This is a genomic window from Halorubrum salinarum, from assembly GCF_013267195.1.
In the GTDB taxonomy this organism is placed as follows: Archaea; Halobacteriota; Halobacteria; order Halobacteriales; family Haloferacaceae; genus Halorubrum; species Halorubrum salinarum.
On record NZ_CP053943.1, the window covers coordinates 57672 to 113730 of the forward strand.

Annotated in this window: 61 protein-coding genes and 2 pseudogenes (2 of these 63 only partly in view); 28 read left to right on the forward strand and 35 right to left on the reverse strand. The window is 58.1% G+C overall.

All coding sequences use genetic code 11. The features are described from left to right. The 8 genes from HPS36_RS16350 to HPS36_RS16385 form a co-directional block, all read right to left on the reverse strand. Positions 1 to 633: the 5' portion of a hypothetical protein gene (locus HPS36_RS16350; RefSeq protein WP_049983718.1), read on the reverse strand. Its footprint begins 204 nt before the window's first position; 633 of the gene's 837 nt are visible here — the first part of the coding sequence; its start codon is at positions 631 to 633; its stop codon lies beyond the left edge, outside the window. 3 nt (positions 634 to 636) lie between these two features. Beyond that, positions 637 to 2373: a hypothetical protein gene (locus HPS36_RS16355; RefSeq protein ID WP_049983717.1), complete on the reverse strand. Its 1737-nt coding sequence runs from the start codon at positions 2371 to 2373 to the stop codon at positions 637 to 639. Positions 2374 to 2400: 27 nt separating this feature from the next. Further along, positions 2401 to 2823 (reverse strand): hypothetical protein, encoded by a 423-nt coding sequence (locus tag HPS36_RS16360; RefSeq protein ID WP_049983716.1) that lies wholly within the window; start codon positions 2821 to 2823, stop codon positions 2401 to 2403. A 6-nt stretch (positions 2824 to 2829) separates the two neighbouring features. Beyond that, positions 2830 to 3078 carry a hypothetical protein gene (locus HPS36_RS16365; protein ID WP_049983715.1) on the reverse strand — a complete coding sequence of 83 codons (249 nt, stop codon included), beginning with the start codon at positions 3076 to 3078 and terminating at the stop codon, positions 2830 to 2832. Between the two features lie 203 nt (positions 3079 to 3281). After that, complete coding sequence (gene xseB / locus HPS36_RS16370; protein ID WP_049983714.1) at positions 3282 to 3464, reverse strand: exodeoxyribonuclease VII small subunit; 183 nt, start codon at positions 3462 to 3464, stop codon at positions 3282 to 3284. 2 nt (positions 3465 to 3466) lie between these two features. Further along, positions 3467 to 4510 (reverse strand): exodeoxyribonuclease VII large subunit, encoded by a 1044-nt coding sequence (gene xseA / locus HPS36_RS16375; protein ID WP_049983713.1) that lies wholly within the window; start codon positions 4508 to 4510, stop codon positions 3467 to 3469. A gap of 85 nt (positions 4511 to 4595) precedes the next feature. After that, the gene (locus tag HPS36_RS16380) at positions 4596 to 5156 is read right to left on the reverse strand and encodes a TATA-box-binding protein (protein WP_049983712.1); all 561 of its coding nucleotides are present in this window, start codon (positions 5154 to 5156) and stop codon (positions 4596 to 4598) included. A gap of 71 nt (positions 5157 to 5227) precedes the next feature. Next, positions 5228 to 5395 carry a DNA-binding protein gene (locus HPS36_RS16385; RefSeq protein WP_004048632.1) on the reverse strand — a complete coding sequence of 56 codons (168 nt, stop codon included), beginning with the start codon at positions 5393 to 5395 and terminating at the stop codon, positions 5228 to 5230. 221 nt (positions 5396 to 5616) lie between these two features. On the opposite strand from HPS36_RS16385, the gene HPS36_RS16390 reads away from it, so the two are divergent. The 7 genes from HPS36_RS16390 to HPS36_RS16420 all read left to right on the forward strand — a co-directional run bounded on the left by HPS36_RS16390 (position 5617) and on the right by HPS36_RS16420 (position 13740). Next, entirely contained in the window at positions 5617 to 6294 is a 678-nt protein-coding gene (locus HPS36_RS16390; RefSeq protein WP_049983711.1) for a metal-dependent transcriptional regulator, read from the forward strand. Positions 6295 to 6422: 128 nt separating this feature from the next. Next, a complete protein-coding gene (locus HPS36_RS16395; protein ID WP_049983710.1) occupies positions 6423 to 7682 on the forward strand; it encodes a multicopper oxidase domain-containing protein in 1260 nt (419 codons plus the stop codon). A gap of 1 nt (position 7683) precedes the next feature. Next, entirely contained in the window at positions 7684 to 8940 is a 1257-nt protein-coding gene (locus HPS36_RS16400; RefSeq protein ID WP_049983709.1) for a ZIP family metal transporter, read from the forward strand. A 24-nt stretch (positions 8941 to 8964) separates the two neighbouring features. Continuing rightward, positions 8965 to 9387 (forward strand): plastocyanin/azurin family copper-binding protein, encoded by a 423-nt coding sequence (locus tag HPS36_RS16405; protein ID WP_049983708.1) that lies wholly within the window; start codon positions 8965 to 8967, stop codon positions 9385 to 9387. Positions 9388 to 9705: 318 nt separating this feature from the next. Continuing rightward, complete coding sequence (locus tag HPS36_RS16410; RefSeq protein ID WP_121564801.1) at positions 9706 to 12381, forward strand: heavy metal translocating P-type ATPase; 2676 nt, start codon at positions 9706 to 9708, stop codon at positions 12379 to 12381. 22 nt (positions 12382 to 12403) lie between these two features. Then, on the forward strand, positions 12404 to 13330 hold the full coding sequence (locus HPS36_RS16415) for a cation diffusion facilitator family transporter (protein ID WP_049983707.1): 927 nt from the start codon (positions 12404 to 12406) through the stop codon (positions 13328 to 13330). Between the two features lie 26 nt (positions 13331 to 13356). Continuing rightward, positions 13357 to 13740, forward strand: coding sequence for a SpoIIAA family protein (locus HPS36_RS16420; RefSeq protein ID WP_049983706.1), 384 nt, complete (start codon positions 13357 to 13359; stop codon positions 13738 to 13740). Between the two features lie 144 nt (positions 13741 to 13884). Here the strand turns inward: HPS36_RS16420 and HPS36_RS16425 are convergent, their stop codons facing one another. The 6 genes from HPS36_RS16425 to HPS36_RS16450 all read right to left on the reverse strand — a co-directional run bounded on the left by HPS36_RS16425 (position 13885) and on the right by HPS36_RS16450 (position 19011). After that, positions 13885 to 14625: a TMEM165/GDT1 family protein gene (locus tag HPS36_RS16425; protein WP_173231025.1), complete on the reverse strand. Its 741-nt coding sequence runs from the start codon at positions 14623 to 14625 to the stop codon at positions 13885 to 13887. Further along, positions 14622 to 15326, reverse strand: a complete 705-nt coding sequence (locus HPS36_RS16430) for a metal-dependent transcriptional regulator (RefSeq protein ID WP_049983704.1) — start codon at positions 15324 to 15326, stop codon at positions 14622 to 14624. The genes HPS36_RS16425 and HPS36_RS16430 overlap by 4 nt, the downstream gene beginning before the upstream one ends. A gap of 511 nt (positions 15327 to 15837) precedes the next feature. After that, the gene (locus HPS36_RS16435; protein WP_230455304.1) at positions 15838 to 16806 is read right to left on the reverse strand and encodes an arylsulfotransferase family protein; all 969 of its coding nucleotides are present in this window, start codon (positions 16804 to 16806) and stop codon (positions 15838 to 15840) included. A gap of 220 nt (positions 16807 to 17026) precedes the next feature. Then, entirely contained in the window at positions 17027 to 17305 is a 279-nt protein-coding gene (locus tag HPS36_RS16440; RefSeq protein WP_049983702.1) for a DUF7521 family protein, read from the reverse strand. After that, entirely contained in the window at positions 17302 to 17679 is a 378-nt protein-coding gene (locus HPS36_RS16445; protein ID WP_080506116.1) for a winged helix-turn-helix domain-containing protein, read from the reverse strand. Before HPS36_RS16445 ends, HPS36_RS16440 begins: the two co-directional genes overlap by 4 nt. 372 nt (positions 17680 to 18051) lie before the next feature. Further along, positions 18052 to 19011 (reverse strand): transcription initiation factor IIB, encoded by a 960-nt coding sequence (locus tag HPS36_RS16450; protein WP_080506115.1) that lies wholly within the window; start codon positions 19009 to 19011, stop codon positions 18052 to 18054. 377 nt (positions 19012 to 19388) lie between these two features. Here HPS36_RS16450 and HPS36_RS16455 point away from each other — a divergent pair, with 377 nt between their 5' ends. The 4 genes from HPS36_RS16455 (at position 19389) to HPS36_RS16470 (ending at position 23219) form a co-directional block, all read left to right on the forward strand. Further along, positions 19389 to 19601 carry a disulfide oxidoreductase gene (locus tag HPS36_RS16455; RefSeq protein WP_230455323.1) on the forward strand — a complete coding sequence of 71 codons (213 nt, stop codon included), beginning with the start codon at positions 19389 to 19391 and terminating at the stop codon, positions 19599 to 19601. 368 nt (positions 19602 to 19969) lie between these two features. Then, the gene (locus tag HPS36_RS16460; RefSeq protein WP_199712343.1) at positions 19970 to 20542 is read left to right on the forward strand and encodes a CPBP family intramembrane glutamic endopeptidase; all 573 of its coding nucleotides are present in this window, start codon (positions 19970 to 19972) and stop codon (positions 20540 to 20542) included. Positions 20543 to 20704: 162 nt separating this feature from the next. Further along, entirely contained in the window at positions 20705 to 21862 is a 1158-nt protein-coding gene (locus HPS36_RS16465; protein WP_049983701.1) for a multicopper oxidase domain-containing protein, read from the forward strand. 154 nt (positions 21863 to 22016) lie between these two features. Then, positions 22017 to 23219: a hypothetical protein gene (locus HPS36_RS16470; RefSeq protein ID WP_049983700.1), complete on the forward strand. Its 1203-nt coding sequence runs from the start codon at positions 22017 to 22019 to the stop codon at positions 23217 to 23219. Positions 23220 to 23365: 146 nt separating this feature from the next. Here the strand turns inward: HPS36_RS16470 and HPS36_RS16475 are convergent, their stop codons facing one another. Further along, a complete protein-coding gene (locus tag HPS36_RS16475) occupies positions 23366 to 23551 on the reverse strand; it encodes a DUF7333 family protein (RefSeq protein WP_049983699.1) in 186 nt (61 codons plus the stop codon). A 169-nt stretch (positions 23552 to 23720) separates the two neighbouring features. Then, positions 23721 to 26219, reverse strand: a complete 2499-nt coding sequence (locus HPS36_RS16480; RefSeq protein WP_049983698.1) for a heavy metal translocating P-type ATPase — start codon at positions 26217 to 26219, stop codon at positions 23721 to 23723. A gap of 897 nt (positions 26220 to 27116) precedes the next feature. Here HPS36_RS16480 and coxB point away from each other — a divergent pair. The 3 genes and pseudogenes from coxB to HPS36_RS16495 form a co-directional block, all read left to right on the forward strand. Then, complete coding sequence (gene coxB, locus HPS36_RS16485) at positions 27117 to 27908, forward strand: cytochrome c oxidase subunit II (RefSeq protein WP_049983697.1); 792 nt, start codon at positions 27117 to 27119, stop codon at positions 27906 to 27908. Then, complete coding sequence (locus tag HPS36_RS16490; protein WP_049983696.1) at positions 27905 to 30403, forward strand: cbb3-type cytochrome c oxidase subunit I; 2499 nt, start codon at positions 27905 to 27907, stop codon at positions 30401 to 30403. Before coxB ends, HPS36_RS16490 begins: the two co-directional genes overlap by 4 nt. A gap of 199 nt (positions 30404 to 30602) precedes the next feature. Next, positions 30603 to 31169, forward strand: a pseudogene (locus HPS36_RS16495) (hypothetical protein); the annotation flags it as partial. On the opposite strand, the gene HPS36_RS16500 reads toward HPS36_RS16495, so the two are convergent. Then, entirely contained in the window at positions 31104 to 33053 is a 1950-nt protein-coding gene (locus HPS36_RS16500; protein ID WP_173231026.1) for a copper-translocating P-type ATPase, read from the reverse strand. The pseudogene HPS36_RS16495 and the gene HPS36_RS16500 overlap by 66 nt on opposite strands. Before the next feature lie 24 nt (positions 33054 to 33077). On the opposite strand from HPS36_RS16500, the gene HPS36_RS16505 reads away from it, so the two are divergent. Beyond that, positions 33078 to 33299 carry a hypothetical protein gene (locus tag HPS36_RS16505; protein ID WP_173231027.1) on the forward strand — a complete coding sequence of 74 codons (222 nt, stop codon included), beginning with the start codon at positions 33078 to 33080 and terminating at the stop codon, positions 33297 to 33299. Positions 33300 to 33563: 264 nt separating this feature from the next. Here HPS36_RS16505 and HPS36_RS16510 read toward each other — a convergent pair whose 3' ends face one another. Then, complete coding sequence (locus HPS36_RS16510; RefSeq protein WP_049983694.1) at positions 33564 to 33761, reverse strand: heavy-metal-associated domain-containing protein; 198 nt, start codon at positions 33759 to 33761, stop codon at positions 33564 to 33566. 132 nt (positions 33762 to 33893) lie between these two features. On the opposite strand from HPS36_RS16510, the gene HPS36_RS16515 reads away from it, so the two are divergent. The 7 genes from HPS36_RS16515 (at position 33894) to HPS36_RS16545 (ending at position 40089) form a co-directional block, all read left to right on the forward strand. Further along, the gene (locus HPS36_RS16515; protein ID WP_049983693.1) at positions 33894 to 34484 is read left to right on the forward strand and encodes an AsnC family transcriptional regulator; all 591 of its coding nucleotides are present in this window, start codon (positions 33894 to 33896) and stop codon (positions 34482 to 34484) included. A 160-nt stretch (positions 34485 to 34644) separates the two neighbouring features. Further along, entirely contained in the window at positions 34645 to 37245 is a 2601-nt protein-coding gene (locus HPS36_RS16520; protein ID WP_049983692.1) for a heavy metal translocating P-type ATPase, read from the forward strand. Between the two features lie 44 nt (positions 37246 to 37289). Further along, positions 37290 to 37490, forward strand: a complete 201-nt coding sequence (locus HPS36_RS16525; protein ID WP_230455299.1) for a DUF7123 family protein — start codon at positions 37290 to 37292, stop codon at positions 37488 to 37490. Next, complete coding sequence (locus tag HPS36_RS16530) at positions 37487 to 38488, forward strand: DUF63 family protein (RefSeq protein WP_049983690.1); 1002 nt, start codon at positions 37487 to 37489, stop codon at positions 38486 to 38488. The genes HPS36_RS16525 and HPS36_RS16530 overlap by 4 nt, the downstream gene beginning before the upstream one ends. Positions 38489 to 38490: 2 nt before the next feature. Then, complete coding sequence (locus HPS36_RS16535; RefSeq protein WP_049983689.1) at positions 38491 to 38949, forward strand: hypothetical protein; 459 nt, start codon at positions 38491 to 38493, stop codon at positions 38947 to 38949. A 13-nt stretch (positions 38950 to 38962) separates the two neighbouring features. Then, positions 38963 to 39667 (forward strand): DUF1405 domain-containing protein, encoded by a 705-nt coding sequence (locus tag HPS36_RS16540; RefSeq protein WP_049983688.1) that lies wholly within the window; start codon positions 38963 to 38965, stop codon positions 39665 to 39667. A 113-nt stretch (positions 39668 to 39780) separates the two neighbouring features. Next, positions 39781 to 40089, forward strand: a complete 309-nt coding sequence (locus HPS36_RS16545) for a plastocyanin/azurin family copper-binding protein (RefSeq protein WP_230455297.1) — start codon at positions 39781 to 39783, stop codon at positions 40087 to 40089. 23 nt (positions 40090 to 40112) lie between these two features. Here HPS36_RS16545 and HPS36_RS16550 read toward each other — a convergent pair whose 3' ends face one another. The 4 genes from HPS36_RS16550 to HPS36_RS16565 all read right to left on the reverse strand — a co-directional run bounded on the left by HPS36_RS16550 (position 40113) and on the right by HPS36_RS16565 (position 42669). After that, positions 40113 to 40625: a metal-dependent hydrolase gene (locus tag HPS36_RS16550; protein ID WP_049983686.1), complete on the reverse strand. Its 513-nt coding sequence runs from the start codon at positions 40623 to 40625 to the stop codon at positions 40113 to 40115. Positions 40626 to 40682: 57 nt separating this feature from the next. After that, on the reverse strand, positions 40683 to 41981 hold the full coding sequence (locus HPS36_RS16555; RefSeq protein WP_049983685.1) for an APC family permease: 1299 nt from the start codon (positions 41979 to 41981) through the stop codon (positions 40683 to 40685). Positions 41982 to 42073: 92 nt separating this feature from the next. Continuing rightward, complete coding sequence (locus HPS36_RS16560) at positions 42074 to 42373, reverse strand: hypothetical protein (protein ID WP_049983684.1); 300 nt, start codon at positions 42371 to 42373, stop codon at positions 42074 to 42076. Then, positions 42370 to 42669, reverse strand: a complete 300-nt coding sequence (locus HPS36_RS16565; protein WP_155118453.1) for a hypothetical protein — start codon at positions 42667 to 42669, stop codon at positions 42370 to 42372. Before HPS36_RS16565 ends, HPS36_RS16560 begins: the two co-directional genes overlap by 4 nt. A 181-nt stretch (positions 42670 to 42850) precedes the next feature. Between HPS36_RS16565 and HPS36_RS16570 the strand changes: the two genes are divergently transcribed. After that, positions 42851 to 44185, forward strand: coding sequence for a permease (locus HPS36_RS16570; protein WP_049983683.1), 1335 nt, complete (start codon positions 42851 to 42853; stop codon positions 44183 to 44185). 2 nt (positions 44186 to 44187) lie between these two features. Here the strand turns inward: HPS36_RS16570 and acnA are convergent, their stop codons facing one another. Together acnA and HPS36_RS16580 are read right to left on the reverse strand one after the other, a co-directional pair. Further along, the gene (acnA, locus tag HPS36_RS16575; RefSeq protein ID WP_173231028.1) at positions 44188 to 46965 is read right to left on the reverse strand and encodes an aconitate hydratase AcnA; all 2778 of its coding nucleotides are present in this window, start codon (positions 46963 to 46965) and stop codon (positions 44188 to 44190) included. A 103-nt stretch (positions 46966 to 47068) separates the two neighbouring features. After that, positions 47069 to 47665, reverse strand: a complete 597-nt coding sequence (locus HPS36_RS16580; RefSeq protein WP_049983681.1) for a S16 family serine protease — start codon at positions 47663 to 47665, stop codon at positions 47069 to 47071. Positions 47666 to 47980: 315 nt separating this feature from the next. Between HPS36_RS16580 and HPS36_RS16585 the strand changes: the two genes are divergently transcribed. Next, positions 47981 to 48481 (forward strand): hypothetical protein, encoded by a 501-nt coding sequence (locus tag HPS36_RS16585; protein WP_235681787.1) that lies wholly within the window; start codon positions 47981 to 47983, stop codon positions 48479 to 48481. Here the strand turns inward: HPS36_RS16585 and HPS36_RS16590 are convergent. Further along, a complete protein-coding gene (locus tag HPS36_RS16590) occupies positions 48474 to 48899 on the reverse strand; it encodes a hypothetical protein (RefSeq protein ID WP_049983679.1) in 426 nt (141 codons plus the stop codon). The two genes, HPS36_RS16585 and HPS36_RS16590, sit on opposite strands and share 8 nt — an antisense overlap. Positions 48900 to 48958: 59 nt before the next feature. Further along, on the reverse strand, positions 48959 to 49621 hold the full coding sequence (locus HPS36_RS16595; protein ID WP_049983678.1) for a cupredoxin domain-containing protein: 663 nt from the start codon (positions 49619 to 49621) through the stop codon (positions 48959 to 48961). Between the two features lie 116 nt (positions 49622 to 49737). Between HPS36_RS16595 and HPS36_RS16600 the strand changes: the two genes are divergently transcribed. The 3 genes from HPS36_RS16600 to HPS36_RS16610 are packed head-to-tail and all read left to right on the forward strand — an operon-like array spanning position 49738 to position 50657. Further along, positions 49738 to 50088: an ArsR/SmtB family transcription factor gene (locus HPS36_RS16600; protein ID WP_049983677.1), complete on the forward strand. Its 351-nt coding sequence runs from the start codon at positions 49738 to 49740 to the stop codon at positions 50086 to 50088. Positions 50089 to 50090: 2 nt separating this feature from the next. Further along, positions 50091 to 50378 (forward strand): DUF7521 family protein, encoded by a 288-nt coding sequence (locus HPS36_RS16605; protein ID WP_049983676.1) that lies wholly within the window; start codon positions 50091 to 50093, stop codon positions 50376 to 50378. Positions 50379 to 50381: 3 nt separating this feature from the next. Then, positions 50382 to 50657, forward strand: coding sequence for a DUF7521 family protein (locus HPS36_RS16610; protein ID WP_049983675.1), 276 nt, complete (start codon positions 50382 to 50384; stop codon positions 50655 to 50657). A gap of 12 nt (positions 50658 to 50669) precedes the next feature. On the opposite strand, the gene HPS36_RS17060 is transcribed toward HPS36_RS16610, so the two are convergent. Further along, on the reverse strand, positions 50670 to 50777 hold the full coding sequence (locus tag HPS36_RS17060; RefSeq protein WP_080506111.1) for a universal stress protein: 108 nt from the start codon (positions 50775 to 50777) through the stop codon (positions 50670 to 50672). A 238-nt stretch (positions 50778 to 51015) separates the two neighbouring features. Then, positions 51016 to 51486: pseudogene (locus HPS36_RS16620) on the reverse strand (PLP-dependent transferase); the annotation flags it as partial. Between the two features lie 3 nt (positions 51487 to 51489). Between HPS36_RS16620 and HPS36_RS16625 the strand changes: the two are divergent. Then, positions 51490 to 51771, forward strand: a complete 282-nt coding sequence (locus HPS36_RS16625) for a hypothetical protein (RefSeq protein WP_233562218.1) — start codon at positions 51490 to 51492, stop codon at positions 51769 to 51771. A gap of 135 nt (positions 51772 to 51906) precedes the next feature. On the opposite strand, the gene HPS36_RS16630 is transcribed toward HPS36_RS16625, so the two are convergent. The 7 genes from HPS36_RS16630 to HPS36_RS16660 form a co-directional block, all read right to left on the reverse strand. Next, a complete protein-coding gene (locus HPS36_RS16630) occupies positions 51907 to 52755 on the reverse strand; it encodes a plastocyanin/azurin family copper-binding protein (RefSeq protein WP_227262414.1) in 849 nt (282 codons plus the stop codon). Positions 52756 to 52889: 134 nt separating this feature from the next. Beyond that, positions 52890 to 53243 (reverse strand): SHOCT domain-containing protein, encoded by a 354-nt coding sequence (locus HPS36_RS16635; protein ID WP_049983674.1) that lies wholly within the window; start codon positions 53241 to 53243, stop codon positions 52890 to 52892. A 6-nt stretch (positions 53244 to 53249) separates the two neighbouring features. After that, positions 53250 to 53666 (reverse strand): DUF302 domain-containing protein, encoded by a 417-nt coding sequence (locus HPS36_RS16640; protein ID WP_004048654.1) that lies wholly within the window; start codon positions 53664 to 53666, stop codon positions 53250 to 53252. A 105-nt stretch (positions 53667 to 53771) separates the two neighbouring features. Then, entirely contained in the window at positions 53772 to 54119 is a 348-nt protein-coding gene (locus HPS36_RS16645) for an SHOCT domain-containing protein (RefSeq protein ID WP_049986201.1), read from the reverse strand. A gap of 63 nt (positions 54120 to 54182) precedes the next feature. Further along, complete coding sequence (locus tag HPS36_RS16650; RefSeq protein WP_004048656.1) at positions 54183 to 54500, reverse strand: hypothetical protein; 318 nt, start codon at positions 54498 to 54500, stop codon at positions 54183 to 54185. A gap of 272 nt (positions 54501 to 54772) precedes the next feature. After that, positions 54773 to 55477 carry a DUF7546 family protein gene (locus HPS36_RS16655; protein WP_173231029.1) on the reverse strand — a complete coding sequence of 235 codons (705 nt, stop codon included), beginning with the start codon at positions 55475 to 55477 and terminating at the stop codon, positions 54773 to 54775. Positions 55478 to 55502: 25 nt separating this feature from the next. Further along, a protein-coding gene (locus tag HPS36_RS16660; RefSeq protein WP_173231030.1) for a helix-turn-helix transcriptional regulator crosses the window boundary here: on the reverse strand, positions 55503 to 56059 show its 3' portion. 37 nt of this gene lie beyond the right edge of the window; only the last 557 of its 594 coding nucleotides appear in the window; its start codon lies off the right edge, out of view; the stop codon is at positions 55503 to 55505.

Below are 56059 nucleotides of genomic sequence, written 5' to 3' on the forward strand. Positions count from 1 at the left end.
CTCGCCAGGGGAGACTACTACCCGGTCTATTTCGTGCATTCCACTGCCTCTGGGGTTCTCAATTGGATTGGGAACGTCCCCGGAGAAGATTAGTTCAGTTATCGCTTCCGGACCACTTCCTGTGTTCTCTACCGTGACGAATGCCTCGCCATTCTTGATCCGGTCAGTCTCGCTCTCACCATAGACTTCGTCCCACGGTTTATCTGGATTATTCCGATAGAGTCCAACATCCTGTATCTGCATCTCTGGACGGAGTTCAGTCGTGGTCTCAACTACTGTCTCCTCGCCCTTCAGTGCGACAATCCGGTACTCACCGGGCGCATACGCGGTGCCAATCTCGAATGAGACCTGCTGAGCACCTGCGGCTACGTCACGCTTCCCGAATAGCTCGCCGTTCGGCTGGATGAGGTTGACTTGGTCGACGTCGGCCTCTTCGGAGAGTTCGACGACGAGTGTTGTCCCCTCAATAGTAATACGCGTGAGTGGGCCTTTGCCATCTGGAGAGGTCGTTCCGTCACCAGGCGTCCCAGAGCCGCCATTGTCGTTCAGACAGCCAGCGACGCTTACGAGCGCAGCACCTGCGACTGTTCGGAGGGCGGTTCGCCGACTGATGTGTGGATGGTTTTGAGTCATGGGCTATGGGTTTCGCTGGAAGATGTCTTCTGGACCGAGCATTCGGAGAAGTCGCTTGCCAGCGTAGAACATCACGAAGAACGGGATGAGCTGCCAGCCCACCTCGAAAATGAACGCGAACCAGCCGTCGATGGTGCCGAGCGGATGCCAGCGAGCAGTAGCCGTCGCACTCACATATGCGGGGTCGTGCCCGAGCCACGAGCCTGGGTGATACCGAGCCGTGTAGATGCCCGGCTCGTCGATCGTCACGATCGCCACCCCGGAGGCGTTGGTCTCGACGCGTTGCTCCGCGACGGTGATGTAGCCGTTGCGAGTGTTCCCGCCGATTGGATATCGTCGGTCGGGATCGCTGAGCACGATTGGTGCGCCGGTCTCGTTATCCCGGAGCTCGATGCGGAGTGTGGCCTGGCTTTCGTTCTGCTGGAGCACCTCAACAGTCAGATTACTGCGCCGGAGCTGCCGCTCTGAGCCAGCGTCAGGTGCCACAATCGAGGCGTTCACACCCCGCACGATCCCCGCCACCTGGAGCGCGTCGCGGTCGACGTTCTCCGCGCGAACCGCAACACCGTACGTCGTCGTGTACGACTGGTTGACGATGTCGATGTTGATGTCCTCGCCGAGCGTGCCGTCCGGAGACGGTCGGTCAGTGCCCCAGGTGTCGATGATCTCTGGGCCATCGCGAACTGGTTCGGCACGCGGGCCGATTCGCGACGGGTACGCGTGAACATAGACTGGAATCGCATCCGACTCGACGGTGGCGCTGTCAGTCCGATTCGACCTGACGAGTGTATCCCAGTTGGTGTTCCGAGCGGTGTAGAACCGCCAGACGCCACGCACTCGTGCGCTTCCGTTCTCCGTGAGCGTGTACCCTTGCCACGGTCTGGACTGGAAGATAGCCACACCGGCGTCACCATTGGGATACTCGGCGTAGTAGGGGTACGCCGAGAGGTCGTAGATCTCGACGGCGATCGAATCCGAGACGTTGAGCGACTCGGTACGATACGTGATCTCGACATCGGTCTCGTCGCCTCGGTCGATTCGCGTGGTCTTCTTCAACCGGACGCTGATCTCGGCTTCGAGCGTGAGGTTTGTACTCCAGTCATCCTCGATCTGGTAATCAAGGGCCGGCGTGTGCGAGCCGTCGCGCTCGACGATGGTTTCGCCGTCCTTCTGCAACCGAACCTCCTCGACTTCGCTGCTCGTGAGCGACCACTCGATGGTCGTGTTCCCTGAAGAGCTTCCGTTCGGGACGCGAACACGATAGTCCACGAACCCCCGCATCGTGCCGTTCGGCGCGATATAGAGCGGGGATTCACCCGACTCCAAGTGACCTCGCGTCGACGGCTGCACTGCGAATACCGTGGCGTGGGCGTCCTCGATGAACACCCCGTCTTCGAGCGACGCGTGGCGCGGATGCACGGACGTATCCGACCCACCGGCTTCGAGATCAGCGAAGTCGTTTCGCGTCCACGTTGCAGCTGTCGTCGTCGGGCGCGTGAACGTGATGTCCGTCCCGTTTGCGAGTTGGTGCATCGCGGTCCGGCTCTCGCCGTATCGCTGCTGGTACTCCTCCTGGCTGATGTAGTTGTCCGCGTCGCGAGACCACAGCGTCGCTGATTCATTCTCTGTGAGCCCATTCCCCTCCGTGCCTGGCCGTGGCGGGCTTGCAGTAACGAGACCGGTGACTAGGCTCGTCACGAACAGGGCGGCCATTAGCACGGAGAGCTCTCGTTGTTTCATGGGGGCTCGCGACGGGGTGGTAGTCGCCTACCAGGGGGCGAGGTCGACGCACTGCGCCAGCGGGAGGTTCATCATCGATCCAGCGACGGTGTAGAGTGGCCCGAGCGCGACAAGAACGACCGCAGACTTCATCGCGGAGCGCTTGTGGCGCTTGAGTCCCTTCTTCTGGTCGGGTGTGATCGTGAACATCTCGATAAGGGAGTCAGCCTGCCACACGACTGCGAGGCCGACAATGCCCAGCGCCGTGGTAAGCTGGAAGAAGCCTTCGATCATACCCGGGAGGTTGTCCGCACTGCAGACGGCGTTCGTCTGTGCAGCGGCGGGTTCCACAGCGAACAGGCTCAGGAAGACGATGACGAGTGCCGCCTGCTTGGGGAGCCTACTTGCCGCCGTCGACTGGCTTTCGGCGCGATTCGGAGTCGTTTCGGAGGGAGTGGTGTCCTGTGACATAGTGGGTTACTCCTCTGCGTCGTCGACGAGTGTCTTGAGATCGGCGTATCGATTGGTCTCGGCGACGATTTCGTCTTTGCTGTAGCCCTGTTCGCGGGCCCGTTCGAAAAGGTCTCGAAGCTCGTCGGGATCGACATCCCGAACCGCCATCTCTTCGCGGAGGGCGCGGCGATAGAGGGCCGAGGCGTTGATGTGGTCGTTCCACATCAGGTACAGCTCATCGATGTCTTCGATGGTGACTGACCGTGTAATCATGTGTGCGGGTTCAGGTATGCACCGATTAAATCGTGGTACACGTTGACGTGGTAGTTGTATGTGAGGTAAATACTTTCTGGCTACCAACTGGCGCAAAACTCTAAAGTAAATTATAATCGGAGAGCTCGTTCACCCTGCAAAGGTACCGTTAACCAACAATAGAGTTAGATGCCATTGATTGTTGGTTAAGACTAAATGGCGCTCTACTCGAGTTCCACGACCTCTCCACACCCGTTGTCGAGGATTTCTCGCACCTCGGCCAAGAGTTCCTGACCTTCCTCGTGAAGCCTTGTCCCTTCATCGAGGTCACACTCGTCCGCATCGAGCTGCTCAATGATTTCTTCGACACGGGCCAGCCGATCGTGGATCTCTTGGTCGTTTACCACGCTTAGATCACCCCCAACCAAAGCCCAGTGATGGCCAACAACAGCAACAGCAGCACAGCGATTGCGGCCTTGTAGTAGACCGGCGGGAGCCCCTCGGATGCGGCCGCCTCGTCGACTGCTTCGGCAAGCTCTCGTTCATGTTCGTGCTCCTGCTGGAAGGTTTCGTACGCGGCGTCGAGCTGTTGCTCCAGCGGCTCGATCTCACTCCCAAGGAACTCTTGGCGGGAGTTTACGATATACTCGCCGGCGGCTGTCGGCGTGATCGTCGCGACGTCCGCCACCTGATCCGCGATAAGGCGGTCATCAGTATGTCCAATTGCGGTGACAACCGGGGTATTGGCGGTGAAGATCGCCTCCGCGACCCGCTCGGTGTTGAACGCTTGGAGGTTCGAATCACTCCCACCGCCGCGGCCGACGATGATGGCGTCGACGTCCTCCGAGCGGTCGAGATGGTGGATACCGTTCGCAATGGACATCGGCGCCTCTGACCCCTGGACGGTGGCGTCCTTCACCAGGATGTCGACGGTGGGGTCCTGTCCGTGGATCGCGTTCTGGATGTCGTACCGGGCATCTCCTCGAAGGGACGTGACGACACCGACCCGCTCCGGGAACGCAGGCGGCTGTTGTTTCTGCTCGTCGTCGAACCAGCCACGCTCTTCGAGTTCGCTTCGCAGTCGCTCGACGGCAGCCGCCTGGTCGCCGTCGCCGACGACGATCACCTCCCACGGCTTGAGGTCGATTTTCCCACCCTCTGTCCAGTAGTCGATATCGCCTTCGAGGATGACCTCCGTCCCGTCCTCGAGGTCAGCGTCCATCTTCTGATAGCGGTTCGCCCAGAGCATACAGGGAAGCTCGGCGTTACCGTCTGTCAGGGTGAAATAGAGGGCGGTACTGTTCTGGTGGAGATCCGTGACCTCGCCAATACAACGGACGCCGTTGAGGGCAGGCGTGTCCTGGACGACCGATGCAATTCGGTCGTTCAGCTCTTGGACTGAAAGAACATTCCCGGACAGGGCATCATCTACCTCTCGTTCGGCATCAGCCATCGCACTAACTTAAGACGGAGAGAGCAGATTCAAAAATGTACCCCTCAGTGCCAGTGTACCCTGCCAACTGTTCTGTGTCCTTGAATTACTCTAGTAACCCGAGATCAGTCAGCCGGTTTTCGATCACTGTAAGCGCTTGTTCAGCATCGTCAAGCTGTTTTCCGCCCGTGATGACGAGCTTGCCACTCCCGAAGAGGAGTGCGACGACGTCTGGGTCGTCAAGCCGGTAGACGAGCCCCGGGAACTGCTCTGGTTCGTATTCGATGTGTTCGAGACCTAGGCCGATCGCAATCGCATTCAAATTGAGTGTGTGGTCGAGGTCCCCACTTGAGACAATATTTTGGATTTCGATATCTGGGGTGGTAGCGACATCGACACCCAATTCACGGAGTTCGTCGAAGACGTATTCCAACGCAGTCGTCACATTGTCGACGCTTTTTGCACCCGTACAGACGACTTTCCCCGAGCGGAAAATGAGCGCTGCGGCTTTGGGATCGTGCATCCGATACACGAGTCCAGGGAAGTTATCGGGGTCGTAGTCGGTGGCCCCTAAATCCTCAGAAAGTGTTTCGAGATCGAGTTCTTGACCGATATCGGACGACGCAACCACATTCTCGACTTGAATTGATTCGGCTGTGACACTCATGGGAGTACCTTCCAATCACAACCCCCTTAAAACGGGGAGTGACTTCGAGCGTTGGTGTAGTTCCTTCCGAATTAGAGGTCGCGGGGCTGGACCGTCTTCCGGTCGTTGGCCTCGGCACGCTCTGCGGCGTCGTCGAGCAGTTCGGCGACCTCTTCGTTGAGGGCGTCGTAGAAATCTGCCGAGACGTTGTGGTCCGAGAGTGCGTCCTTCACGGCTGCTTTGACGATGAGGTCAGAGATTCCATCGCGGACTTCTCGTGTCTATGTTATAAAGGTTCGAACTCTCGGTTTTGTCATTCTGTGTGTCAGCGAGTAACACAACAGGAAGATACGGAAAATCAATGCGCCAGTGTTGACCGTGGCGATAGCCGGCCCCATCTCAGACTTACGCCCACAGCTGGCGACAAGACGAATTATTCCTAGGGCAAATTATAAACTTAGCCCCGTCTAATTTCTCTCTAATGCTGAGCGCCATCATGGAGGACTATCTCAAAGCAATCTATTACCTCCAGGACGAAACGGATGAACGGGTGCGGACCTCGACGCTCGCTGAGCATATGGATGTAGAACAACCGTCAGTCACCAGTATGGTGAAAAAATTGGCCGAGCGCGATTTTGTCCATTACGAACCCTACAAGGGCGTTGTACTCACAGACACTGGAGTTCCTGTCGCGCTCGAAATTATTCGCCACCATCGGCTCTTAGAACGATACCTGACGGAGCGCCTTGAGTACGATTGGGCTGAGGTACACGACGAAGCCGATCGCCTCGAACACCATATCAGTAGTCAATTTGCCGACAGAATTGCAGAGCAGTTAGGGAATCCGGCAGTTGACCCACATGGCGACCCGATTCCCACAGCGGATCTGGACGTTTCACCGCTACAATCCGGTGAAACCCTCGCTGATCAGCAGGTTGGCGACAAGGTTCGAATCGAACGGGTGCCAGACAATGACCCAGATCTACTCCGGTACCTGTCTGAACACGGGATTACCCCAACAACTGTTGTCGAAATTGTTGAGACTACCTCATTTGGGATGGTGACGCTTGATCCCGATGGCACCGACGAACGAGTTGCACTCCCAGAAGAAGTGTCCCGATCCATATCCGCTCAAACGCTCACTGGGGCTTCAAACTAAACTGATGATTCTCCATTAGCGAAGTGATTGGTTTAGACTCAATCTAAGTTTAGATAGGTCTAATTTATATATTGGGTGGTACAATAGACGTGTATGGGTACGCGAAGGCTTGACCAGCGGAGGAGATCATGCCATCGATAGATTACAGTAGCGCAGCAGACGTCACAGAACGCCTCGAGCAGCAACTGGTTGAATCACTCACCGGTGATACGAGTGTCAGTCGCCGCACAGTCCTTGGCGGTCTTGGTGTTGCCGGGAGTGCAGCAGTCGGACTCGGTAGTTCTCGGGCAAGTGCCTCATCCGATCATGACGATGAGGATGAACACGGTAACTTCGGTGCGGTGGGTGAATACCGAGATTTGGATTTCGACCCTCACGAGTTCCTCACCGCGTTCAATACCGGAGAGAGCGGACAGGATAACGTTCCCCAACAGGTCTACGAAGAGGACGGCCAAACCGTACGGGAATTCGAGTTTACTGCCGTCGACACGACGATCACGATTGCGCCGGGTGTCGAGTTTCAAGCGTGGGCGTACAACGGCCAGGTACCGGGCCCGACGATCCGCGCCGTCGAAGGTGACCTGATCCGCGTGAAGTTCACCAATCTGGGACGACACGCACACACGATTCATCCACACCTGAAGAACCTCAACCCGCGAATGGACGGGATTCCCCAGAATGGACCGGGCGTCCTCGATACGGGTGAGTCGTTCACCTACGAGTGGATCGCCCAGCCCGCCGGTACTCACTTCTATCACTGTCACTCGCTTCCACTGAAAGAACACATCCACCGTGGACTCTACGGCACGATCATTGTCGATCCGGACCCCGAACGCGTCAGGGAGAATCCACGCGACTACGTCAACTACCCTGGCCCAATTACCGACGACATGCGGACGCGGTTCGTCGAAGAGGCGAAGAGCCGGAACCACGAGTACGCCGAAAACGACGCCGTCAACGAGATGGTCATGGTGATGAATTCGTTCGACACCAACTTCGACGGCGGGAACGAGGTCTACGCGGCGAACACACGGGCGTTCGCATACGGGATCGGTAGTACCGACGGCACCGGCAACTGGACGGCGGGCGAGACGAAGCGTCCCATCCAGATCGACAAGAACGAACGGCAACGCGTCTATCTCTCCAATGCGACTGAGTTCGACCTCATCAACTCGTTCCACACGCACTCGCAGTTCTTCGATTACTATGACCACGGGACGACGCTGACACCGACGCGCAAGACCGTGGACACGATCATGCAGACGCAGGCGCAACGCGGTATCATCGAGCTCGACTACTCGGATCACGAACCCGGGCTGTACATGTTCCACGCCCACCAGTCCGAGTTCGCCGAACTCGGCTGGATGAGCTTCTTTGAGGTGATCTAACATGGCGGATAAGACACAAAAACCGACGCCAGACGGTGGTGTATCTACTGAAAACGAGGTCACACAGCCGCTCGGACTACCGCGATGGGTCAGCGCGATACTCCCGATCGTGTTGCTCGTGCTCGTCTTGGGTGTGTTCGCGTTCACGTCACCACTCGCGAGTATTCAGAGCCAGAGTGGTGAACCGCTTCCCGACGTGACGATCACGCACACGACGCTTCCGAGCGACGAAACGGTCGTGTTACATGTAACGAACAACGGGCCCGATTCCGTGACGATAGCACAGGTCCTCGTCGATGAGGCCTACTGGAATTTTCAGGTAGAAGGAGCTGGTGGCGACCAAACGCTCGCCCCAATGGAAAGCGCACAGATCGTGATCCCGTATCACTGGAATCCGGGGTGGGATCTCAACGTCGCCCTCGTACTCTCTGACGGAGCGACATTCGAGAATACGATCGTCGCTCCGAGTCAGGCACCCGGATTCAGCCTCAGTCTGCTCTGGACGCTTGCAGTCATCGGGCTGTTCGTCGGTGTGATCCCGGTCGCATTAGGGATGCTGTGGTTCCCCTACATCAAGACGATGAGCGATCGATGGCTGCACGCCGTGCTCTTGTTCGCGGCCGGCGTCCTCGGTTTCTTGGCGTTCGACGCCGGATTCGAGGCGTTCGAACTCGCTCAACGAGTTCCGGGCGCGTACGAGGGCAACCTCTTGGTCGTCTTCGGGATCCTCGGCGCGCTCACTCTCGTTCAGGCAATCAGCGCGTGGCGCAAAGGCCGTGTCGCCGCCGGTGACAGTCGGGCGAGTAGCGGTCTCTGGATCGCCTATCTGGTCGCGGTCGGGATCGGCCTGCACAACCTCGCGGAAGGACTGGCGATCGGGAGTTCGTTCGCACTCGGACGTGTGTCGCTCGGCGCGTTCCTCGTGATCGGGTTCATGCTCCACAACGTGACGGAAGGCCCGGCCGTCGTTGCACCGGTCGCCCGCGGAGAGCGCCCGTCGTTCAGACACTTCGCCGCGCTCGGCGTCATCGCCGGTTCCCCCGTCATCCTCGGCGGGTGGATCGGTAGTCTCGCGTACTCACCGACGATCGGTGCCTTCTTCCTCGCGATCGGGGTTGGTGCGATCCTACAGGTCAACTGGGAGATCGCGGGTATGGTTCGGGATGCAGGCGGTCGGGTGGCCAGCGCCACGAACCTGCTCGCGTTCCTGCTCGGCCTCGGCGTGATGTACGTGACCGACCTCTTCGTAGTGCTCTAATCGGCACCACCCATCTCTGTGTCAATGTCACCCGAATTCTACGATCGGCGAACGGTGTTGCGACTCAGCACTGCCACCCTAGCGATGCTTAGCACGGCTGGGTGTCTGGGCGGACAGTCCTCGGCGGCCCAGACCGTCACGATGCCCGGCGACCTCAGATTTGAGCCGAAGATCGCGACGATCGAACCTAGCGAGACGGTTACGTGGACGAACGAGAGTGACATCGATCACACGGTCACAGCGTATGAAGACGAGATTCCAGACGAAGCCGCGTACTTCGCAAGTGGTGGCTTTGAATCAGAGCGGGCTGCGAGGAATCGGGTCACCGAGGGGCTCATCGCTCCGGGTGAAAATTACGAGTATACGTTTGAGGAACCAGGCACGTACAGGTACTTTTGTATCCCACACGAGGGGTCTGGAATGATCGGGACAGTTCGGGTAAAGTAATCGAAGAATCAAGTTCTCGTTACGGCGAAGGGTCACGTGATCGTGGGCCCACTCGCTATCGTAACGAGGAGACGATGATGAGCCCAATGAATACCACTGGTGATGTGGTCAGCGTCGGTCTCATCGTGTATTGAGTCCGTACGCATCTCCTCGGGTTCAAACACGGCGAGTATCGAGCAATCCAGACTTTGGTCCGGGGGATGGGACGAATTAACGGTTGAGTTAATAATCCAATACAGTTATTTTATTAGAGATTATCATAATATGGGGTTTTAATAGCAGCTGATTTAATAAGTCTGTAGTAGCTAGCAGTACGTAATGACCTCACCTAACGAGGAATCCCACGACGGAAGTGGTGAACTACCGGATCATACCCACAACCACGGAGAGGATTCTCACAAGCAGGGTCATACACATGACCATGATCACGAGCACATCCAGCACACAGGACAAGATGGTGATGACGTTACCTCATCGATAGACCAGGGAGACGTTGCACAATTCTCCGTCCCGGAGATGGATTGCCCGTCCTGTGCAAAAAAGGTCGAAAACAGCGTCGAAAAACTGGACGGAATCCAGAGCGTCGACCCGCAAGTGGCAACAGGGACATTGACCGTTTCGTACGACGACGAGCAAACGAGTGCCACCGCGATCGAAGATCGGGTTGAAAAGGCCGGATACACCGTGGAGAACACCGGCGAGGTCACCTCGAAATTCACGGTTTCAGAAATGGATTGTCCGTCGTGTGCGGGCAAAATCGAAAACGCTCTTGACAGAGTCGGTGGAGTGACCACTTACGAGACGAAGCCGACGACCGGAACCGTCGTTGTCACGTACGATTCGTCGAGGGCTGGGGAAGCTGACGTCATCGACGCGATCGAAAGCGCTGGGTATGAGGTCACGGATACGACAGGCGACAAATCAGAACGTCAGGAAGCGGGCGGAGGGCGCGAGAGTATCTGGACGAGTTCGCGCGCACTCAAGACGTGGGTGAGCGGTGGATTCGTCGCCCTCGGCTTACTCTTCGAATTCTTCTTGACCGGCCAGAATGTACAGATTGCAGGTCTTTTTGGTACGGAGCTACTGGTTGCCGACGTCCTGTTCCTGATTGCTGTAGCCACCGGCGGCCAGGAAATCCTTCGCAACGGCTACTACTCGGCGCGAAATCTGAACCTCGATATCGACTTCCTGATGTCGGTGGCTATCCTCGGAGCACTCGTTGCGAGCCTCGCATTCGGCGAGGCACTCTACTTCGAGGCCGCCACCCTCGCGTTCCTGTTCAGCATCGCGGAACTGCTGGAGCGGTACTCGATGGACCGTGCCCGAAACTCCCTCCGCGAGCTAATGGATCTCTCACCGGATGAAGCGACCGTCAAGCGGAACGGGAGCACGGAGACGATTCCCGTCGACGAGGTCGCAGTTGGTGACATCGTCGTCGTCAAGCCAGGGGAGAAAATCCCGATGGACGGAAGCGTCGTCGACGGTGAAAGCGCCGTCAACCAGGCACCTATCACGGGTGAAAGCGTCCCTGTCGACAAGACGACTGGCGACGAAGTGTACGCCGGCACCATCAACGAGGAGGGGTATCTCGAGGTGGAGGTCACCTCCGAGGCCGGCGATAACACGCTCTCCCGAATCGTGGAGATGGTCGAAGATGCACAGTCGAATAAGACAGAGCGCGAGCAGTTCGTCGAGCGCTTCTCGACGTACTACACGCCAGTGGTCGTCGTCTTCGCTATCCTGACGACACTAGCAAGCCCGTACATCCTCGGCACAACCTGGTCCACGGCCGTCGTCTACGGGCTGACCTTACTGGTCCTGGCCTGCCCGTGTGCGTTTGTCATCTCGACGCCCGTCTCGGTGGTGTCGGGAATTACGAGCGCCGCGAAGAACGGCGTCCTGATCAAAGGCGGCAATCACCTCGAAGCGATGGGAGCCGTCGACGTCGTCGCGTTCGACAAGACGGGAACCCTCACCAAAGGTGAACTCACCGTCACCGACGTCGTTCCCTTGAACGGGAACTCGGAGGAGGACGTGCTCCGGTGTGCACGCGGGCTCGAGCAACGGAGTGAACACCCCATCGGCGAGGCAATCGTCGCCGAAGCCGGCAGCGCAGGGGTTGCCGAGCGCGAGGTTGATGACTTCGAGAGCATCACCGGAAAGGGTGTTCGCGCCGATCTCGACGGGACTCCTCACTTCGCAGGCAAGCCGGGTCTGTTTGAGGAGTTAGAGTTCGACCTGTCGCACGTTCACGCGACGACCGAGGGTGGCGTCGTGACGCAGACAGCCCGACAGATGTGTGACCGGAACAACTGTCTCGATCTCCTCGAAGAGACCGTTCCCGAACTCCAAGCAGAAGGCAAGACCGTCGTTCTCGTTGGGACCGAAGACGAACTCGAAGGCGTCATCGCGGTTGCCGACGAGATTCGGCCGGAAGCGAAGCGAACGGTGGCGCGACTGAAGCAGCTCGGTGTTGCCCGAACGGTGATGCTGACGGGTGACAACGAGCGGACTGCCCGCGCGATCGCCGAGCAGGTCGGCGTCGACGAGTACCAGGCCGAATTACTCCCCGAGGACAAGGTGACGGCGATCGAGGAGCTCGTCGACGAGTACGACGGCGTTGCGATGGTCGGTGACGGCATCAACGACGCCCCGGCACTCGCGACGGCGACGGTGGGCGTTGCGATGGGCGCGGCCGGGACGGACACCGCGTTAGAGACGGCCGACATCGCCCTGATGGGCGACGACCTCGCGAAGCTCCCGTACCTCTACGAACTCGCGAACGACGCGAACGGCGTCATCCGACAGAACATCTGGGCGAGTCTCGGAGTGAAGGCTGGACTGGCGCTCGCGGTCCCCTTCGGATACGTTCCGATCTGGCTCGCCGTCCTCGCCGGAGACGCCGGCATGACGACCGCGGTGACCGGAAACGCGATGCGACTCTCGCGGATCCGTCCTGCGACTGACGATAGAGACGCGGTGGCCGACAGCTAACCACTCTTCACTGGTCGAGACGATGTCCCTCCATACGCACGAGCACGACGACGAGGACCGGCGTCAGACGACAGAGCAGAGTACTCGACGGTTGGCGTTCGTGGCCGTTATCAACTTCGTCGGCTTCGCCGTCGAGCTGGCTGGTGGACTCCTGTTCGGTTCGGTGGCGCTCATCAGCGACGCACTCCACATGCTGTTCGACATGCTTGCGTACGCGATGGCGTTCGGGGCGAGCTACACCGCCGAACGATTCCAGGGCGGTGAGGCGTGGTCGTACGGTCTCCACCGACTGGAGCCGGTTGCGGCCTTCCTGAACGGGGTCTTGCTCCTTCCAATGGTCGGATACATCGTCTGGAAGTCCTACCAGCGGTTCCTTGAGCCGGTAGCGATCAATCCGGAGTTGACGCTGATCATCGCGACGGGTGGACTGCTGGTAAACATCGGCTCCGTGTACGTGTTACAAGGTGATAAGATGAGCCTCAACGAACGGGGCGCGTTCTACCACCTGCTCGGAGACGCCGGTGGCTCTGTTGCGGTAATCGTCTCGACTGTCGCTGTCGCAGTGTTCGATCTCCCCATCGCAGACCCTATGGCGGCCGTAGTCATCGGGCTGGTGGTGCTCGCGTCGGCCGGGAACGTTCTCCGGGAAAGCACCTCGATCCTGTTGGAACGGAGCCCGGTGTCGTCAGAAGAGCTTCAGGATGAATTGACGACACTCGACGGCGTCGACCAGGTTGAGGACCTCCACGTCTGGCAGGTGTGTAGTCAACTCACCGTCGCAACCGTCCGGCTCATCGAGACAGCGACCACTCTCGAAGAACAACGAGAGATCCGGGCGCGAGTTCACGATCATCTCACGGATCGAAGAATCGATCACGCAACCGTCGAGGTCGTCGGGCGTGCCGACCCCGATACCGACCCTGTCGGTACGACGAATCACTCCCACTAACGATGGCTCACGCAGCACCCAATCGAATGTTCGAAGTGTTAGACGAGACGAACGAAAAGATCGTTGCGATTCGCGTCGGGCGGGGGTCGAGAGCAGGCTATCGAGAGTTGTACTCGCTACTCGTCGAAAAAAGTGACCAGCACGGACGCATCCATGTGTACGAGGAAGTTCCGAACTGGACGTTCGGGACGTTTCTCACACATCTCCACGGGGTGATTCCCGATCTCCGGTACGGCCCTGACTTCGATATCGACCGGTACGCCGCAGTCGGCGATTCGAGGTGGGCGACGCTGCTCTTTGACTGGTGGCGTGTCATCCGGCCGATCTGGCCGGTCGCGCCCGACGAGATGCGATATTTCGACAGTATCGAGCGCGAGAGAGCGCTCGACTGGCTTTCCGAGAAGGGATGAGTGACAGATAGGCTTCGGTTCCCGTACCGCAAACAGCACGTTCTCGCCCCGGAAGATTGGCATCCCAGCGGATGAGATACGTCTCTGCCGTGAGTTTCGATGAGGAATCAACAGTTCCACCGTAGTACGGCAAGCGAGAAGTGGTCACACGACTGCGAGGAGCGCATCCGAAGCGGCGCTGACGATCGCCTCCCAGAGGCTGTTGTGACCGAACACCGCTTCCGGGCCGGTCGCTATCCCTAAGATCGTATCCACCCCAAAGAACGCAAACAGTGCCGCGCCGGCGTAGTGGGCCTTCCGGACGTCGAAGCGGTGTGAGAACGTGTGGAAGAAGTACGCGTTCGCAAGGCTCACCGGGATGATGACCAACATTTCACCCGCCCAGATCGCGGCACTAGCCCCGTACTGTGCCGCCAGCCCGATGGTGACAAGCTGGGTCTTATCGCCGAACTCCCCAGCAGCCATCATCGCGAAGATGGTGAGAAATTCGCCCAGTTGCCCGCCGATCGTGTAGCCGAACGCTTCGAACTCCGGGTTGATCTCCGTGATTCGTGTCCCGACGACGCCACCATCCGTCTGTGTGCCGCTCTCGACTGGGACAGTATGGCTGCCAGGTGCTGACCGGACGAGTAACACCGCGAACAGCAGGAAGAGCGCCGCCGTAATCCCGTCGAGGACGACGCCCGGGAGCGCCTGCTGGAGCGCCTGGCCGAACAGGATCTCGAGGACGGTCCAGCCCGCGAATGCCGTCCCGGCCGCCGCGACAACCAGCAGTGGCTTGAACCGGGTCGACAGTCCGGCGATAATGAACTGGACTTTCTCCCCTGGCAGTACGGTGAGCTGTGCGATGGCCGCGATTACGACGATCTCCAGAAATGGCGTCATGCGTCACCCCGGTGCTCAACGCTACCCGAGTCGTCGGCGTCGTTCACGGGGGTCACTCGGATCGACGTCGCAACCCCTTCGGGAATGGCTTGCTCAGTATCGTCGACAGCGAGAGTAAGCATTCCGAACGGGGCGATGTCAACAATACGGACAGCTGTGCCCGGCGTGATCCCGACGTCGGCCAAGTATGCGAGGTCGTTCTCGTTGCGATCGCTAACGCGAGTGATGACCACTCGATCGCCGACCTCACAGGCTGACAGGGGTGTCATCGGGTCCTGATTCGGCGGCTCTAGGTCTTCGCTTGGAATCGGATCGCCGTGGGGGTCTCGCCGGGGGTTTTCGAGTGTCTCGGCGAGCCGCCGTTCGAACTCCTCGCTGATGTGGTGTTCGAGTCTGTCGGCTTCCTCGTGGACCTGTTCCCAAGGGTAATCGAGGTGGTCGGCCAGATAGGTTTCGAGGAGCCGGTGATGCCGGAGTACTTCGACCGCAACGGTTTTGCCGTCGTCGGTGAGTTCGCTTCCATGGTACGGTTCGCGTGCGATCAGTCCCTGCGCTTCAAGTCGGTCAAGCGTACTCGTAACCGTCGCCTGTGCCTTATCGAGCCGATCGGCAATATCAGATGTTGACACCGGTGGACCCGCTTCCTGCTGGAGGTGGTAGATCGTTTTGAGGGTGTCCTCAACTACTGGACTCGAATCCATTTAGACCGTTATTTAGACCCATCTAATTTAATACTTGGGGATCATTGAGAGAGTCGGTTACATCAATTTTCTGTAATTGTGATAATAGAGTTCATCGGCCTTGTTTGGACGCTTCTGAATTGGTTGGTTAGTGGCTCTGTTGGGGTCAACAGGATCTGTCCGTGAGTGCCTCTCAATCCGCTTTGGTGGTTTGGATAGAGACCGGAAACGGTGATTCCACCGCGTCTAAACAAGCCCGAGTTCATCTTATCGCAGCAGGCGAAGTAGGTGTATCAAAATGAAGTTGGTGAAAAGAGGTTAACCGTCTCTGGGGGTGATAAAAAGAAGCCTACGAACTCTCCTTGGTCGAGTTGGAATCGTACAGAGATGTGATTGGGTACCTCACCGTTGATTGATTAGGTCCGACGATGGTCAATTCCACCGGCGACGTTGAGGAGCGCGGAGACTATCGTTAGTCCGAGTTGTGGTTCCCGAAACCAGAAGGCCGTAGAGGTAATGACGGCTCGAAGCCCTACGAGCAGCAGTGAGAGAGCCGGCACGTCTTTATTGACACTTCCAACGCCACCTCCATCACTCGTGTACCGGGCCCCTCGCCAGATTCACCAACTGGGAGGCGACCTGCTTCATATGGAATACGCTCAGTTTGGACGCTCCAGACCACCTTTCCTGATTCGTTTACTTCGACAAACCGGCGATTCAACGTGTCTGTGATCAATGTATTCCCGTTCGGGAGATGATCAGCATCTTGAGGCCAATTAAACGTGATACCACCAGCACGGTCGAGTGTCCACGCTGGTTCCACACTCCCATTCTCAGTCCGGTGGAGTTCGACGACCCAGTCGTGCTCGCTATCAGCGACGAGGACGGCATCATCCCCGAGCCACTGAGGATTGTGCTGGTGGTTGAGCACGTCAGGGTCGCCACATCGAATATCGCCATCACTGTCATAGTCGGCTAACTGGCATGATATATGACAGTTGGTCTCGTTTGAATCGGTCGTGTCTTTGTTGTTGACGTCGACGACACCCTCTCCGCGCTTGATGACGAGAAGCTGGTTGGCGTTCCGCACTGAGACGAGATAGTGTCCGGTGCTGGTGACGCCCACGTCGTTGATGTGTAGCCAGTCGGTCGTTGTCGGATCTTGTGGGGCGTCGTAGAACGAACTCGCATTCCACTGCCACGTGACTTCGCCGTTCTTGACAGTAAAGATACGCTTGTACTCCATATCGGTGACCAAATATTCACCCGATTCGAGTCGTTCGACATCGTGGACTACGCTGTTCTTGTTCGTTCGCACCGGGAAGCTATACCCCGAAAGCACCTGCAGGTCTTTCCCGGGGTCAATGACTCGGAATCCCGTTCGGGTACAGGGAGACTCGTCTGATCCGCACGAAGCGTACCCGCTGTCCATGAACCCGGCTAACACTGTTCCGTTCTCTGTTTGGGTGACGTTAAAAATAGCTATCAGCACTCGATTCACGTCACGTAGTGTTCGTACCGTTGAGGAGGTAGACGCTATGCCGCATTCGTGCCAGCCTGGACCACCCCTCTGAGACTCGACCAAGGTTTGGGACGTCTGGTTTATCTCCGAAGCCGTCCCAATCGCAGGGGCGAGCATTGTACTGCTAACAAGCGTGAGAACGAACAGAACCACGCCGAAAAGGATTGGATAGCTGCCCCACGGAGATCAGGAACGGGGTTCATTTCTGGATATACAGCGAGTACATGATAACCGCGAGACCAAGGGCAACGAACAGGCTGTTGATGAGCACGCCGAGGGCCAATCCGACAGAAAAGAACTGGTTGGCCACGCCAGTCAGGATTGCCCCGAGTGTGATAATACCGAACCCGACACCAAGGACACGTAGTGAATCCTCACCCGTGCGTCGATAGGCCTTAAATGCAATGTAGGTGATCCCGCCACCGAGAAACAGGATTACGAACTTGACGACTGCAATCGCCGTGATGACGCCGTTCATACTTCGTCTCCCATCATCGACCAGATATCTACAAGCCGTTCATCGGTGGACTGTGGGGGCCGCTCAATACTCACCGAAAACTCGCCTGTATCGTCCACAGATATCATCACGTTATCGAATGATCTTTTGTAATGGGTAACACGTCCACCCCCGGAATTGATCGTATCCCACTCTCGGACAAGGGAAGCGGAACTGAGTAATTCTAATTTACGATACAACGTCGACTTTGGGATGTCACAGACATCATTCAATTCGTTCGCGGTCATGGGTTCAACGGTTTGGCGGAGGATGGAACGACAGTCGGGATCATCCAGCGCATCAAGGACTTCCTGTAACGCCGGTGCGTCCTCGGATGCCGCTGAATTATTTCCCATAATTCAATTAAATACATTGGACGAAAAATAGTGTCCGATTGTTTTTTGACGGTTCTCCTGATGAAGCAGGGCTGGGAAAAGTCTCGATTCCCAGCTCAAAAGTAACGATTTGAAAGAATAGAGAGGTGAGCGAAGACTTAGTGACATAATATTGAGAGGAGTATATTTTGTATTGATCTCTGAGTCGGGGTTCATTATTTTCAGATGGATCTTATATTCCCCTACAGAGCGAGCAGGGATAGGAAACGTATCATGAATTAATATTTCATGAGATGTGATACATAACCCACCTTCTGTCTGTGTCTGGAAATCATTCATATTAAATTAAATTTGTATGACCCAATATCCATTATTATACAACAAATTGCTATTTTATATATCCTTTTCGTACACTTCGAGAAGCTCCTTATATCGATTTTGTATTGTAACTTGGCTTATGTGGGCGACTTCGCTCACAGTCTCTTGTGTGAGCTGTTCGTTCGTAAGATGGGTCGCAGCATATAACGCAGCAGCCGCTAATCCTGCCGGGTTCTTCCCACTGTGTACCCCATTTTCTGTCGCAACCTCAAGAATTTCTCGAGAACGCTGTTCCGCTTCATCGCTCACGCCAAGTGATGAAGCGAATTGTGGAAGAAATTGAGTCGGAAGCTCCGGTTCAATTTTTAACTCAAGTTCACGGGATAGATATCGATACGCTCGCTGGACTCGGATTTTTTTAACACGACTCACATCAGAGAATTCTTCTAATGGCCGTGGCATTCCATGCTGTCGTGTAGCCGCGTACAGCGAAGCTGTTGACATCCCTTCAATCGATCGGCCGGGTAGTAAGTCCTTCTCTACAGCACGTCTGTATAGGATACCCGCTGTTTCTCGGATTGATTTCGGAAGGCCGAGTGCAGACGCCATCCGGTTTATTTCACCGAATGCTTGTTTAAGATTTCGTTCATGAGAATTTTTTGCTCGAAACCGTTCATCCCACATCCGAAGACGCTGTAACAGAGCGCGTTGACCATCAGGAACTGATTTTCCGTTAGCGTCCTCATCTCGCCAGCCGATAGTTGTACTTAAACCCTTATCATGCATCAGCCGTGTTGTTGGGGAACCAACACGACTCTTCTCATCGCGCTCCTCTGACGTGAACGCACGCCACTCTGGACCATGATCGATCCGGTTTTCCTTGAAAATCAACCCACAATCTTCACAAGTTGATTCACCTCCGGTATCGTTATGAGTGATTTGACCTGAACACTCGGGGCACACGCTGTTTTCAATGTACTCTGAGGCCTGATTGAGATTATCTAACGGCTGTTCGATGTTATGTTCTTGGCGCATAATAGTAACCCGATGAATAGGTTTGTTCCCCCCAAATCGTGGGGCTTCTTACCTGTTCTGAGGGGTAGCTGCGTATTGAACAAGTGGCGGAATCCCATTCGGGAGGAATCCGACCTATACCTTTGTAACCAAACTGTTGATAGACTTATTGTAATTAGGAAGCATCCTATCAATAAAAATATGTTCACCGGTATAATGAATACTAATCATTCAATTCACGATGGGGTGGTCAGCCTAGTAAATAAAGAACAACGACCTGTCCCCTTACTAAACGAATTTTAGATGGGGTACGAACGGAACCAATTCGTATTGGAAAGTCTATTTCCGTCGCAGAGATCGCAACAATTGGGATTTTCTGGTTCAGCCTCGGCCTCGGACTGCGACCATGTGTCCTCGGTTGGTACCAACGAATTCTGATGAACCCACTAGTAATCGTCCTAGGTGTTACAGCAATCAGGTCTCATCTGTCAGTTTGGTGGACTAACATTCACTTATCGGTTCCTAGTAGAGTGTTCTCAACGTATCACCCGATGGTACAGGCGGCGACAACCTCCTGCTCATACAAATCACCGTGCGCCGCTGTACGATGACAGACTCCCGTAGATGGACTAACAATTCCGAATCTCCCACTCCTGGCATTCATGCACATTACAGCCACAGAAGCTATTTGTTTGGCTGTATCTGAGAGACAAACGAACAACATCAGACAATTAATGATCAAAAGCGCCAATTTATCAGCACAACTCAGTATCGGAACTCGACGTATTGCTCACGCAAACCGATCAGTAACAGGTATTTTCAAATGACAAATTTAATTACACGGATCCAGTCTGTCGGCAGTGCAGTTGGACTGACGTACGGCTCAACGGTTATTGGATCGATTATTGTCACCATCGCTGCCGCATTACTGGGCGCATTCGGGATCGACGTAACCGCTCGTCCATCATTGCGCCTCGTGATGACCACGATCTTGTTACAAGGAGTAACATTCGGAGGGCTCTCAATCCTCTATCTCAGATTCCGCGGTCTCAACTACACATTCGTTTCGCTTTCGATTCCGGACCGCCGGGATATTGCTGTGACTATCGGAGGAATAGGTACGCTTCTCAGCCTACTCGTTGTCTCATCACGCATCACTTCCGCACTTGGACTGGAATCTGCAGAAAATCAGGTAGTAACGATTGGTCAACAGAATCCAACAGCCTTTCTGGTTCTAATTCCTCTATCGTTTTTGTTAGTTGGTCCGGGCGAAGAGCTCCTATACCGAGGATTGGTTCAGGGGACACTTCGAGAAACACTACATCCAACCCGTGCAATCGTTCTTGCAAGCATCCTCTTCGCGTCGATCCATCTCTTTTCGTTGAGCGGGGAAGGGAAACTCGTGTACGTCGGTATCGCATTCATTCTCGCCTTGGTACTCGGTGCGACCTACGAATACACCGATAACCTCACTGTTCCGGCCGTGATTCATGGTGCGTATAATGCGATACAATTTACCATCGCATATCTAACAGCTACTGGCGGCGTGTAACTGTTCGCTATCTGTTGATAGCGTATTTGTTTCTTTGACCGCTACACAAGTGCCTTACTTGCGGATAGTTTGACTGTAGCCGAATATGTTCGTAGGGGTCTCTCACTGACGGGGATTCCGCATTCCTGTTTTAATACGACAACAAAGTATTCCAAATGTACCATGACTAGATCTTTCGGTGCCCCTGGAACCGGACTATCCCGGAGAGAATTTCTCGCTGCGACTGGGGTGACAGGCGTGTCGGCGTTGGCGGGCTGTTCATCCAAAACAATCGACGCGCCGACAGCGGCCACGGGCACCCCGAGTGAAGCACAGACGACATCGTCTGATCTTCCCTACACCAGTCCTCCGACGGTGATTAATGTCGACGAACAGGGAGGATCCGTGACGATGGGGACGCAGCCGGCGCGACACGCGGTCCATCCACTTGATTCAATGGGCGGCCCGGTCGAGTTTCCCCGAGTCTGGGCATGGCAGGCCGACGACAACGACCCGAGCGTTCCAGGCCCGATCCTTCGGACAACCGAAGGGAATGACATGGAAGTGACCCTCGACAATACGAATGGGCGTCGACCCCATACCATCCACTTCCACGGGGTCACCAAAACATGGAAGAACGACGGTGTTCCGACATCGACCGGAATCCAAGTCCCGGCGGGTGAGAAACACACCTATGAAATTCCGGCGAACGTTCCGGGGACGCACCTGTACCACTGTCACTTCCAGACACACCGTCACATCGATATGGGAATGTACGGTATCTTTCGGGTCGACCCCGAAGGCTACGAGTCGGCGGACCGGGAGTACTTCATGACGATCAAAGACTGGGACTCACGGATCCCGGAAAAATGGGCCGGAGAGGCGGATTTTACCTACGATACGACCTCGCGGACTCCGGACGTCTTCACGGTTAACGGGAAGAGCGCACCCCGGACGCTCCACCCCGAACAAGGGTCACCGATCATTGTCGATCAGGGCGATCAGGTCCGTATTCACCTCGTCAACGGGGGATACATGTCACACCCGATACACATCCACAACCACCGCTTCCGGCGCGTCGAAAAGGACGGTGGGACGGTTCCGGAGGCCACCCGCCACGACATGGATGTCACGAATATTGCACCCGCTGAACGACACACAATCGAGTTCACGGCGGACGCAGACCCCGGGATCTACCTCATGCACTGCCACAAAGTCAACCACGTGATGAACGGGTCGTTCTACCCCGGTGGCATGCTTACGGGGGTTGTGTATCGCTCCGTCATGGATACGGACATCTTCAGCCAGCTCATGGAATACGCCGGCTACGAACCGAACTGACACGATCAGACACCCTCCCCCCTCCCTCCGAGCCTTTCTAGTCGGGGCTCTACAGCACGGTTCCACTCATACACAGACTCTCAGGTGGTCACGAGGTGCGTCTCGGGGAAACGAGAGAGACAGATAGTTGTGTGTGAGTTACTAAGCTCGCGTAATGACTCAGAAAGGCCGGAAAGAGAAAGCGGATGGTGACAGACCGAAATCTCGCAGAAGGTCGATCCGCCTACTCGTCCTGGTTTCTGTCGGGATCAGTCTCCTTTCGCTGGTCCCCACAGTTTCGGCCCACGGTGGCGCCGAGGCGTCGGGTTTCACACAGTCGCACGGGCTGGCGATCGCTGGTATCGGCGCCCTCGCAGTCGGTGCGCTCGTTCTCCTCAAGCGAAGGGAACGGATCTCACCGAGAGCCGCTCTGTACGGGATTGCGGTCGGCATCGGAGTTGCTGTCGCCGGTGCGATCCTCTTTGAGGGCCTGGCCCCGGATCCGACGTATCAGGCAGATTCGATGCCGTTCTCGCGGTCTTTGTATCAGCCGCTCGCGATCGGAACCGGCCTGTTAGTCGTGGTTGCGAGTTTTATCACCGGACTCGTTCGATGGACGACACGTCCTCGGTACATGGCTCTCGGAATACTGTTCGGCGGCTGGATACTGTATCCGTATCTGCTGCCCGGGTTCAGCGGCTACACCAATCCGATAGGATACGGGATCGTCCTCGCGACACCGCTGCTCGTCGGATACATTCTCTGGAAAGACGTTGGCGCGGCGCTGTCGACGATCCTTCGGGATTCGGTGGCGCGTCGGTTCGGATTCAGCGTCGGAGTCATGGTGAGCCTCTTCTTCATGGCGACGGCAGGATACCTGTCGTTCTTCAGTGAAGAGGGGGCTCCGCAAGAGACGACCATAGCTGTCCTGAACGTGCTGTATCAGATCGTGCGATGGCCCACCCTTGAGGTACTGCTTCCTGACGTCCCGTTTTTCATCGCGATCTCGCCTGGAGTGGTCATCGTACTGGGACTACTCGGCGTTCTCGTGGGATTGAACGCAGCCGCCGTCGCTCACTCGTGGCGTCTCGATCGGCAGGCGGGCGCCACACAGAGCACGGCCGGGACGGCGACGGTCGTCGGTGCGTGTACGTGTGGGTGTTGTGGGCCACTCGTCTCCCAAGTCGCCGTCATCGCGGCCGGCCCGACGATCGCGGCGCCGATATACTGGATCTTCGTCGATTCGGCGTCGCCACTGAGTTCAATATTCTTGTTAGGTAGCATCGCACTGTTCACCGGCACGCTCGTGTATTCGATTGACTCCCCAGCACCTATCCGAAAAGATACGTCTGAGATCAGTACGGGAGTCACAGAATAGGCGTCTCGGCCACATCGATCCTCCGTTGCTGATCGTTCATCAAGTTTTGTTGAAACGAAGTGCGGACCACCGGACGTAGTAACCCGAATGAAGACGCTTCAGACGGACGGACACTGTGAGTTTGGGGGCAGTACCGGACAGGACCGCTACGGACTAACGCGGAATTCGCCGTGTTTCATCCCGAAAAAGTACGCGACCACCGAGAACGCGATCATCGAGGGAAGAACCATCATAAATACGGTCGAAGGTGCCATCACTGCGGTTAGCGCGACCGTTGCGACAGCGACGATCACGGCGAGCGGAACCACCGAACGTGTAAAGTCGAACTCCATAGTTGTAGTAGTATCTAGACAAGCATAGTCCTTAAGAAACAGAAGGAATGAGGAGCCGGATGGTGACCCCAACAGTCGGATCAACGATGCGCGAACCTTGATATCCACCCTTCATACCACGTCGGTGAGACAGCTCGGATCCGTGCTCGTTTGGAGGCCGTACCCCTCATCAAATTAGCTTCCGTTGAGTGTTTACCGCGATCAACCCACCGCCGGCAATGACCGCGGCCGCTGCCGTCAGCGGATTGAAGAACCCGACAGCCAACGCCGCGAGGGCGATACCATTGTAGGAGAACGCGAGGAGGTTGTTCTGTTTCACGCGGCGGCGAGCCGCTCCCGCGAGGTCGAAGGCGGTTTCGACAGAGCGGATGTCGTTGTCGACGATGGCAATGTCGGCAGCGTCGGCGGCTAGTGCTGTACCGCCGCCCAGAGAGATACCGAGGTCGGCAGCGGCGAGGGCCGGGGCGTCGTTGGTACCGTCACCGACCATCGCGACCTCCCCATCAGATTTGAGCCGCCGGATCGTTGCCGTCTTCCCCTCCGGCGGAACCGTCGCAAAGACGTGCGTCACGGCGTCGTGTCGCTTGAAGAAGTCCGTTGCCTCCTCGTCGTCGCCGGTCAGGACGACGATCTCCGTGCCCCGTTCCCCAAGCCGAGAGACGGTGTCATCCCAGCCGTCTCGCGGCTCGTCCCCGACGACAATCAGCCCCTCTGCTGTCCCGTCACGACCGACGACCACCGGAAGCTGTCCGAATTCCTGGGCGTCGGCGATCCGAGATCGGATGTCGTCGTCGACGGTCCACCCCTGTTCTGCGAACAGATCAAGGTTTCCGACGAGGTACGATGTGTTGCCGATCACGCCTTCGATACCGGACCGATGGTTCGTGAACTCGCGTATCTGACCGACGCCTTCCGTTCCGGCCGCGTCATCTCCGGAGTCCGGCTGATCCGCTGTGCCGTCGCTACCGTCTTTCCCAGCGAATGCCGTCGTGATAGCGTTCGCGGCGGGATGTGACGCCCGTTGTTCGAGTGCGGCGACGGCGTCGAGCAACTCGGGAGGCGCGTCCGCTTTGATCACTTCCATCTCTCCGGTTGTGAGTGTCCCCGTCTTATCGAAGACGACGATATCGACGTCGCGGAGCCGTTCAAAAACTGTTTCGTCGAAGATGATGATCCCGCGGCGGAGCGCACTGGAGAGGCTCTTCGCGACCGACAGGGGCGTCGCAAGGCCGAGAGCCCACGGTGAGCCGGCAAGGATGATCAACAGCGCGAGGAGGAGGGCATCTGGCAGGCCCATCCCGAATGCGAGTACACCGACGCCGCCAACCGCGACAGCGGCTCCGACGACGAGGAAGACGGCGTACGACGCGAGTTGGTCAGCATGGCGTTGGACGCCGTGAGTCGCGCTCTGTAGGTCCCAGACGGCAGTCGTTATCCGGTCGATACTACTCGTTAGGTCCGGGGCGACACGGACCAACGCTGCCCCGTCCGTCACGATCGACCCCCCGATCACGTCGTCGCCGGCGCGTTTGAGCACCGGAAGTGACTCCCCTGTCACGATCGCTTCGTCGACGGTACAACTGTCTTCAACCAGTTCACCGTCTATTGGAACACGTTCGCCCTGTCGGACGAGCACGACATCCCCTGTACTGAGATCCTCCACGCGAACTTCCTGAGTCTCCCCGTCCGAGTCGTACGTTCGTGTACTCTCGACCTGTGAAATGGTGAGTTCGGTGAGACGATCAAGTGCCCGCTGTTTGATCGACGATTCGTAGAATACCATCGCGGTAACCGCAGCCGTGACGATGATCGCGAGATCATAGAAAATGTCGTTTTGCCCGAGAATAACGGCAGCCGTACTGTACGCGTACGCGCTAACGGCGGTGAGCGCAACCAACAGGTCGGTGTTCGGGCGTCGCATTTTGAGACTGATATACGCGCCACGCAACACTGGCAGACCGGTGAAGACGAGAATGATACCAGTCATCACGAAATACAGTCGGAGGAACACGAATGCCCCTTGACTGTTTAGCCGAAATGTGCCCTCAAATATTTCGAGCACTTGCCAGTCGAAAATCGACGCGAGCTGCGCTGGATAGAGGATCGCAACGTATGGAACCAACAGAAACGCACCGAAGAGGAACCCAACGGAGTATCGCATACCCAAGAGCTGGTCGTCTCGGCGCTTTCGAATCCCACCCATCTCCCGCGATCGACGTGTCGTGCCACCGGCCTCACCCACGTCTGATGAGGCATCTTCACGGAGATACGCGGTGTAACCCAGCGAGCTCAGTGCCTCGCGCAACGATTCCTTCGAAACAATGGCTGGGTCGTGTTCAACTCGGATCGTCTCCGTGACGTAACTCGCCTCGGCACTAGCCACTCCCTCTTGTTTATCGGCAAGAGATTCAAGATACGCCTCACACGTCGCAGAATACATTCCGTCGATCCGGAGGAACGTTTGAGAACGATGTTGATTGGGAGGACCCGTGTCGTCTCCCTCTTCGATCTTGCTCTCAGATGAGGTTTGCGTGGCATCGGGAGAATCGGAAGCTCCGAGCGTCGTATACACATCGTGGCAACCACTCGAACAGAACGATTGTTCACCGACAGTCTCAAATGTGGAAGAGTGAACCTCGCGACCACACAAGTAGCAGTTATCAGTCATAGTTCAACAGAGGGGTGCTTGGTCTGCTTGAAACTATACCGGCCTGAATAGACATCATAAAACATATTATTCCATATAGATTGATCAGGCGCTAGGACGTTGATCGCTCAGTATACAATAATCGGGTCATGTTTATGTGGTTGTTGCTACCTTCCGTATGGTGAGATTCACAGTAGTGTATCTGTGTCGATCCATATTGGTTCTACACGTACACAGTACCCTCAAGAGCAGCCCTTTGTAGGCAGCATATAGGAGCAAAGCACGTTCTACACGTACACAGTACCCTCAAGAGTACACGATAACCATCCTCGCTCACTGATCTCTATGTGTAATTGTACCATGATACCCAACAGGGCAGTTCCAAATGAGGGCTGATCACCGCGCCAGCGGGATGGGTAGTTCCTCGAGAACGTGACAACAGCGGTCCCAAGTGTAGTTAGAGAGTTTCTCGACAGAATTACGCTGTTGAAACACATGGATTCCTCGCACGAGAAATAAAGCACACTCCCGACAGCAAATCCCACGCTGCGATTGATCGCGTAGAAGTCGTTGACTAGAATTTCCATTAGTGCCATCAGCCGCAGATTTTCAAGTGTAATACTACCATTTGCCGAATTTTCACCGATTATGAGACTCAAATTACGATCGATAGTGGATTCAGGTTCGGAAGAAAGCGCCGGATGAAATTGCTAGCTCCGCCTTCAGGGCAGTCTTCATCAAGTTACGCCTCCAAAGGCAGGTTGAATGACTACCACGAGCAAGATATTTTAATAGTAACATTGTTGGTAATCCCACGTGGCAGGTGTTCCGAAAACTCGGTACAACTATTCTACTCAGGTGATACAAAATAATAAGTGGACCCTCGTGAAGTAGAGGGGCGAGACTACGGAAGCAAATATGATTGACACAGTTATCTTACAACGAGGGAGCGACTGGCGCGCGCAAGCGGAGGTTTTCGACGAGATCTTCTTCGTCTTCCTCGCGCTCGGTACCCTCGTCGGCACCATCGTCGTGGCGTACACGCTGTGGAACGTGTACAAGTACCGCGACGACGGGGGCGAACCGAAAGAAGACTTCGACGCGCCGACGGTCGGCGAGCTCCCGACGGGACAGGGTGGTCCGAAAGCGAAGAAGCTCTTCCTCTCATTTGGACTGAGCGCGATCGTCGTTATCAGTCTCGTTGTGTACGCGTACGGGATCCTCCTCTACGTCGAGGAGGGGCCAGACACAGCAGACGAGAGCGACATCGAGATCCTCGTCGAGGGGTACCAGTTCGGCTGGGAGTACGAGTACCCGAACGGCCACACCACGACGGGCGAGATGGTCGTGCCGGCCGATAACCGAGTCAACCTCGACGTGACCTCACGCGACGTGTGGCACAACTTCGGCTCGTCAGAGTTGCGGATAAAATCCGACGCTATCCCCGGAGAGACCAGCGAGGTCTGGTTCTCCGTGAGTTCCGAAGAAGTCGAGGCACAGGGCGGCGAGGCAACGTACCGAGTCGAATGCTTCGAGCTCTGTGGGGCCGGTCACTCTGCGATGACTGGTCAAATCACGGTGCTCCCGCAAGACGAGTGGGAAGAATGGTATACAGGTACCCAAAGTGAAAACACCTCCAATATCGATAGGACTTCCGCCGGAAATACTCCCAGCGTTGACAACGCGATCATTCGAGGTGCCCCTACATGAGCGAACTCCCGCCCACGACTTCGGTCAAACGATGGCTCGTCACGACTAACCACAAGGACATCGGGATCCTCTACACGATCACTGCCCTGTTCTTCCTACTATTCGGCGGTGTCCTTGCTTTACTGATCCGTGTCCAGCTCTGGGAACCAACGAATCAGATCCTGTCCGGGCTGGCGTACAACGAGGCCGTCACTGCCCACGGACTGATAATGGTGTTCTGGTTCCTCTCCCCGTTTGCCTTCGGCTTTGCAAACTACTTCGTGCCGCTCCAGATCGGTGCCGACGACCTTGCGTTCCCACGGCTTAACGCACTCTCCTACTGGATGTACCTGTTCTCAGGCGTATTATTATCAATCAGCTTCTTCCAAGGCGGCACGCTGAGCGCTGGCTGGACGATATACGCTCCGCTCAACATACCCGCGTACACACCGAGTATCGGCTCGACGGGTGCGATACTAGCACTCGCGATGTTCACCATCGGAGTCACCGCCTCGTCGATAAATTTCCTCGTGTCTATTCATCACTCGCGTGCCGAAGGGATGGGAATCATGGACATGCCGATGTTCACATGGTCCATCCTCGCGACCGTGTGGATGATGCTGTTCGCATTCGCCGCATTACTCGCTGCGGGACTAATTCTTGCATCCGACCGTGTACTAGGCTCGGTGTACTTTTCCGCAACAGAGGGCGGCTCCCTTCTGTGGGGCCACCTATTCTGGTTCTTCGGCCATCCGGAGGTGTACATCGTCTTCTTCCCGGCGCTCGGTGCAATGTTGGAGCTTTTCCAGACATTCTCTGGGCGTCGCCTCGTCGGGCGAAAGTGGGTGATAATCGCCATCTGTCTTGTCTCCGTCCAATCGTTCCTTGTGTGGATGCACCATATGTTCCTGACGACGATCAATTTGGAGATCAAGACGCTAATGATGGCAACCACCATCGGTATTTCCTTACCCTTTGACCTGATCGTGTTCTCGCTGATCTACACGCTCATCAAGGGACGAATCCAGTTCACGACACCGTTCCTCTTCGCGTTCGGGGCGCTGCTATTGTTCATCCTCGGCGGCATCACCGGGGTGTTCCTCGGCGCTATCGTCCTCGACTACGAGTTCCGTGGCACCTACTGGGTGGTCGCGCACTTCCACTACGTGATGTTCGGGGGGGCGACAGCGCTGATCGGCGCTGCGTACTACTGGTTCCCGAAAATAACTGGGAAGATGTACGATGAACTCCTCGGGAAGATCCATTTCATACTGTTCTTCATCGGGTTCAACGCCGTCTATTTCTCGATGTTCCTCGGGTGGGAGACCCCCCGGCGTGTCTTCGAATACAACCCCGAACTCCAAATTTACCACCAATTCGGGACTATCGGCGCGTTCGTACTCGGATTCTCCTTCTTCATCATGTTCTATAACTTCGCGAAGTCGTATGTCTCCGGCGAGCCTGCCGGCGACAACCCATGGGACTACTCGCGAACTGCTGAGTGGGCCATCTCTTCACCCCCGCCGCTCGAGAACTGGCCAAACCGGCCGTCCTACGCGTCCGGTAAGCTTGAATTCGTGAAAGATTATGTGCCAGACGGAGGTCCGGCTGTCAAGACCGACGCCAATGGGAACGGAACGACTGACGGTGGTGACACCCACTCCGAACACATCAAAAAATATCCGTACTGGGACAAGCACCCAAGCCACGCAAGTATCTGGCCGCTGGCCCTATCGCTGGCAGTCGGTGTATTGTTCCTCGGACTCACCGGGTTCCGCGATAACGTTGTCTTCGAGCTGGGCGAGTCGCTCACATCGACTGGCGTGACAATCTCGAATCCAGTATACCCGATACTCATAGTTATCGGTCTGGTCGGACTCATTTGGACCGGGGTGAAGTGGGGCCTTGAGGACTTCTATGCCCCACCGACAGAGTTCGCCGAGCGGTGGCCGTTCGACGGCATCGAAAAAGTCAAGCTGGGGATGTGGTTCTTCATCGCGTCAGACGTGATCGTCTTTGGCGCGTTCCTCTCTGCAGCCATCTTCGTCCGGTACAACGCCGGCTGGATGACATGGGAGCCACTGGCCGAACCACTACCGGGGCTGATCAACACGTTCGTACTCCTCACCTCGTCATTTACCGTGATCTTGGCGCTGGTCGCCGCTCGTCGAAAGAATCGGCAGGGCCTGCTCGCGTCACTCGGTACAACGATAGTGCTTGGATTCACATTCTTGGGTATCAAGCTCTGGGAGTGGAACAAAGAGATCTTCGAACGAGGCGTGACAATTTCGGCGAATGCCCATGGTGACCCTATTCAAGCATCGATCTACTACGTCACGACCGGCCTCCACGGGATCCACGTAGTTATTGGCCTTGTGATCGCCATCTTCCTGTTCATCAGGGCCTACCAAGGCCACTACCTCGACGACGAGCGGCCAATCGAGTACTTTGGCCTCTACTGGCACTTCGTCGACATCGTCTGGGTGTTCATCTTCCCGCTGTTCTACCTCTTCTGAATACATCGGAATAATTATAAAATTCCGAATATATTGAATTTTATATTATCAACAGTGTAGATATCTACGACCCATAAATCTCCGCCCACTCATAGTGATTACTGCGACTATTTTCACGGGTGGTGTCGAAAGACGGCGGTTCAGAGGCTCCAATCACCGATCCAGATCATCACGGCGGTAAAGAATCGCAGTAATCACTATCAGTCACGTGTCCTGGGGAGCACCAATTCCGACCGTCGCTGGGGAAGTGATGTCGAATTTGATTCTCCGACATTCCCTCCCGAATGCGAATCATCGAACTGGCAGCGTGATGCTACAGTTCTGTATTGAGAGTGTGGACGGATTTTGCGATGCCACGAACACACGTCGACGACAACACTTGGCGAGAGTGGGTCGATCCCTACATCGTCGATTCCAAGCGGCTCATCACGGTCTGCCGGAACAACCTCCGTTTCAAGCAACTCGAAGACCTAGATGTCGACCTCGTCGAAGGGAAAGACGGGATCCAAATCCAATTAGCCGAGTTCGAGCTGGATATACACTGGCGAGAAGCTCTTTCGAAGTACGCTGAGCAGCATGAATCCCACTGTACGGCTTCGCACAGGCAGTTCTCGAACGAGCAGAACGGGACGATCTGCTCGACCGTCAAGGACCAACCGTAGATCGTACAGTCGCGCGAATACCGGATGAGACGGTTCAGTCATGCCGAGAGGTCGACTCCTTTGAGTCGGCGGGCGTTGATCGCGACGATGATCGTCGACAGTGACATGAACACGGCACCGATGGCCGGCGACAGTAGAATGCCGATGGGTGCGAGGATTCCCGCAGCGAGTGGCAGCGCGAACACGTTGTAGCCGGTCGCCCAGACGAGGTTCTCCTGCATCTTCCGGTAGCTCGCCTTCGAGAGCTTGATGAGACGGACCACGTCGAGAGGGTTGTTGTCGACGAGGATGATGTCGCCCGACTCGATGGCGACGTCGGTCCCGGAGCCGATGGCGATGCCCACGTCAGCCCTGGTGAGCGCTGGCGCGTCGTTGACGCCGTCGCCGACCATCGCGACCAGTTTGCCCTCGGACTGGAGTTGTTCGACCTTCGTGTCTTTCTCCTCCGGGAGCACCTCAGCAAAGTACTGGTCAATGCCGAGTTCTTCAGAGACGGCCTTCGCGACGTCTTCGCTGTCTCCCGTAAGCATCGCCACCTCGATGCCCATCCCATGCAGTGCCTCGATGGCCTGTCTGCTCTCTTCCCGAATGACATCGGCCAGCGCGAACGCCGCGACGACCTCAGATTCGTCGTGAATCAGATAGATAACCGTCTGTGCGTTCGCTCCGGCTTCCTCGGCGAAGGCAGTAATGTCGTCGGATCGCTCGATACCGAGTTTCTCGATCAAATTGGGGCCACCCAGGTGGACCGTTTCGCCATCGACGGTGGCTCTGACACCGAGGCCACGGAGGTTTTCGAAGCTCGAGACCTTCGCCCGTTGGATGTCACGTTCGGCGGCGGCGTTCCGGATGGCGCGAGCGATCATGTGTTCGGAATCGCCTTCGACGCCCGCAGCGACCTCGAACGCCCGCTGTTCATCCCAGTCGCCTGCCGTCTCGACGCCGACGACGCCCTGTTCGCCCTTCGTGAGCGTCCCGGTCTTGTCGAACATCACCGTGTCGAGGTTCCGGGCTTCCTCCATAGCGATACGGTCGCGGATGAGCATCCCGTTCTGGGCAGCCGTGGAGGTGTTGATTGCCACCACGAGCGGGACGGCCAAGCCGAGTGCGTGCGGACACGCGATGACGAGAACCGTCACGACGCGTTCGAGGACGGTGATGTTGAATCCGACCGCGACGACCCACGCAACGGCCGTAATCGCCGCGACGCCGAGTGCGACGTAGAACAGCCAGCCGGCTGCCCGGTCGGCCAGGAGTTGCGTGCGGGATTTGGACTGCTGGGCCTCGTCGACCAGTCGCATGATGCCTGCCAGCGTCGTCTCGTCACCGGTCTTCGTGACGCGAACGCGGAGGCTGCCGTCCTGGTTGACCGTACCAGCGACGACTTCTGACCCGGGTTCCTTGTCGACAGAACGAGACTCGCCGGTGATCATCGATTCGTCGACCGAGGACTCCCCCTCGACGACTTCCCCATCCGCAGGTACACTCGCACCCGGACGGACGAGAACGACGTCGTCCTCGCCGAGTTCGGAGACAGGAATCTCTTCCGTGTCCCCACTCTCGGTGACGCGCTCGGCGATGTCGGGCATGAGCTTCGCCAGCTCGTCGAGCGCCCCGGAGGCCTGCCGGACCGAGCGCATCTCCATCCAATGGCCCAGTAACATGATGTCGATCAGCGTGACGAGTTCCCAGAAAAAGGGCGTCGTCCCTGGAAGGAACAGGCTGGCGATGGAGTAGACGAACGCGACCGTGATGGCCAGCGAAATAAGCATCATCATCCCCGGCTCACGGTTCTCGAGTTCCGTCCGGGCCATCGAGAGGAACGGCACCCCACCGTACGCGAAGACGATCACCGAGAGGACGGGCGTGATCCAGACGCTCCCGGGGAATATCGGTGCCGTGTACCCGAAGACGTCCTGGATGAACTCGCTGAAAAAGATGACTGGCACCGAGAGGACGAGCGACACCCAGAACCGCCGGCGGAACATCCCTTCATGGCCCGTGTGGTCCGTGTGGGCTCCGTGATCGTCGTGTGGGCCCCCTTCGTGACCGTTCGCCCCGCGGTCGTGTTCTGCGTCTCCGTGGTGAGTGTGTTCGGATTCGACTTGGTGGTGATCGTGTTCGGCTTCGTGCTCGTGCTGTACGTGTTCGTCCGGGTGTTCGGGTTCTGTGGGTGCCTCATCCGCCGCAGTGTGTGCTTCGTGCTCCGAGGGGTGGGACTGCTGCTCGGATGACGCGTGGGCTGATGCTCGTGGTTCCGACTCTGTTTTTAACCGGCAAATTCGACAACAGTAGACGGGTCCTTCGGATTGGTTCGAGGTGTGACCCTCTGCAGAGGGGGTTTCGGAGTTCTCGTGGTCTGGATGGTTGCTCATGGTGTGGGTGTTGGTGCCGTCCCTCATTATGCTGTCCAGACCCTGATACGGCGCGGTACCGTCAAGAGGGCCGGTGTCGAACGAGAACGGCGGTGCGCTCGTGGACGTGCGTTCCGGCGTTTCTCAGGCGTGGGAGGTGTATCCGGCGTCCTCGACGGCTTGAACGAGTGACGTGACGTCAGCGTCGCCGTCGACGCTCGCCTGTTCGGCCTCTCGATCGGCGGTCGCGTCGGTCACGCCGCTCACTTCTCGAAGCGCGTCTTCGACTGTCTGTTCACAGTGGCCGCAGGTCATGCCTTCGACGGTGATCGTCTGCGTCATACAGCTATACGTATGAGATGCACGTCTTTGTCAGTTACTGCTTCGAATCCAAAGTCAATCCTGAAAATGAAATGGCATACGAAGCCCAACGCTGGGAAACAATATTGTAATTCGAGATACCTACAGATAGATATGCGTGATTTAGATGAGACTGACATGAAGATCCTCTCGCTACTGGCAGAGGACGCGCGACGTCCGTTCAGCAGCATCGGTGAGGAGGTAGATCTCTCTGGTCCGGCCGTATCAGACCGCGTGAAACGGTTAGAGGAATCCGACATCATCAACGGGTTCACCGTCGACGTGAATCGCGCACAACTGCGAGCTGGCGTTCCGGTGTTCGTCCGGCTCGAAAACGATACCTCTGTCATCGAGCCACTTCGAAGCCGACTCCACGACGCGGATGGTATCGAACACCTCTTCGTTACTGCCGAGGGGAAAATATGGTTCTACGGTCGTGCGGAGGGGCAGAACGTTCGACGGTGGATCGATGGGCTTCTCGAGGAGACGCCATCGACGGACTACTCGGTAACGCTCGTCGACGACCTCGAATGGACACCCTCGCTCGACGGCACTGAGTTCGCAATTACATGTGCCGAGTGTGGGAATACGGTCGATAGCGAGGGCGAATCCGCTCGAATCGACGATGATGTCTATCACTTCTGTTGTTCGTCGTGCCGTGGTCGCTTCGAAGACCAGTATCAGCGACTCGAAGAAGGAGCGTAAGCTGTAGTCGCTGTTTCCTCTCTGGGTGGGGTCGTTGATATTGGCTTCCTTCGGCGGTGTAACGTTAATTTGCTTTAGAATCTGAATTCTATACTTGTCTAAAGCCCTGTTCTCGAAACAGTAACTGCACTAAGTAAGGACCACGTATTGTAGGGTACGAATGGGAACGCGAACTGTCCACCTCGATATCACGGGAATGTCCTGCGCCAACTGTTCGGCGACGATCCAGGACACCCTCGAATCCCTCACCGGGGTATCGGAGGCGAACGCGAACTTCGCCACCGACGAGGGCTCCGTCGAGTACGACCCCGAGGAGGTATCGCTCCGCGAAATCTACGACGCTATTGATGATGCCGGCTACGGCGCCGTCTCGGAGACGGCCACCATCGCCATCTCCGACATGACGTGTGCCAACTGTGCTGAGACCAACGAAACCGCGCTGGAGGCCACACCGGGCGTCATCGACGCCGAGGTCAACTACGCGACCGACGAGGCGCAGGTCACGTACAATCCTGCCGACACGTCGCTAGACGCGCTGTACGACGCCATCGAAGACACGGGGTACTCACCGGTTCGTGAGGACGACGGGGAATCCGGTGAAGATGCCCGTGACGCCGCACGACAGGCCGAGATTCGGAAACAGCTCCGGCTGACCCTGTTTGGCGCGGTGCTGTCGGCCCCGCTGCTGTTCTTCCTCGCCGAGAAGTTCCTGCTCGGCGGTGGCGTCCTCCCGGAGACGATTCTCGGGGTCGAGTTCGGCTGGGCAGAGTTCCTGCTGGCGACACCCGTCCAGCTGGTACTCGGCTGGCCGTTCTACAAGAACTCCTACAAGGCGCTCGTGAAGAACGGTCGCGCCAACATGGACGTGCTGATCGCGCTGGGTTCGACCACCGCGTACGTCTACTCCGTCGCAGTCTTGCTCGGCGTGATCGCCGGTGGGCTGTACTTCGACACCGCAGCGCTCATCCTCCTGTTCATCACGCTCGGGAACTACCTCGAAGCCCGCTCGAAGGGGCAGGCCGGCGAGGCGCTGCGGAAACTGCTGGAGATGGAGGCCGACACCGCGACCCTCGTCGACGAGGACGGGAACGAGGAGGAGATTCCCCTGGAAGACGTCGAGGTCGGCGACCGGATGAAGGTGCGACCGGGCGAGCAGATTCCCACGGACGGCGTCGTCGTCGACGGGCAGTCGGCGGTCGACGAGTCGATGGTCACGGGAGAATCGGTCCCCATCGAGAAGAGCGAGGGCGACGAGGTGGTCGGCTCCACCATCAACGAGAACGGCGTGCTCGTCGTCGAGGCGACGAAGGTCGGGAAGGACACGGCGCTCCAGCAGATCGTGCAGACGGTCAAGGACGCCCAGTCGCGCCAGCCCGACATCCAGAACCTCGCTGACCGCATCTCCGCGTACTTCGTGCCGGCCGTCATCGCGAACGCCGTTCTCTGGGGCGTCGTCTGGTACCTGTTCCCCGGAACTCTCGCGAGCTTCGTCGAGTGGCTCCCGCTGTGGGGTGCCGTGGCAGGTGGACCCGCAATTGCTGGAGGGACCGTCACCGTCTTCGAGTTCTCGATCATCGTGTTCGCGTCGGCCGTACTGATCGCCTGCCCCTGTGCGCTCGGGTTGGCGACGCCTGCCGCGACGATGGTCGGAACGACCATCGGCGCACAGAACGGCGTCCTGTTCAAGGGAGGTGACATCCTCGAGCGAGCGAAGGACGTGGACACGGTCGTCTTCGACAAGACCGGGACGCTGACGAAAGGAGAGATGGAGCTGACCGACGTGGTCGTGTTCGATAGTGACGGCCAACCGGTCGCGGACGGCGGCGACACCGCTGCCGATGGGGGTCAGCTAACCGCACGTGACCGCCTTAGCGAGGAAGACGTCCTTCGGCTCGCAGCCACGGCCGAGAGCGGGAGCGAACACCCGCTCGCCCGCGCTATCGTCAACGGAGCCAAGGATCGTGGCATCGACGTGACCGACCCCGAGGACTTCGAGAACGTCCCCGGACACGGCATCAAAGCGACCGTCGGTGACAGCGAGGTACTGGTGGGCAACCGGAAGCTGCTCCGCGACAACGGGATCGACCCCTCGCCCGCCCAGGAGACGATGGAACGCCTAGAGAACGAGGGGAAGACAGCCATGCTCGTCGCCTACGAGAACGAACTGGTTGGAGTGGTCGCTGATGCCGACACGATCAAAGAGAGCGCGAAGGACGCCGTACACCAACTACAGGAACGTGGTGTCGACGTGATGATGATCACCGGCGACAACGAGCGGACCGCCCGCGCGGTCGCCGAGCAGGTCGGCATCAACCCCGAGAACGTTCGCGCGGGGGTTCTCCCCGAGGACAAGTCCGACGCCGTCGAGACCATCCAGGACGAGGGCCGGAAGGCGATGATGGTCGGTGACGGCGTCAACGACGCGCCCGCCCTCGCCGTCGCGTACGTGGGGACGGCCATCGGCTCGGGGACGGACGTCGCCATCGAGGCCGCCGACGTCACGCTGATGCGCGACGACCCGCTCGACGTCGTGAAGGCCATCCGCATCTCGGACGCGACGCTCGCGAAGATCAAGCAGAACCTCGTCTGGGCGCTCGGGTACAACACCGCGATGATTCCGCTGGCGTCGCTAGGCCTGCTCCAACCGGTGCTCGCTGCCGGGGCGATGGCGTTCTCCAGCGTGTCGGTGCTGTCGAACAGCCTGCTGTTCCGACGGTACACCCCCGATCACGACTACAAACTGCTCGGGAAACTCCGCTGAACGCCAAATCCACTTGCTCCATGTCGTCTATTTCCCGCCGCACGGTGCACGCGTACCTCGTCGAGACGGCCGATACTGAGCCCACGTACCTTCGGGCTCGGGATATCGCCAGCGACCTCGACGGATCGCCGAAAGCCGTCGCACAGTATCTGAGCCAGCTCCAGGACGACCTCACCGACGTGTCGCTCGAACAGTGGGGACGCTCGAAGAGCACGACGTGGCGACTGGAGGTGAGCGAGTCGTGAGCACCGTCACTCACCGCGTCGAAACCGCCCTCCCCGCCACTGGAACTCGGGAGTGGTGGGTCCTGTATCTGCTCGCCCCGGTCGTCCTCGTCGGTGCAGCACTCCTCGCATTCCCGACGCTCGTCTACGACCGATTCGTCTGGCAGTATCTCTGGGGCCCGGTCGTCGCTGACGCTGCCGGCCAGCCAGTCACGCACGAGGGAATACGGGCCGTCCGCGGATACAACGCCGTGAACACGGTGACGTACCTCGCGGCAGTCGTGTACAGTCTCCCCGGGCTCCGAGCGTATCTCGACTCCCTCGATGTCACGTACGACGCTCGACTCGCGTACGGGTTCGCGCCAATCATCGTTGCTGGCGGAGCGATGCGCGCCCTCGAGGATATCGGCCTGCTCGGTGACTACGCCGTGCTGTTCATCACGCCGTCGATCTACTTCGTCGTCACCGCCGTCACCGTCCTCTCACTCGGCGTCGGCGCACTCGCGCGTAACCGGAATATCGGATCCATCCCGTCGATAGTCGGTCTCGTTGGAACGGTCTGGGCGATCGGTGCCGTCGGGTGGGCGCTCTGGTATGGGCTCTCGACGTCGGCTCCACTCCGCGTGTGGGTGCCGGTCGCGACGACGGGGATCGCCCTCGGCGTGACCGCGCTCTACTACTGGGGCGCGAGTCTTGTGGATATCGCACACCTCCGACACCCGTTGTCCCTGCTGGCCGTCTTCGGCCAGATGTGGGATGCGGCGCAGAATCTCATCGGCGTCACGTTCCTCGGCTATTCACCCAAGCTGGTCGTGACGAATCTCGTGTACCAGGCGACCGGATTCTCGGGATCGACGTTCGTCCTCAAACTCCTCGTGACTGGCGGTATCGTGTGGTACCTCGCGGACGCGAAAGAAGAAATGAATCACACTTGGTGGTGGCTCATGACGTTCTTCATCGGGGCGATTGGGCTCCCGATGGGCGTCCGTGGATCGCTTCGGATGATGCTCGGAGTCTAACAATGGAGACGATGAACACGAACGGTACGACACGGCAGTACGGCGCGGCAATCGCACTCGTCTCGGGAGTCTACTCGCTGCTCTCGGCGGTAACCGGCAGCGGGATGATGGAATCGAACAGCGGGCTCCTCATGGTGCTCCTCGGCGTCATCGTAGTCGTGCATGGCGTCGTTCTGCTGACGCCGTACGCGGATCGGCTCGGGAACACGAGCGGACCGCTGATGATCGGCTACTCGCTCGTGATGTTGCTCAATCAAGCGCTCGTCGGCGTCACCGGGAGTATGAACTGGGGAATGGGGTCCGGTATGAACGGCGGAATGGGTGGCGGGATGAGCGGCGGCATGGGGTCGTCGATGACTGCCGGGATGGGCTGGGACCTCGGAATGGTCGCGCTCGCAGTCCTGATGTTGATCAGCGGCGTGATTATGACGAACCGACGAAACGACAGCTCAGGGATGTAATTCGGCGAGACGAATGACATCCGCACCTACAGCGACCACGAATCGACTGCCCAGCTATCTCGCCCCACTCCCCCGGCGCGTTGAGGACCTCGCACTTCGGTACGCGTGGGTCATCGTCGCGATTAATCTAGCCGGGACTGCGTTCGGGTTCTGGTACTACCGCTTCCAGCTGGCCCAAACCCCGATAGTGATGTGGCCGTTCGTCCCCGATAGCCCCGCCGCGACGCTGTTTGTCGCGCTTAGTCTCGCCGCGTGGAAACTGGACTACGACGTCGAGTGGCTCCACATGCTCGCCTTCTTCGGCAATATCAAACTCGGGCTCTGGACGCCGTTCGTCCAGCTGGTTCTCAACGGGCCAGGTGGTATCGAACCCTGGCTCTACTGGTTCCTCATCGTAAGCCATCTCGCGATGAGTCTGCAGTCGTTCCTGATCTATCGCTACGCCGAGTTCTCGGTTGGTGCGGTCGCCGTCACCACCGTCTGGTACGGCCTCAACGACATCGTGGACTACTTCGCGCCGCTCGTCGGGGAGTTCCACCACACGTTCCTGCGGGCCGAACTCGTCAACGGCGCACTCGATCACTCGGTGCGAGCGCACGACCTCGCAGCGGCCGCGGCCGTGACGCTGACGCTCGCCGCGACGTTTCTCGCACTAGCGACACGGGTGAAGAAGCTCGAAACAACTGAGGAGTCCTCCGCACGAGGGGTGCGCCGATGAACGGCTATTCACGACGGTCGGTACTTCGCCGGAGCCGGAGTGTGCTAGCAGTCGGGGCAACCGCGATTGCTGGCTGTCTCGGAGGTAGCGGCCCGTCGGGTCCGACGGTGACGATGACGGGCGACCTGCGATTCGATCCGGCTGACGTCGCAATCGACCCCGGTCAGCAGGTCACCTGGGTGAACGAGAGTGGAGTCCCCCATACCGCATCGGCATACGAAGAAGGGATTCCCGACGAGGCGTCGTACTTCGCAAGCGGCGGCTACGAGTCCGAGCAGGCTGTCCGGCAGAGTACGTCAGCGAGAGGGTTTCTCGAACGAGGCGAAACCTACAGTTACACGTTCGACGTCACGGGGACGTACCAGTATTTCTGCCTGCCACACGAGGAAAGCGGGATGGTCGGACGTGTCATCGTCGAATGACCACGAGAGTCGACCTCACTCGATCACTGACGGTGGGTCGATGGGTATCCCGGCATTCCATCGGCCATCCATAGCCAGAGCCCCAGTATCGTGACGACGGTTTGCCCGAGTACATACGGGGTCGGAGACAACAGCGCGAGCAGGTCTCCGACCGTCTCGACGTGGTGATAGTCAGTTACGACCGGCCAGAACAGAAACAGTAGCGTCTCCTCGGGGACGAACAGGTAATCCACGAGGTCCGCAGCGAGGTGTGATCCATATCCGAGCGCGTACGCCGCGCCGACCCCCCACCGGTCCCTGTGTTTCGTGACATAGAAGACAATCAGGACGACGAGTGCCGCGGTGAACACCGAGTGCGCGACCGACCGACTCGGGAGCGATGGAAGTACAAACGCGAGTGGTTTGTCGACGAGATCCGGGAGCAACGCACCTCCGAACAGGGCGAAGATCGGGACATCGTCACATCGGTCAGTAGGGCCACCAGAAATGCCTCGGTAAACGAGATACGCGACTGCAGCGTGGACCCAAAAGAGCACACTCGACAACACTGTCCAGGCTATTTAAATCGTTCACGCACTGCTGCCCCGTCAGCATCACACGCTATCGATTTCGGAGCGAATAGTCTCGCGCTCGAAGTAGAGGATCTCCAGCCCCAGGAGGACGACCGTCACAACGAGAACCACACTGAAGACGGCGGGTTCCATCACGGCGAGGTGGTACACTAACGAAGGAAAGAACAGTACTGCACCCACCACGCCGACAGCGGGGAGGATACCTGTTCGAAGCCCCGCTCGATGCCTGAACGCGAGGAAACTCATCGACCCAAAGACGGTGATGAAGGCAAGCGACGCGAACGACGTGATTCCCTGAAGACTACCGTAGGCGGTGAACGCGGCCGTTATCAGGCCCAAGACGAGAAGTGTTCGCGTCGGAGCACCGTCGGCATCGGCGTCTCCGATCCGGTCGGGAAGTAGGTCGTCTTCAAGCATTCCCGTCGCAAAGTGGGCCGCCGAGAACAGCGTGGCGTTGATCGCGCTCCCAGTCGAGAACAGCGCCGCCACGGAAATGAGGATGAACCCCATCTGCCCCATGAACGGTTCGGCCGCGATGGCGAGTGACACCTCGGGGTTCGCGGCGATCGTTTCGGGCTGAAGCAGACCCGTCGTGACGACTGCTACGAGGACGTACAGCCCGAGAGAAGCGGGAATTGAGAGATAGATCGCCTGCGGGATGGTCGTCCGGGCGTTCCGAAGATTTCCCTCGTCGTAAAAGAGTAGCTGCCAGCCCTGAAAGGCGACAAATGAGAGGGCAGCGGACATGAGCAACCCGCCCGTCGCGACGGAGGAGAACCCGGTCGTCAGCTGTCCTGTCCGCGCTCCAAAATAGAACCCCCACACACCGAAAATGAGGAGAATCCCGACCTTTGCCGCGACGAGGAGCACCTCGGTCACGCCACTCGCCCGGGCGCCGAGGACGTTCAGCAGTACAAACCCCAGGACGCTGAGAACCGACACGACGGGGCGGAGTGGAACCCCGAGGGCTGTTTCGACGCCGAGAAGTTTCGTCGCGAAACTACCGAACGCGAACGCGTACATCCCCATCGACCCGATATAGCCAAACAGAAGCGTCCACCCGACCATCCCAGCGACCGTCGTCGACTCACCGAACTCCTGTAAGAAACTGACCGAACCGCCGGACACGTCGCCAAGCCGCTGGAGACGAACGTACGAGTAGCCAGCGCAGAACGCGACGACACCGCCGCCGGTAAAGGCGAGCCACGCCGCAGGCCCCGACATTTCCGCAACGACGCCAAGTACGGCGAAGATCCCACCCCCGATCATACCACCGAGCGCAATCGAGACTGCACCGAGACGGCCCAGCTTCTCGCTCATCGTCTCTCCGTTGGGGTGCCATCTTTAGACTTCTTGTTGTTTAGAATCCAAACCACCTCAGCCCGAGAAGTAGAAATCGTCTACTTCGATGCTCAGGTTCCGAAAAGCGAGTAGAACCACGCTTCAGTGTCCGGATGGAGACCGTTATGGACTGTCCGGACCGCCGCAGCGATTGATACTGCGAAGATAGCGTGAAGAAGATGTGTCGGAACCCAGCCGACCACGACTGCACTTGCCCCGAGGACGGCAGCACAGAGCGCTCCAACGCCGATTCTAAAAAAGAACGGCCGCTGAATCACCAGCACGGAGTCCCCGTAGAGCAGAGTGTAACAAAGGAACGCAAGCCCACCAGCGACGACTGCCGAGAGTAACGAGAAGAGGAGCGCCATCATCGGGATTCTCCCCCAGAATACCCAAGTCGCGGGTGAATATATCCGAGTGCGCCGAGTACGACTATGACACCGAGGAGAGCTCCGGTTTCCACTGCAGCGAGCAGGCCATGCGGAAGCGGTGTGAGCATCCCGAGATGGGCGATCCCGAACAGTAGCCCAACGAGCGGTACGCCAACGAGTAGGTGTCCATATATTCCCTCGTACTGGTGCCAGATAGCGGGCGTTTTGCTCACCGTGTACGCGGTGCTCGCGAGAATGATACCCGTCAAGAGAAGTTCGCTGTAGGACGTAAGCATACGACTATCTTCCCCAGCCAGCCACAAGTCAATTACTCCGCACCCGAAGTGGCATACCCCTTGATTCTAAATTCTGCTAGGGTTGTGATGCTGGTATCCAAAGGATCACAAACGATATATCCCACAGATGTAGCCACAACCGCATTAGGAGAGGAGCCCCTAAATGTAGGCCACCAAGACAATGGACAGATCAGATTACGCGATCCTCACGGTCATCGCCGTAATCACCGTCACCATCGGCATCGTCACGACGACGAAACCGCTCGGGACGTTCATCGTGGAGAGTGCGAGGCAGGCCGCGACGACGACCGCCGCGATGGCGTGGATCACCTGGTGGGCACTCGTCATCGGCTTCGCCATCGCCGGCGGCGTCGAGGCGTGGGTCTCGACCCAGCGGATCTCAGAGCTGCTCGAAGGCCACGGACCCCGCTCCATCGGCCTCGCGACGTTCTTCGGGTTCGTCTCCTCGTCGTGTTCGTACTCGGCCATCGCCACGGCGAAGAACCTCTACAAGAAGGGGGCGTCGGCTGCGGCGGCGCTGGCGGCATTCCAGTTCGCCTCGACGAACCTCGTCATCGAGATCGGCATCGTCATCTGGCTGCTGCTGGGTTGGGAGTTCCTGCTTGCCGATGTGGTCGGTGGACTGCTCCTCATCGGCCTGATGTCGGTCGGCTTCGTCTACGTCGTTCCCGACGAGGTCCTCGATGAAGCACGCGAGAACGTCACCGACGACGAGGGCATCACTGTCCAAGACCCGGTCTGTGGAATGGAGGTCGATCCTGAGGAAACCGACTACTCCATCGAACACAACGACCAGACGTACTACTTCTGCTCGCAGTCCTGCAAGGACTCCTTCGACCCCGAGGAAGCGAACACGTCGATTCCGGAAAAGGCGACCTCGTGGTCCGGGTGGAAATCGCTCGCGGACAAACAGTGGAAGGAGTGGGCGATGCTGTGGGACGAGATCGCCATCGGGTTCATTTTCGCCGGGCTCATCGCCGGGTTCATCCCCGAAGCCGTCTGGACGAGCGTCTTCTCCGGAGCCGTATTCGGCTTGCCGGTATACGTCCTCTGGACGGCCGCGCTGGGTGCGATCATCGGCGTCGTCACCTTCGTCTGTTCGGTCGGGAACGTCCCGTTCGGGACCGTCCTCTGGACGCGCGGGCTCCCCTTCGGGTCGGTGCTGTCGTACATCTTCGCGGACCTCATCGTTCCGCCGATCATGAAAGCCTACGACGAGTACTACGGGACGACGTTCGCGGCGGTGCTGTCCCTGATGATCTTCGTCACCGCCGTTATCGCCGGGTTCGTGGTTCACTTCCTGTTCTTGGGCCTGGGCCTCATCCCGTCGCGGGCCTCCGCGCAGATCGCCGAAGTGTCCATCGAACTCAACTACAAGCTCGTGTTGAACGTCCTCGCGACGGCGTTCTTCGCGTTCCTCTACTGGCTCCACAAACAGGATTCGGTGGCTGGCGGGGAACGCGGTGACGAGGGACATGTAGCAATGACGGACTGATTCTACCCCTGAGTGAGTAGCCGGCGAAGAACGAGGTGAAGGATGCCCCCGTTCTCGACGTATCGAACGGCTGCAGGCGTCCCGACCTGCGCAGTAACGGGGAATTCAACGGTCGATCCGTCGTCACGTTCGGCAACCACCGTGAGTTCCTCGTTCACGTTGAGACCATCGTCAAGCCCGTGAATCGCGACCCGTTCAGAACCGTCGAGACCGAGTGATTCCCACGAGTCGCCCTCGGCAAATTGGAGCGGGAGGACACTCATGCCGACGAGGTTGTCACGGAAGATGCGCTCGTAGCTCTCCGCGATGGTTGCGCGAACGCCGAGAAGGTCGGTCCCCTTCGCCGCCCAGTCGCGGCTCGATCCAGTGCCGAGTTCCTCGCCGGCGAACACGACCAGCGGCGTGTCGTCCTCGCGATAGCGACGGCTGGCCTCGAAGACAGTCGTTTGCTGGTCTGTAGGCTGGTGGATCGTGTAGCCACCCTCGACATCGTCGAGCATCTCGTTCTCGATGCGGACGTTGGCGAAGGTGCCGCGCATCATCACCTCGTGGTTGCCCCGGCGAGCGCCGTACGTGTTGAAATCGTGGGGTTCGACGCCCTGTTCGACGAGCCACTCCCCGGCCGGCTGCTCACGAGAGAACGGGCCCGCCGGGCTGATGTGGTCGGTCGTGACCGTGTCACCGAGCAACATGAGCGTCCGAGCGTCCTCGATATCCGCGACGCCCGGTTGCTCCAGCGGGAAGTCCTTGAAGAATGGCGGTTCTCGGATGTACGTCGAAGAATCGTCCCACTCGTAGACGTCACCGGTCGGCGCGTCGAGCGCCTCCCACCGCTCGTCACCCTCGAATACCTCAGCGTATTTCTCCTCGAACATCGACGAGTCGACGCTGTCGTGAACCGCCGCGTGGATCTCGTCAGCGCCGGGCCAGATATCCGCGAGGTAAACCGACTCGCCGTTGTCATCCGTTCCGAGCGGGTCTCGTTCGAGGTCGATATCCATGCGACCAGCAAGGCCATAAGCGACCACGAGCGGCGGACTGGCGAGGTAGTTCGCTCTGACCTTCGGGTGGATGCGCGCCTCGAAGTTCCGATTGCCCGAGAGGACGCTCGCCGTCCAGAGGTCCTCGGCGTCGATGGCGCGCTCGATGGGTTCGGGGAGTGGCCCGGCGTTCCCGATGCAGGTCGTACAGCCGTAGCCGACGACGTTGTAGCCGAGGTCTTCGAGATACGGCAGTAATCCCGAGGCTTCGAGGTATTCGGTGACGACGCGGCTCCCGGGCGCGAGGCTAGTCTTGACGTACTCGGGGACATCCAGGCCGTACTCGACGGCGTTGCGGGCGAGCAGGCCTGCGGCGAGCATCACCGAGGGGTTCGACGTGTTCGTACAGCTGGTGATGGCGCTGACGACGACGCTCCCATGCCTGATTTCGGTTGTCTCGCCGTCGAGGTCGACGTCGACCGTGTCGTTTAGTTCGCCCACGTCCGGTTCCGGGAGGTCGGCGTCGGGGCGGTCGGCGGCGACGCTGCTCTCGCCCAGCCAGCGGGTGAGTGCGTCCTCGTCGATGTCGTCGAGTTCGTCTTCGAACTCGCCGTGGACCAGCCCCCGGAAGTGGGTCTTCATATCGTCCATCGGGACACGGTCCTGGGGACGCTTTGGTCCCGCGAGACTCGGCGTGATCGTCGAGAGATCGAGCTCGACCGTCTCCGTGTACTCCGGATTCTGTTCGCCGAACAGCCCCTGCGCATCGAGATATTCGCGAACGAGTTCGATGTGCTCCTCGTCACGACCCGTGAGTTCGAGGTAGTCGAGCGTCGCTTCGTCGACGCCGAACATCGAGATGGTCGAACCCTGCTCGGGGGCCATGTTCGCGATAGTCGCCCGGTCGGGGACCGTGAGGTTCGCCACGCCGGGACCGAAGAACTCGACGAAGCGATCGACGACGCCAACCTCGCGAAGCTGTTCGGTGACGTGAAGCACGAGGTCAGTCGCAGTTGCACCCTCGGGGAGTTCTCCGGTAAGGCGGACCCCGACGACTTCGGGGAGGTTCATTGTGATGGGCTGGCCGAGCATCGCGGCTTCGGCCTCGATGCCACCGACGCCCCAGCCGACGACGCCGATGCCGCCGATCATCGGCGTGTGACTGTCCGTGCCGACAAGCGTGTCCGGAAGCAGCCAGTTCTCACCGTCACGCTCACGAGCGTGGACCACTTGGCCGAGATATTCGAGGTTTACCTGGTGGACGATGCCCGTTCCCGGCGGGACGACGCGGAAGTCGTCGAAGGCCTGCTGAGCCCACTTGAGCGCTCGATACCGCTCGCCGTTGCGCTCGTACTCCAGTTCGACGTTCTTCTCGTAGGCATCCTCGGAGCCGAAATAGTCGACCTGGACGCTGTGATCGATCACGAGGTCAATTGGAATCTCTGGCTCGACGATCGCGGGATCCTTGCCTTTCCGGTCAACCGCTGATCGGAGCGCAGCGAGGTCGACGACGGCAGGGACACCGGTGAGGTCCTGCAAGACGACCCGCGAGGGTGTGAACGGGAGTTCGACGTCCGGTACGTCAGGTTGCCACGACGCGACGTTTCGAACGTCCTCGGCGGAGATCGTGTCGCCGTCGACGTTCCGAAGGACGGATTCGAGGAGGACACGGATGCTGACCGGGAGACGGTCCAGTTCACAGAGTCCCGCCTCTTCGAGGGCGGTGAGATCCGCCATCCGATAGGCATCTCCGTCGAACTCGAACTCGCGTATCGCGTCGAAAGGATCGGTTTCGGCCATACCCTGAGCTACGGCGACCCGGCTCTTGAATCGTTTCCCGTAAGCCATCGGCTAGGCTGGACCGATTCGCTCCTTGGACCCAATCAGCAGTGAGACGCTCCGGTCACAGAATCCGGTCGAGTGTATCTGTAATCGAGGGAGATTCGACGATTCGGAGCCCTTGAACAGCCACGTCCGTCGGTTCGCTTGCCGGGATGATTAGCTCCCGTGCGCCGACTGCCCGCGCCGCGCGCGCTTTCCTCTCGATCCCGCCGACGGGAAGCAACGCGCCCTCGTCGTCGACGATCCCCGTCATGAGCGTCTCCTGTGAGAGCGACTGCTGGTGGAGGCTAGCAACGAGTGCGACGGTAAGCCCGGCCTCCCAACTCTTCCCGCGGAGTACAAGCACGCCGGAGGAGGGGGGCTCGAACGTGATGTGCGTCGCCATGTTGGTGAGCGACTTTCCGGTGAGACCTGTGGCCGTCTCCCTCGCCTCTCGGAGCGCGAGCTGGAGGTCGTGACGGACTTCGATTCCGTTCAGGTTGGCGAACAGTTCACCGTCCCCGTCGGTGAACTCGAACTCGAACGGGACGACGAGGCCGTCGCCGGAGCCGTCGACCGCTGGAAGATAGTAGCGTGTTGTCGCGGGAAGCGTGGCCCCGCCCGCAAGCGTCGCCAGCGACTGAAACCCGTCTCCCGCTCGCGTGAGACCGAGAACCACCCCAGCGCCGCCGACGCCCCCCAGGCCGAGTCCTGCGAGGAACCCTCGCCGTGACAGAATCGTCTCTTCTACCCGTCCTACAACGTCTCTTTCCGTATCGGACGGGCGAGAGACGGACGCGGAATCATCGGTGGGCATAGCAGTATGGTGCGTGGCTACGCTGGGGCTTGCGTGGTACTATGTAACACGGGTACAGTAATAAATGCTCTTCGTGTACGCGTTTCGAACGGGTACATCTATTTCGGTGTGCGCTGACGTATAGACACAGTCTCATCACCACTCATGACGCTCCGGTATCGGTCACTGGTCGGGCTCGTGGGCGTGAGCAGCGTTGTGACCGGGGTTGGCGTGTGGATCGCCTACCAGTTCGAACTTCTCTTGCTCGGAGTGACGACCCTCGCGACCTGGTCACTTCTGGTCGGACTCGTCGAGGAGGCATTCGTCCGGTTCGTCCCGCTGATACTCGTCTTCTACGGCTGGAGTTACCGTCGGGGGACGCTCCTCTCGAAGACCGAAGGGTTACTCGCGACCGTGGCCTCCGGGCTGACCGTTGCGCTCCTCGAACTCGTGCTCAAACTCGAGTATCTGTCGCGGCTGGAGGCGACAGTCCGGTTCGACTCGCTCGTGCTCCCGCTGGTGTTCGTCCACCTGCCGTTCGCGTTACTCGCCGGGCGGTTCGCGTACGCGCTCGGCGAGCGGATTCACGGCTCCGACGCCATCGGGCTCCCATCACTCTCTCGGCGAACCCTGGCGGCGCTCGTGCTCGGGTATCTCGCCCTCGCGTTCGCCCACGTCGGGTACAACGTGCTCATCTGAGAGCCGCTCGAACAGAGGGGAGTACTGCAAGACCGACGATCACCACACCCTGGACGAGGTGGGGATACTGCAACCGTTTCCCGAATCCGATGACAACCCCTTCGACGAGGACCCAAACGACGAGCGCGACGCCGACGGCGATGGCTGCCGGCCACGCCCATCGTTTTCGACGGTAGAGACCGTACACGACGACCAGCGGAAACACACCGAGGACACTGAAGAGGATGACCCCGGGAATCAGATAGCTCTCGAACGGGGAGCCAGCCAGAAGCGTCGACGAGATACCGATAAGACGCCCCGAGGGAGCGAGGATGAATTGGCCTCCGCCAGCGAGTCCCGACACGCCCAGCACACCAACCGTCGCGATGAGTGCCCAGAGCGAGAGTGGTCGATCTTGTTGCTGTGTTGAAATACCCATTCGTCGACGCTCCTCGGTCCTGATAAAAAGTACTCGCTACGACGGGAAAATTATGTGTCTCAGTGGCTGTCTTCTTCGTGGTCGTCACCGAGCGCCGTCCGAATCATCCCGTTCAGCTCTTCGAGCTTCTCGCGGACGCTTTCCGGCTTATCGGCCGGCGGCTCTTCGAGGGCGACCTGCTCGTGGGGGTCCGGCTCGCCGACGATGACGCTGCCGAGCATCCCGAGGCTCTCGTGGGGCGTGCAGTAGTAGTGGTAGACGCCCTCGGTCTCGAGGGTGTGTTCGAACGTCGCGCCCTGCTCGGAGACGATACCGCTGTCCCAGGCCGCAGCCCCGTCGGGAACGAGCTGGGGCTGATCGTTGTCGGAGTGGTAGGCGGTCGTCGAGTGACTCCCACTCTCGTTGTTCCAGGTGACGGTTCCCCCGACGTTCACCCGCACGACGTGTGGCTCGAAGTGGTAGCCCCCGTCCTCCGTAATCATGTTCACTTCGGCCGTATCGGACGGCGCTCCGACCGCTTCGTCGTGACCGCCCTCGTCATCGTGGCCGCTCTCTTCGTCGCTGTGACCGCTCTCCGTACCTTCGTCGTTGCCACTCTCGGTCGGCGACGCGTTTGCCGCCTCGCTGTCGTTATTCTGCGTTCCAGTGCACCCGGCAAGCCCAACGACTGCTGCACCGCCAGTCAGCTGGAGCATCCGTCGACGCGTGATTGAGTCGGTCATGCCATCGGTCACCTTACAGGTGAACCTACACGGGCTGGGCATATAATCCGGAAAGCAGATTTGCTGGGTCAGCAAATCGGCGTTTCTTTATATACCCACCCACAACAACACGGATTGTGAGTGAGGAGCGAGATATCTCGAGGATTCTCGAAATCCTTGACGACGACTATGCACGCGCGATCCTCGAGTCGACTCGCCGAAAACATCTGTCCGCCAAGGAACTCAGCGAAGAGTGTGACATGTCAGTCTCGACAGTTTCCAGACGGGTCAACACGTTACTGGAGTACGATCTGCTTATCGAGCGAACGCACGTTGATCCCGACGGTCATCATTACAGTGAATACGAAGCCCAACTCGACCGCGTCGAGGTCCAGCTCCTCGAATCAGGATTCGACGTCCGTATCGAACTTCGAGAAGACGCGCCCGACAGATTTGCTCGGTTGTGGAACACAATGAGGAACGAATAACCATGCACCCCGGACTCATCGTCGCAAAGCTCGTCACAATGGTTCTGGGATTCGTGATCGCCTATCAGGCCTATCGAGGGTACCGACGTAGCAACAGTCAATCGATGCTGTACCTCGCGGTCGGGTTCGCCATTATCAGCTTCGGCGCAATCGTCGAAGGAATCTTGTTCGACGTGGTTGGCCTGACCTTACATAATGCGGGAACGGTGGCAACAACCATCGTCGCGATTGGCATGCTTACGATCCTCTACGCTCTATACGGACGTGACCCGCAGAAACTGGAGGACTGACTAATGGTGGATACGACAACAGCCGTTCTCGTGGCCGTCCGCTTGGCTGTCCTTGGCCTCGGTATTCTGATCACGTACTACAGTTTCAAGGCGTATCGACGAACGAGGACGTACTATATGAGAAACGCTGCAATCGGATTCGGGATCATCACCCTCGGTGTGTTCATCGAAGGAGTACTGTTCGAGTTCGGGGGGCTCGATCTCGCTTTCGTCCATATCATCGAATCGGTCGCCATCGGTCTCGGATTCGTGGTGCTTCTCATCTCACTTCGCTGGTAGCTCGAGCCACGGCTATACTCCTCGAATGGTTAAAATGAGCTCATCTGAGTTCCGGAGATCCTGTTCGATCACACTTCCGAGGAGCCGTCGTGAAAGGCCGGATCGTCCGTGTGTTCCCATCACGACGAGGTCGTTCCCGTGTTGATCCAGTATTTCCTTATTGCCTGATGAGGAACGGCGTGAGTGATCTCAGCAACGACTAAAACATCGTCGGCAGCTGCCCGGGACTGGACATTTTCGACGACAGTCTCTCCGTTTTGCTCCAATACTTGCTGCAGTTTGTCCCACGTCCATTCCGGACGAGACGCGTAGGCACCTCTATCCACAATGTAGAGGGCATGAGGTGTCGGATCGTACGTCCGAGCCAAATCAAGAGCGTGAGTGACTGATGATCGTCGAGCCACGCCGCAAGGTCGCGGGCGTTCCCACTGTGTCGGTCCATCCGGATGGGGAGCGTCTTCGTTCCGCGAAGGACGAGGAAGCACGCGAACGGGTCCGGTGTCGCTCCCACGCTGTTCTGGTAGAACCCCAACTGCTCGTCCAAGCCTTCGTCGTCCGTGACCAAGGCGCCGCCGACGACATCGGAGTGACCGCCGAGGTACTTCGTCAACGAATGAGCGACGATATCTGCGCCTAACTCTAATGGGCGCTGGAGATACGGTGTCGCGAACGTGTTGTCCACGGTACAGAGAGCGCCGTACTCGTGTGCGATTTCGGCGATCTCCGCGATATCGACGACCTGCATAAGTGGATTCGTCGGCGTCGCGAGCCATACGACTTCCGTCGCCGAGGAGACCGCCTCTCGGTCTCGGTCACGTATGGTCTCATCGGGATGCTCGTCGGGGCCGTCTTCAACCGCCTAGCCGGGATGTGGCTGATGCTGATTCTCCCGATGCTCGATATCGGACTGTTTCAGGATCCGCTGTTTATTCAATCTGAACCTGATTGGTGGATGAAACTCTTTCCGGGCTATTGGCCAGTCCGTGTAATGGTCGATACCGGACTCACAACCGACGTAGATACGGCTCTCTCGTTGGTGTGGGCTACTGGATATCTTCTCCTCGTAGCCGTGCTCGCAATTGGTGTTTACTACCGAGCCACACAGGCGAGTTGATCACAAGAGAAATCAGTCATAAATGGAACAAAACAAGTCACGGGATCGTTCTGAAATCAAAGGTATCGGTGAGGGCGGTATTCTCTAATCCCCGAATCACTTGACCCCGGTGAGTTCACCCTCTCACGGTGGCAATCAGTTGGAGATGTCCTCATCAGTAGCATCTAATCGCTCACGGCGACGTCTATACTCCTCCTCGTCAATTTCGCCCCTGGCATAGCGGTTCTGGAGCGTTTTTCTGGCTGAGTCGTCGGTAGTCGATTGAGGAGATTTTTGGTTTCCAAGCCAGTAGAGCCCGCCACCGAGAACGCCCAGCATTCCGAGTACGCCACCAACAGCTGGTAGCCCTCCAACTCCACCTCCGTTGCGGCCACTCATCATTCCAGAACCACCTCGTCCCATCATTCCACCACCAGTATTCCCGCTTCCATCGCTGCTTGAGCCGTAGGCGACTGTACCCTGGTCAACAATCGCCTCACTCGATGGGACCTCTCCATCCGGGATTGAATCCTCCTCTGCCGGTCCGCCAGGACTGCCAACTACGATCCGTCCGACCATCCCAATCGACTTGTGCGGGATGCAGTAGTAATCATACGTCCCTGGCGTTTCGAACGTATATTCGAAGCTCCCGTCTGAGATCGTCCCACTATCGAAGGCGGAAGCGCCCTCCGGAATACGATCTGCGTACGCCGTAGCGGAATGTGCCCCCGCTGCGAGTTCAAATTGAACGGTTGTCCCGGGATCAACACGTAGGCCGATTGGGTCGAAGTAATTGTTTCCCATCTCCACGATGGGCGTCTCCTGTGCGTTCGCTGACTGAGCAAAGCCGGTGCTGGCGACTGCGCTGGCACCGACAATGCCTAAGAATTGACGTCGGCTGTGATGTGTCATGTTGTCTGGATCATTCTTCGGTGGGTAGCTACGCGCGATACTGGTGCGAAGACTTCGGACGTGACTCACTCCGAACTTGTCGTTTGTTCCCATTACTACTCATAACCATATGCTGAATCGAGCACACCATTTCGATGTAACGGAACGATGCTGCCGAACGGTTGGTTTCGATACCCTCGAGTCGATCCGCAGGTGTTCAAACGGGTGAAACGCGGTTTGGGTAGTGGTCACTCTGATTGTTCGAGCTTTTCTCGTCGGGCTTCGAACTCTTCGTCCGTGAGATCGCCACGAGCGTACGCCAGACGTAACTCTTCCATCGCGGGATTATGAGACGTCTGTGTCTCGCTCATCCGCCGGAAGATGAGATATCCACCGCCCAGAAGCGCAAGGAGGAAGATGACCGGGACGAGCATCCCGATGAGGGGCCACCAACCACCTGTGGTACCGTACTGGCCCATCATTCCTCCGTATCCCATCATCCCACCGAACCCCATACCCATTGTGAGCAAGGGAAGGAGGATGAACGCTCCGAGGACGATGAGCAGTATCGTCGTCGTATCCAGTTGATCCGATGATGCCATCAGAGATCAGGCCTCCGATGCGGATCCGAACTCGTCAGTTACGGCTGCCAGTACGCGGTCGAATCGTTCGCTGACCTCGGTCGCGACGGAGTCAAGCGCGTCGTTATCAGCGATCCCGACTAACTGTTCCGGGTCGACCGCACTCACCACGATGACGCCGTCATCGTTCTCGTAGACGATGACGTTACAGGGCAAGAGCGCACCGAGTTCAGTTTCTACACTCAACCCTTCGTATGCCAGCGGAGGATTGCACGCACCGAGGATGCGATACTGGCGGAACTCCTCACCGAGTTTCTCCTTGAGCGTCGCCTGAATGTCGATGTCACAGAGAACACCGAATCCCTCGTCTTTGAGCGCGGCATTCGTTGCGTCGACGACATCGTCGAACTCTCCATCAATCTTGGTTTGTATTGTGTAACTCATGTAATACTGTATCCTGTTTACGCACTTAAGCGTTCGGTCCCGTCGCCCCAACTGGCAGACGAGAATTTTTTCTCGACGATGCTCCTTCTATTTCGGTCATGGGCACTACTCGAGTTGCTTTCGTCGACGTTCGAACTCTTCATCGGAGAGTTCACCGCGAGCGTAACGCTCACGAAGAACCGAAAGCGGCCGACTATCACTCCTCTCAGAATCTCTGTTGAGGAGTGAGTAGACGAGATAGAGCGGGACGACGATTAGGAGCCCCATCCAAAGGAAGCTCCAGAGGCCCATTCCACCGCTGAAGACCCCCCAACCGCCGCTACCCATCATACCGCCGCCGTAGCCTCCACCACCGTGAGCCGCTGCGGTGCCCGTTGCTACAATCAACAGCGGAACCGCTAGTATTGCGATTCGACGAGTCGTCCGCCCGAGAGTGTTGGTGTAGTGTGTCATTGTGATCGTTGAGTCAGTAAGTCGAATATCTATCGTGTCAGACGAGGATCCGAACAGGGATCGTTAGCAGCCGTACCCCTGTCCGTTCATCCCCGTCGCGGTGTGATTGTCGTCCGCCATATCTTGGGCCATCTCGTCGACGGTCACGCCCATGTGCGCTTCCATCTCGTCAACGGCATTCGGGCCCATGTAGTCGGTCATGTGACCTTCCATCCAGGCCGCCCAGTCTGCTGCACTACCATCGGCTGGCGTCCCTTCAGCTGCCGTCTCGTTCCCCTGGATCGGTTCGTCACCGTGTGCGCTAACTACCGGGGCGGCAAACGCGAGTCCGACAATCGCGAGCACCACGAGCAGCCATCGTCCGAGGTTTCGGTTGGTCATTGTTTTTCGCCTCAAGTAGTCATACGGTGGGTTCGGAGTTATCTTCGTGGGAGTGAACTCAAACAGGAGAGCGTTCAAGAACGTCTATAACGCCATCTAAACGTTTTCTACTGACGGGATCGTTCATACCTGCCGAATTCGAAAGGATCAGAGGAATGGTGAGAGCAAAGGGGATCCGTCGAGACTGTTCACCTCATTGCGGCGATCCAGACAATAACCACGGTTCAGGCGGCGAGGGAGGCTCGGGTATTGCTGACCACGAACGAGATGGATCAGTTCCCTCGGAACTGGTGATACTGCCTCGTGAGTGCCTGACGATGGTAGAGGATTCCAATTGTCATGAGGAACAGAACGGTCGCAATTTCGTAGCCATACGCACCAAGCAATAACATCGTTGAAGAACCACTCAGTCCGCCTGCAAGTAGTACGGCAAACAACGGGCTAACGCAGGCAGGGCACGCCACAATCCCGACTATTCCTCCGACTGCCGACTGCGAGAAATCAAGCAATGCATCATAGACGAGATACGCCAGCGCGAACAGGCCAACCGCTTGGTAAGGAATGAGCGAGACCGTGATCAGGTCACCTGTATAGACGAAGACCGGACTCCATCCCAAAGATCGACCCCACGTTATTCCGAAGCCGCTTGGTCCAGTGAGCTGCCCGAAATGAGAGGTGCTCGGTCCAAGTAATCCTGAAAAATAAAACATCACGATGAGGTATAGAGCAACGACAAGTGCAGCACCGAGACGATACGCTCGACGTGTCGTCCCAGGTCGGGTATGCCAAATCACCCAGAGTGAGGCGGTGAACCAAATGAACGGAAGGACGAAATGGGTCCACCGACTCCCCATATCCCCTGTGAAATATGCGTACACCAGTCCGGCGATCAACTGTGTAGCGAGGAGGAGATTGAGCAACGTACTTGACTTGAGAAGTCGGCTAACATGATCGCTTTCGAGTGTTGCTTGTGACATGATGGGGTAGTGTTTGTATGAAGTTCTAGGTCTGTTGGTTCTGTAGGTCATCACTCGGATACACGCGATAGGTCCGACCCTGTCGTTCCCGGTACAGCAACCCGCGCTCTTCGAGTGAACTCACAGTCTGGCTCACTTTGCTCTTCGAGAACTCAGATCGATCCCGAAGTTCGATCTGCGTAATTCCAGGGGAGTTCAGGACGGGTTCGAGGACGCGTCGTTCATCATCCGGTAAGAGATCAAGAACCCGCCCCTGTGGGTCCGATTCAGGATTGATAGACGTCGCCGGCGAGGCTTCATCGTCCACCGACGTAGCCGTTGCCGACGATGTCTGTGTGGGATCGACAGGCGCCGTTGTGCCGGCCACTTCCGGATCAGTGAGTTCTCCCCGGACCACGTAATAGACGCCACCGATAACGCCAGCAACCAGCAGGGTTCCAACCACGTACCAGAGGGGGTCTGGGCCGTGCATCGTTCCCATAGATGAACCCATCATTGACCCCATCGATTGCTCGATAGCCCGACGCTGTTGATAGGCCCGCCAACTGAGTACCCCGCCGGCCAGGAGAACGAACCCGAGAA

What these genes read in the sequence shown, in the direction of transcription:
- HPS36_RS16355 (WP_049983717.1), bottom strand. Translation starts at nt 2,373, where the DNA reads ATGAAACAACGAGAGCTCTCCGTGCTAATGGCCGCCCTGTTCGTGACG.
- HPS36_RS16360 (WP_049983716.1), bottom strand. Translation starts at nt 2,823, where the DNA reads ATGTCACAGGACACCACTCCCTCCGAAACGACTCCGAATCGCGCCGAA.
- HPS36_RS16365 (WP_049983715.1), bottom strand. Translation starts at nt 3,078, where the DNA reads ATGATTACACGGTCAGTCACCATCGAAGACATCGATGAGCTGTACCTG.
- xseA (WP_049983713.1), bottom strand. Translation starts at nt 4,510, where the DNA reads ATGGCTGATGCCGAACGAGAGGTAGATGATGCCCTGTCCGGGAATGTT.
- HPS36_RS16380 (WP_049983712.1), bottom strand. Translation starts at nt 5,156, where the DNA reads ATGAGTGTCACAGCCGAATCAATTCAAGTCGAGAATGTGGTTGCGTCG.
- HPS36_RS16390 (WP_049983711.1), top strand. Translation starts at nt 5,617, where the DNA reads ATGCTGAGCGCCATCATGGAGGACTATCTCAAAGCAATCTATTACCTC.
- HPS36_RS16395 (WP_049983710.1), top strand. Translation starts at nt 6,423, where the DNA reads ATGCCATCGATAGATTACAGTAGCGCAGCAGACGTCACAGAACGCCTC.
- HPS36_RS16400 (WP_049983709.1), top strand. Translation starts at nt 7,684, where the DNA reads ATGGCGGATAAGACACAAAAACCGACGCCAGACGGTGGTGTATCTACT.
- HPS36_RS16405 (WP_049983708.1), top strand. Translation starts at nt 8,965, where the DNA reads ATGTCACCCGAATTCTACGATCGGCGAACGGTGTTGCGACTCAGCACT.
- HPS36_RS16410 (WP_121564801.1), top strand. Translation starts at nt 9,706, where the DNA reads ATGACCTCACCTAACGAGGAATCCCACGACGGAAGTGGTGAACTACCG.
- HPS36_RS16415 (WP_049983707.1), top strand. Translation starts at nt 12,404, where the DNA reads ATGTCCCTCCATACGCACGAGCACGACGACGAGGACCGGCGTCAGACG.
- HPS36_RS16420 (WP_049983706.1), top strand. Translation starts at nt 13,357, where the DNA reads ATGTTCGAAGTGTTAGACGAGACGAACGAAAAGATCGTTGCGATTCGC.
- HPS36_RS16425 (WP_173231025.1), bottom strand. Translation starts at nt 14,625, where the DNA reads ATGACGCCATTTCTGGAGATCGTCGTAATCGCGGCCATCGCACAGCTC.
- HPS36_RS16430 (WP_049983704.1), bottom strand. Translation starts at nt 15,326, where the DNA reads ATGGATTCGAGTCCAGTAGTTGAGGACACCCTCAAAACGATCTACCAC.
- HPS36_RS16440 (WP_049983702.1), bottom strand. Translation starts at nt 17,305, where the DNA reads ATGAACGGCGTCATCACGGCGATTGCAGTCGTCAAGTTCGTAATCCTG.
- HPS36_RS16445 (WP_080506116.1), bottom strand. Translation starts at nt 17,679, where the DNA reads ATGGGAAATAATTCAGCGGCATCCGAGGACGCACCGGCGTTACAGGAA.
- HPS36_RS16450 (WP_080506115.1), bottom strand. Translation starts at nt 19,011, where the DNA reads ATGCGCCAAGAACATAACATCGAACAGCCGTTAGATAATCTCAATCAG.
- HPS36_RS16460 (WP_199712343.1), top strand. Translation starts at nt 19,970, where the DNA reads ATGACCACGATCTTGTTACAAGGAGTAACATTCGGAGGGCTCTCAATC.
- HPS36_RS16465 (WP_049983701.1), top strand. Translation starts at nt 20,705, where the DNA reads ATGACTAGATCTTTCGGTGCCCCTGGAACCGGACTATCCCGGAGAGAA.
- HPS36_RS16470 (WP_049983700.1), top strand. Translation starts at nt 22,017, where the DNA reads ATGACTCAGAAAGGCCGGAAAGAGAAAGCGGATGGTGACAGACCGAAA.
- HPS36_RS16475 (WP_049983699.1), bottom strand. Translation starts at nt 23,551, where the DNA reads ATGGAGTTCGACTTTACACGTTCGGTGGTTCCGCTCGCCGTGATCGTC.
- HPS36_RS16480 (WP_049983698.1), bottom strand. Translation starts at nt 26,219, where the DNA reads ATGACTGATAACTGCTACTTGTGTGGTCGCGAGGTTCACTCTTCCACA.
- coxB (WP_049983697.1), top strand. Translation starts at nt 27,117, where the DNA reads ATGATTGACACAGTTATCTTACAACGAGGGAGCGACTGGCGCGCGCAA.
- HPS36_RS16490 (WP_049983696.1), top strand. Translation starts at nt 27,905, where the DNA reads ATGAGCGAACTCCCGCCCACGACTTCGGTCAAACGATGGCTCGTCACG.
- HPS36_RS16500 (WP_173231026.1), bottom strand. Translation starts at nt 33,053, where the DNA reads ATGTTCCGCCGGCGGTTCTGGGTGTCGCTCGTCCTCTCGGTGCCAGTC.
- HPS36_RS16510 (WP_049983694.1), bottom strand. Translation starts at nt 33,761, where the DNA reads ATGACGCAGACGATCACCGTCGAAGGCATGACCTGCGGCCACTGTGAA.
- HPS36_RS16515 (WP_049983693.1), top strand. Translation starts at nt 33,894, where the DNA reads ATGCGTGATTTAGATGAGACTGACATGAAGATCCTCTCGCTACTGGCA.
- HPS36_RS16520 (WP_049983692.1), top strand. Translation starts at nt 34,645, where the DNA reads ATGGGAACGCGAACTGTCCACCTCGATATCACGGGAATGTCCTGCGCC.
- HPS36_RS16535 (WP_049983689.1), top strand. Translation starts at nt 38,491, where the DNA reads ATGGAGACGATGAACACGAACGGTACGACACGGCAGTACGGCGCGGCA.
- HPS36_RS16540 (WP_049983688.1), top strand. Translation starts at nt 38,963, where the DNA reads ATGACATCCGCACCTACAGCGACCACGAATCGACTGCCCAGCTATCTC.
- HPS36_RS16545 (WP_230455297.1), top strand. Translation starts at nt 39,781, where the DNA reads ATGACGGGCGACCTGCGATTCGATCCGGCTGACGTCGCAATCGACCCC.
- HPS36_RS16555 (WP_049983685.1), bottom strand. Translation starts at nt 41,981, where the DNA reads ATGAGCGAGAAGCTGGGCCGTCTCGGTGCAGTCTCGATTGCGCTCGGT.
- HPS36_RS16560 (WP_049983684.1), bottom strand. Translation starts at nt 42,373, where the DNA reads ATGATGGCGCTCCTCTTCTCGTTACTCTCGGCAGTCGTCGCTGGTGGG.
- HPS36_RS16565 (WP_155118453.1), bottom strand. Translation starts at nt 42,669, where the DNA reads ATGCTTACGTCCTACAGCGAACTTCTCTTGACGGGTATCATTCTCGCG.
- HPS36_RS16570 (WP_049983683.1), top strand. Translation starts at nt 42,851, where the DNA reads ATGGACAGATCAGATTACGCGATCCTCACGGTCATCGCCGTAATCACC.
- acnA (WP_173231028.1), bottom strand. Translation starts at nt 46,965, where the DNA reads ATGGCCGAAACCGATCCTTTCGACGCGATACGCGAGTTCGAGTTCGAC.
- HPS36_RS16590 (WP_049983679.1), bottom strand. Translation starts at nt 48,899, where the DNA reads ATGGGTATTTCAACACAGCAACAAGATCGACCACTCTCGCTCTGGGCA.
- HPS36_RS16595 (WP_049983678.1), bottom strand. Translation starts at nt 49,621, where the DNA reads ATGACCGACTCAATCACGCGTCGACGGATGCTCCAGCTGACTGGCGGT.
- HPS36_RS16605 (WP_049983676.1), top strand. Translation starts at nt 50,091, where the DNA reads ATGCACCCCGGACTCATCGTCGCAAAGCTCGTCACAATGGTTCTGGGA.
- HPS36_RS16610 (WP_049983675.1), top strand. Translation starts at nt 50,382, where the DNA reads ATGGTGGATACGACAACAGCCGTTCTCGTGGCCGTCCGCTTGGCTGTC.
- HPS36_RS17060 (WP_080506111.1), bottom strand. Translation starts at nt 50,777, where the DNA reads ATGGGAACACACGGACGATCCGGCCTTTCACGACGGCTCCTCGGAAGT.
- HPS36_RS16625 (WP_233562218.1), top strand. Translation starts at nt 51,490, where the DNA reads ATGCTCGTCGGGGCCGTCTTCAACCGCCTAGCCGGGATGTGGCTGATG.
- HPS36_RS16630 (WP_227262414.1), bottom strand. Translation starts at nt 52,755, where the DNA reads ATGGGAACAAACGACAAGTTCGGAGTGAGTCACGTCCGAAGTCTTCGC.
- HPS36_RS16635 (WP_049983674.1), bottom strand. Translation starts at nt 53,243, where the DNA reads ATGGCATCATCGGATCAACTGGATACGACGACGATACTGCTCATCGTC.
- HPS36_RS16640 (WP_004048654.1), bottom strand. Translation starts at nt 53,666, where the DNA reads ATGAGTTACACAATACAAACCAAGATTGATGGAGAGTTCGACGATGTC.
- HPS36_RS16645 (WP_049986201.1), bottom strand. Translation starts at nt 54,119, where the DNA reads ATGACACACTACACCAACACTCTCGGGCGGACGACTCGTCGAATCGCA.
- HPS36_RS16650 (WP_004048656.1), bottom strand. Translation starts at nt 54,500, where the DNA reads ATGACCAACCGAAACCTCGGACGATGGCTGCTCGTGGTGCTCGCGATT.
- HPS36_RS16655 (WP_173231029.1), bottom strand. Translation starts at nt 55,477, where the DNA reads ATGTCACAAGCAACACTCGAAAGCGATCATGTTAGCCGACTTCTCAAG.